The sequence below is a fragment of the Streptomyces cellostaticus genome (assembly GCF_001513965.1).
Classification (GTDB): domain Bacteria; phylum Actinomycetota; class Actinomycetes; order Streptomycetales; family Streptomycetaceae; genus Streptomyces; species Streptomyces cellostaticus.
The window spans coordinates 585266-640631 of sequence record NZ_KQ948016.1 but is presented as its reverse complement, the minus strand read 5'-3'; the positions used below and the strand labels follow the sequence as shown (position 1 = coordinate 640631).

At 70.6% G+C, this 55366-nt stretch carries 54 protein-coding genes, 1 other RNA gene and 4 pseudogenes (1 of these 59 only partly in view); 32 read left to right on the top strand and 27 right to left on the bottom strand.

Translation table 11 applies throughout. The annotated features are described in order from the left end of the window. The 6 genes and pseudogenes from AQI88_RS06500 to AQI88_RS06470 all read left to right on the top strand — a co-directional run. Positions 1-246 carry the 3' portion of a DUF4260 family protein gene (locus AQI88_RS06500; RefSeq protein ID WP_079057419.1) on the top strand. The gene continues 174 nt to the left of window position 1, outside the view, so 246 of the gene's 420 nt are visible here — the last part of the coding sequence; the start codon falls outside the window, past its left edge; its stop codon occupies positions 244-246. Then, positions 239-760, top strand: a complete 522-nt coding sequence (locus tag AQI88_RS06495) for a TetR/AcrR family transcriptional regulator (protein ID WP_398698688.1) — start codon at positions 239-241, stop codon at positions 758-760. Before AQI88_RS06500 ends, AQI88_RS06495 begins: the two co-directional genes overlap by 8 nt. 26 nt (positions 761-786) lie before the next feature. Further along, a complete protein-coding gene (locus tag AQI88_RS06490; protein ID WP_066993235.1) occupies positions 787-1605 on the top strand; it encodes an AraC family transcriptional regulator in 819 nt (272 codons plus the stop codon). Positions 1606-1629: 24 nt separating this feature from the next. Beyond that, positions 1630-2415, top strand: a pseudogene (locus AQI88_RS49015) (DMT family transporter); the annotation flags it as partial. 115 nt (positions 2416-2530) lie between these two features. Beyond that, positions 2531-2933, top strand: an RNA gene (rnpB, locus tag AQI88_RS06475) — RNase P RNA component class A. A 456-nt stretch (positions 2934-3389) separates the two neighbouring features. Further along, positions 3390-5054, top strand: coding sequence for an FAD-binding oxidoreductase (locus AQI88_RS06470; protein ID WP_066993227.1), 1665 nt, complete (start codon positions 3390-3392; stop codon positions 5052-5054). Positions 5055-5124: 70 nt separating this feature from the next. Here the strand turns inward: AQI88_RS06470 and AQI88_RS06465 are convergent, their stop codons facing one another. Continuing rightward, the gene (locus AQI88_RS06465; RefSeq protein WP_066993224.1) at positions 5125-5670 is read right to left on the bottom strand and encodes a DoxX family membrane protein; all 546 of its coding nucleotides are present in this window, start codon (positions 5668-5670) and stop codon (positions 5125-5127) included. A gap of 150 nt (positions 5671-5820) precedes the next feature. Between AQI88_RS06465 and AQI88_RS06460 the strand changes: the two genes are divergently transcribed. Beyond that, positions 5821-6147 (top strand): nuclear transport factor 2-like protein, encoded by a 327-nt coding sequence (locus AQI88_RS06460; RefSeq protein ID WP_066993221.1) that lies wholly within the window; start codon positions 5821-5823, stop codon positions 6145-6147. Between the two features lie 58 nt (positions 6148-6205). Then, the gene (locus AQI88_RS06455) at positions 6206-7189 is read left to right on the top strand and encodes an aldo/keto reductase (protein ID WP_079057418.1); all 984 of its coding nucleotides are present in this window, start codon (positions 6206-6208) and stop codon (positions 7187-7189) included. 43 nt (positions 7190-7232) lie between these two features. Here the strand turns inward: AQI88_RS06455 and AQI88_RS06450 are convergent. Next, positions 7233-7933, bottom strand: a pseudogene (locus AQI88_RS06450) (ABC transporter ATP-binding protein). A gap of 329 nt (positions 7934-8262) precedes the next feature. Between AQI88_RS06450 and AQI88_RS06445 the strand changes: the two are divergent. Further along, positions 8263-9480 (top strand): D-alanyl-D-alanine carboxypeptidase family protein, encoded by a 1218-nt coding sequence (locus tag AQI88_RS06445; protein WP_244184051.1) that lies wholly within the window; start codon positions 8263-8265, stop codon positions 9478-9480. Between the two features lie 219 nt (positions 9481-9699). Here AQI88_RS06445 and AQI88_RS06440 read toward each other — a convergent pair whose 3' ends face one another. Then, positions 9700-10458: an SDR family oxidoreductase gene (locus AQI88_RS06440; protein ID WP_066993216.1), complete on the bottom strand. Its 759-nt coding sequence runs from the start codon at positions 10456-10458 to the stop codon at positions 9700-9702. 166 nt (positions 10459-10624) lie between these two features. Between AQI88_RS06440 and AQI88_RS06435 the strand changes: the two genes are divergently transcribed. The 5 genes from AQI88_RS06435 (at position 10625) to AQI88_RS06415 (ending at position 15711) form a co-directional block, all read left to right on the top strand. Beyond that, positions 10625-11920: a multidrug effflux MFS transporter gene (locus tag AQI88_RS06435; protein ID WP_066993213.1), complete on the top strand. Its 1296-nt coding sequence runs from the start codon at positions 10625-10627 to the stop codon at positions 11918-11920. Further along, complete coding sequence (locus tag AQI88_RS06430; protein ID WP_208615726.1) at positions 11872-13041, top strand: serine hydrolase domain-containing protein; 1170 nt, start codon at positions 11872-11874, stop codon at positions 13039-13041. Before AQI88_RS06435 ends, AQI88_RS06430 begins: the two co-directional genes overlap by 49 nt. Before the next feature lie 67 nt (positions 13042-13108). Beyond that, the gene (locus AQI88_RS06425) at positions 13109-14101 is read left to right on the top strand and encodes a small ribosomal subunit Rsm22 family protein (RefSeq protein WP_066993207.1); all 993 of its coding nucleotides are present in this window, start codon (positions 13109-13111) and stop codon (positions 14099-14101) included. Positions 14102-14121: 20 nt separating this feature from the next. Beyond that, complete coding sequence (locus tag AQI88_RS06420; RefSeq protein ID WP_066993204.1) at positions 14122-14736, top strand: TetR/AcrR family transcriptional regulator; 615 nt, start codon at positions 14122-14124, stop codon at positions 14734-14736. Between the two features lie 240 nt (positions 14737-14976). After that, the gene (locus tag AQI88_RS06415) at positions 14977-15711 is read left to right on the top strand and encodes a bifunctional DNA primase/polymerase (RefSeq protein WP_066993201.1); all 735 of its coding nucleotides are present in this window, start codon (positions 14977-14979) and stop codon (positions 15709-15711) included. Positions 15712-15723: 12 nt separating this feature from the next. Here the strand turns inward: AQI88_RS06415 and AQI88_RS06410 are convergent, their stop codons facing one another. The 4 genes from AQI88_RS06410 to efeO are packed head-to-tail and all read right to left on the bottom strand — an operon-like array spanning position 15724 to position 19951. After that, positions 15724-16716: an SCO2278 family lipoprotein gene (locus AQI88_RS06410; RefSeq protein WP_066993198.1), complete on the bottom strand. Its 993-nt coding sequence runs from the start codon at positions 16714-16716 to the stop codon at positions 15724-15726. Further along, complete coding sequence (efeU, locus tag AQI88_RS06405) at positions 16676-17548, bottom strand: iron uptake transporter permease EfeU (protein WP_066993195.1); 873 nt, start codon at positions 17546-17548, stop codon at positions 16676-16678. The genes AQI88_RS06410 and efeU overlap by 41 nt, the downstream gene beginning before the upstream one ends. Before the next feature lie 3 nt (positions 17549-17551). Further along, complete coding sequence (gene efeB / locus AQI88_RS06400; RefSeq protein ID WP_066993193.1) at positions 17552-18805, bottom strand: iron uptake transporter deferrochelatase/peroxidase subunit; 1254 nt, start codon at positions 18803-18805, stop codon at positions 17552-17554. A gap of 9 nt (positions 18806-18814) precedes the next feature. Continuing rightward, entirely contained in the window at positions 18815-19951 is a 1137-nt protein-coding gene (efeO, locus tag AQI88_RS06395) for an iron uptake system protein EfeO (protein WP_066993189.1), read from the bottom strand. Between the two features lie 369 nt (positions 19952-20320). On the opposite strand from efeO, the gene AQI88_RS06390 reads away from it, so the two are divergent. Continuing rightward, complete coding sequence (locus AQI88_RS06390) at positions 20321-21208, top strand: hypothetical protein (RefSeq protein WP_066993748.1); 888 nt, start codon at positions 20321-20323, stop codon at positions 21206-21208. Then, positions 21201-21845, top strand: a complete 645-nt coding sequence (locus AQI88_RS06385; RefSeq protein WP_066993186.1) for a PhzF family phenazine biosynthesis protein — start codon at positions 21201-21203, stop codon at positions 21843-21845. Before AQI88_RS06390 ends, AQI88_RS06385 begins: the two co-directional genes overlap by 8 nt. A gap of 62 nt (positions 21846-21907) precedes the next feature. On the opposite strand, the gene AQI88_RS06380 is transcribed toward AQI88_RS06385, so the two are convergent. Together AQI88_RS06380 and map are read right to left on the bottom strand one after the other, a co-directional pair. Next, positions 21908-22555 (bottom strand): biliverdin-producing heme oxygenase, encoded by a 648-nt coding sequence (locus tag AQI88_RS06380; RefSeq protein WP_066993183.1) that lies wholly within the window; start codon positions 22553-22555, stop codon positions 21908-21910. Between the two features lie 100 nt (positions 22556-22655). After that, positions 22656-23513 carry a type I methionyl aminopeptidase gene (map, locus tag AQI88_RS06375; RefSeq protein WP_066993180.1) on the bottom strand — a complete coding sequence of 286 codons (858 nt, stop codon included), beginning with the start codon at positions 23511-23513 and terminating at the stop codon, positions 22656-22658. Between the two features lie 58 nt (positions 23514-23571). Between map and AQI88_RS06370 the strand changes: the two genes are divergently transcribed. Continuing rightward, entirely contained in the window at positions 23572-23805 is a 234-nt protein-coding gene (locus tag AQI88_RS06370; protein ID WP_066993178.1) for a hypothetical protein, read from the top strand. 83 nt (positions 23806-23888) lie between these two features. On the opposite strand, the gene AQI88_RS06365 is transcribed toward AQI88_RS06370, so the two are convergent. Further along, positions 23889-24485 (bottom strand): hypothetical protein, encoded by a 597-nt coding sequence (locus tag AQI88_RS06365; protein ID WP_066993176.1) that lies wholly within the window; start codon positions 24483-24485, stop codon positions 23889-23891. A gap of 132 nt (positions 24486-24617) precedes the next feature. Between AQI88_RS06365 and AQI88_RS06360 the strand changes: the two genes are divergently transcribed. The 3 genes from AQI88_RS06360 (at position 24618) to AQI88_RS06350 (ending at position 26698) form a co-directional block, all read left to right on the top strand. Then, positions 24618-25691, top strand: a complete 1074-nt coding sequence (locus AQI88_RS06360; RefSeq protein ID WP_079057416.1) for a sialidase family protein — start codon at positions 24618-24620, stop codon at positions 25689-25691. Positions 25692-25728: 37 nt separating this feature from the next. Beyond that, positions 25729-26442, top strand: a complete 714-nt coding sequence (gene npdG, locus AQI88_RS06355; protein ID WP_066993170.1) for an NADPH-dependent F420 reductase — start codon at positions 25729-25731, stop codon at positions 26440-26442. Between the two features lie 64 nt (positions 26443-26506). Then, entirely contained in the window at positions 26507-26698 is a 192-nt protein-coding gene (locus tag AQI88_RS06350; protein WP_066993745.1) for a hypothetical protein, read from the top strand. On the opposite strand, the gene AQI88_RS06345 is transcribed toward AQI88_RS06350, so the two are convergent. Further along, the gene (locus tag AQI88_RS06345; RefSeq protein WP_066993167.1) at positions 26688-27488 is read right to left on the bottom strand and encodes a site-2 protease family protein; all 801 of its coding nucleotides are present in this window, start codon (positions 27486-27488) and stop codon (positions 26688-26690) included. The two genes, AQI88_RS06350 and AQI88_RS06345, sit on opposite strands and share 11 nt — an antisense overlap. Positions 27489-27593: 105 nt before the next feature. On the opposite strand from AQI88_RS06345, the gene AQI88_RS06340 reads away from it, so the two are divergent. Both AQI88_RS06340 and AQI88_RS06335 read left to right on the top strand, forming a co-directional pair. Then, positions 27594-28091: a DUF6578 domain-containing protein gene (locus tag AQI88_RS06340; protein WP_066993163.1), complete on the top strand. Its 498-nt coding sequence runs from the start codon at positions 27594-27596 to the stop codon at positions 28089-28091. Positions 28092-28115: 24 nt separating this feature from the next. Continuing rightward, entirely contained in the window at positions 28116-31379 is a 3264-nt protein-coding gene (locus AQI88_RS06335; protein ID WP_066993160.1) for an AfsR/SARP family transcriptional regulator, read from the top strand. Positions 31380-31390: 11 nt separating this feature from the next. On the opposite strand, the gene AQI88_RS06330 is transcribed toward AQI88_RS06335, so the two are convergent. The 3 genes from AQI88_RS06330 to panB form a co-directional block, all read right to left on the bottom strand. Next, on the bottom strand, positions 31391-32218 hold the full coding sequence (locus AQI88_RS06330) for an ABC transporter permease (RefSeq protein WP_066993157.1): 828 nt from the start codon (positions 32216-32218) through the stop codon (positions 31391-31393). Beyond that, positions 32215-33243 (bottom strand): ATP-binding cassette domain-containing protein, encoded by a 1029-nt coding sequence (locus tag AQI88_RS06325; RefSeq protein WP_066993154.1) that lies wholly within the window; start codon positions 33241-33243, stop codon positions 32215-32217. Before AQI88_RS06325 ends, AQI88_RS06330 begins: the two co-directional genes overlap by 4 nt. A gap of 161 nt (positions 33244-33404) precedes the next feature. Then, on the bottom strand, positions 33405-34271 hold the full coding sequence (gene panB, locus AQI88_RS06320; protein WP_066993152.1) for a 3-methyl-2-oxobutanoate hydroxymethyltransferase: 867 nt from the start codon (positions 34269-34271) through the stop codon (positions 33405-33407). Between the two features lie 195 nt (positions 34272-34466). Here panB and AQI88_RS06315 point away from each other — a divergent pair, with 195 nt between their 5' ends. From AQI88_RS06315 to AQI88_RS06290, 6 genes are all read left to right on the top strand, one after another. Beyond that, positions 34467-36053, top strand: coding sequence for an MFS transporter (locus tag AQI88_RS06315; RefSeq protein WP_066993149.1), 1587 nt, complete (start codon positions 34467-34469; stop codon positions 36051-36053). 74 nt (positions 36054-36127) lie between these two features. Next, positions 36128-36763: a TetR/AcrR family transcriptional regulator gene (locus AQI88_RS06310; protein ID WP_079057415.1), complete on the top strand. Its 636-nt coding sequence runs from the start codon at positions 36128-36130 to the stop codon at positions 36761-36763. A gap of 265 nt (positions 36764-37028) precedes the next feature. Further along, on the top strand, positions 37029-37997 hold the full coding sequence (locus AQI88_RS06305) for an endonuclease/exonuclease/phosphatase family protein (protein ID WP_066993742.1): 969 nt from the start codon (positions 37029-37031) through the stop codon (positions 37995-37997). 92 nt (positions 37998-38089) lie between these two features. Continuing rightward, a complete protein-coding gene (locus AQI88_RS06300) occupies positions 38090-39310 on the top strand; it encodes an MFS transporter (protein WP_066993143.1) in 1221 nt (406 codons plus the stop codon). 139 nt (positions 39311-39449) lie between these two features. Beyond that, the gene (locus AQI88_RS06295) at positions 39450-40313 is read left to right on the top strand and encodes a helix-turn-helix domain-containing protein (RefSeq protein WP_244184063.1); all 864 of its coding nucleotides are present in this window, start codon (positions 39450-39452) and stop codon (positions 40311-40313) included. Then, positions 40285-40572: a DUF397 domain-containing protein gene (locus AQI88_RS06290; protein WP_066993140.1), complete on the top strand. Its 288-nt coding sequence runs from the start codon at positions 40285-40287 to the stop codon at positions 40570-40572. Before AQI88_RS06295 ends, AQI88_RS06290 begins: the two co-directional genes overlap by 29 nt. A gap of 75 nt (positions 40573-40647) precedes the next feature. On the opposite strand, the gene AQI88_RS06285 is transcribed toward AQI88_RS06290, so the two are convergent. The 3 genes from AQI88_RS06285 to AQI88_RS06275 all read right to left on the bottom strand — a co-directional run bounded on the left by AQI88_RS06285 (position 40648) and on the right by AQI88_RS06275 (position 44132). Beyond that, complete coding sequence (locus AQI88_RS06285) at positions 40648-42594, bottom strand: S53 family peptidase (RefSeq protein ID WP_066993137.1); 1947 nt, start codon at positions 42592-42594, stop codon at positions 40648-40650. Positions 42595-42828: 234 nt separating this feature from the next. Then, complete coding sequence (locus AQI88_RS06280; RefSeq protein ID WP_066993134.1) at positions 42829-43458, bottom strand: DUF305 domain-containing protein; 630 nt, start codon at positions 43456-43458, stop codon at positions 42829-42831. Then, complete coding sequence (locus AQI88_RS06275; RefSeq protein WP_066993131.1) at positions 43455-44132, bottom strand: DUF3105 domain-containing protein; 678 nt, start codon at positions 44130-44132, stop codon at positions 43455-43457. Before AQI88_RS06275 ends, AQI88_RS06280 begins: the two co-directional genes overlap by 4 nt. A 137-nt stretch (positions 44133-44269) precedes the next feature. Here AQI88_RS06275 and AQI88_RS42680 point away from each other — a divergent pair, with 137 nt between their 5' ends. Beyond that, positions 44270-44674, top strand: a complete 405-nt coding sequence (locus AQI88_RS42680) for an RrF2 family transcriptional regulator (RefSeq protein WP_079057435.1) — start codon at positions 44270-44272, stop codon at positions 44672-44674. On the opposite strand, the gene AQI88_RS06270 is transcribed toward AQI88_RS42680, so the two are convergent. Next, positions 44576-45814, bottom strand: a complete 1239-nt coding sequence (locus AQI88_RS06270; protein ID WP_066993736.1) for an RNA-guided endonuclease InsQ/TnpB family protein — start codon at positions 45812-45814, stop codon at positions 44576-44578. The two genes, AQI88_RS42680 and AQI88_RS06270, sit on opposite strands and share 99 nt — an antisense overlap. 224 nt (positions 45815-46038) lie before the next feature. Here AQI88_RS06270 and AQI88_RS44805 point away from each other — a divergent pair. Beyond that, positions 46039-46200, top strand: a pseudogene (locus tag AQI88_RS44805) (transcriptional regulator); the annotation flags it as partial. 149 nt (positions 46201-46349) lie between these two features. Here AQI88_RS44805 and AQI88_RS48445 read toward each other — a convergent pair. Then, a complete protein-coding gene (locus AQI88_RS48445; protein WP_279616530.1) occupies positions 46350-46475 on the bottom strand; it encodes a hypothetical protein in 126 nt (41 codons plus the stop codon). Between the two features lie 321 nt (positions 46476-46796). Here AQI88_RS48445 and glnA point away from each other — a divergent pair, with 321 nt between their 5' ends. Next, positions 46797-48158: a type I glutamate--ammonia ligase gene (gene glnA / locus AQI88_RS06260; protein ID WP_066993126.1), complete on the top strand. Its 1362-nt coding sequence runs from the start codon at positions 46797-46799 to the stop codon at positions 48156-48158. A gap of 166 nt (positions 48159-48324) precedes the next feature. On the opposite strand, the gene AQI88_RS06255 is transcribed toward glnA, so the two are convergent. The 3 genes from AQI88_RS06255 to AQI88_RS45775 form a co-directional block, all read right to left on the bottom strand. Next, on the bottom strand, positions 48325-48561 hold the full coding sequence (locus tag AQI88_RS06255; RefSeq protein WP_066993121.1) for a hypothetical protein: 237 nt from the start codon (positions 48559-48561) through the stop codon (positions 48325-48327). 721 nt (positions 48562-49282) lie between these two features. After that, on the bottom strand, positions 49283-49870 hold the full coding sequence (locus tag AQI88_RS45780) for a hypothetical protein (protein WP_159050303.1): 588 nt from the start codon (positions 49868-49870) through the stop codon (positions 49283-49285). Between the two features lie 529 nt (positions 49871-50399). Continuing rightward, positions 50400-50573: a hypothetical protein gene (locus tag AQI88_RS45775; RefSeq protein ID WP_159050302.1), complete on the bottom strand. Its 174-nt coding sequence runs from the start codon at positions 50571-50573 to the stop codon at positions 50400-50402. Positions 50574-50842: 269 nt separating this feature from the next. On the opposite strand from AQI88_RS45775, the pseudogene AQI88_RS49010 reads away from it, so the two are divergent. Next, positions 50843-50926, top strand: a pseudogene (locus AQI88_RS49010) (glutamine synthetase); the annotation flags it as partial. A 97-nt stretch (positions 50927-51023) separates the two neighbouring features. Here the strand turns inward: AQI88_RS49010 and AQI88_RS06245 are convergent. From AQI88_RS06245 to AQI88_RS06225, 5 genes are read right to left on the bottom strand one after another with little or no spacing between them, the layout of a single operon-like run. Further along, the gene (locus tag AQI88_RS06245) at positions 51024-51299 is read right to left on the bottom strand and encodes a hypothetical protein (RefSeq protein WP_066993113.1); all 276 of its coding nucleotides are present in this window, start codon (positions 51297-51299) and stop codon (positions 51024-51026) included. Positions 51300-51346: 47 nt separating this feature from the next. Further along, entirely contained in the window at positions 51347-51772 is a 426-nt protein-coding gene (locus AQI88_RS06240; RefSeq protein ID WP_066993110.1) for a VOC family protein, read from the bottom strand. A gap of 31 nt (positions 51773-51803) precedes the next feature. Further along, the gene (locus AQI88_RS06235; RefSeq protein ID WP_066993108.1) at positions 51804-52823 is read right to left on the bottom strand and encodes a TolB family protein; all 1020 of its coding nucleotides are present in this window, start codon (positions 52821-52823) and stop codon (positions 51804-51806) included. Next, entirely contained in the window at positions 52820-54091 is a 1272-nt protein-coding gene (locus tag AQI88_RS06230) for an MFS transporter (protein WP_208615725.1), read from the bottom strand. The genes AQI88_RS06235 and AQI88_RS06230 overlap by 4 nt, the downstream gene beginning before the upstream one ends. A 1-nt stretch (position 54092) precedes the next feature. Next, complete coding sequence (locus AQI88_RS06225) at positions 54093-54980, bottom strand: alkaline phosphatase family protein (RefSeq protein ID WP_066993106.1); 888 nt, start codon at positions 54978-54980, stop codon at positions 54093-54095. Between the last annotated feature and the right edge of the window lie 386 nt (positions 54981-55366).

The following is a 55366-nucleotide window of genomic DNA, read 5'->3' as shown; positions in this document are numbered from 1 at the left end:
ACCTTCCTCGTCGCCCTGGACGAGGCGCCCCGCATGGCGAAGGGGCAGCTGGCACCGCGCGCGGTGCCGTACTACAACGGGATGCACCGCGCGCTGGTCCCGCTGGCGCTGCTGGCCCTCTACACGGTCACGCCCTTCACCTGGGCTCCGGCCTTCGCGGCCCTGTGCGGCTGGCTCGCCCACATCTCGTACGATCGCGCCTTCGGATACGGACTGCGGACGAAGGAGGGCTTCCAGCGTGGCTGAGCATCTGACGCCGAGGGCACAGGAGATCGCCGCGGCCGCCCGCGCCCTCCTGGAGGAGTCCGGGCCCGCCGCCCTCACCATGCGCACCCTCGCCGACCGCCTCGGCATCAAGGCCCCCTCCCTCTACAAGCACTTCCCCGACAAGCACGCCGTCGAGGTCGAGCTGACCGCACAGCTGCTCGCCGAGACGGCCGAGGTCCTGGAGGCCGCCGAGGCCCGCGCCCCCGGCTCACCGGAAGCACTCGCCGAGGCCTACCGCGCCTACGCCCTCGCCCACCCCCACCTGTACTGCCTGGCCACCGAACGCCCCCTGCCGCGCGCCGGACTCCCCGCCGGCCTGGAGGACCGGGCCGCCCTGCCGCTGCTGCGGACCTGCGCAGGCGACCTGGACCTGGCCCGGGCCGTCTGGGCCTTCGCCCACGGCATGGTGATCCTGGAGATCCACGGCAGATTTCCGGCCGACGCCGACCTGGACGCGGCATGGAAGCGGGGCCTGAAGGCGTTGCACGCTTAGCAGCGAGTACGGCAAGGGGGTCTTCGATGGCGGAACAGGCGCTGTGGACGAGAGCGCGACTGGGCCGTTGCGGCCCCCCGCTCGACCTGCTGACCGCGAACTTCCACCGGCACACCTACGCCCCGCACGCCCACGACGAATACACCGTCGGCGTCTGCGTGGGCGGCTCCGAGGTGATCGACTACCGGGGCGGCCACATCCGCACCGGCCCCGGCACGATCGTCGTCCTCGAACCCGGCGAGATGCACACCGGCGGACCGGGCACCCCCACCGGCGGCTACGCCTACCGCGCCCTGTACGCCGAGCCGTCCCTGCTGGCCGACGGCACCCTCGGCGGCCGCCCGCACTTCCGCGAACCCCTCCTGGACGACCCCGAACTGGCCACCGCACTGCGGGTGACCCACGCCGAACTCAGCGTCTGCCCCGACCCGCTGGAGGCCGAATCCCGCCTCCCCTGGCTGCTCACGGCCCTGGCCTGCCGCCACTCCACGGCGAGACCGGTCCCGGGCCACATCCCCGGCGCCGCCGCCCTGGCCCTGACCGTCCGCGACCGCCTGGCCGACGAACTCGCCGCCCCGCCCTCCCTCGCCCTGCTCGCCGCCGACCTGGGCCTGTCCCGCTACCAGCTCCTGCGCGCCTTCCGTACGACGATGGGGATACCGCCGTACGCCTGGCTCGCCCAGTACCGGGTGACCCGGGCGCGCAGTCTGCTGGAGACCGGAATGCGCCCGGCCGAAGTGGCGGGCCTGGTGGGCTTCGCCGACCAGGCGCACCTGACCCGCTGGTTCCGCCGGGTGCTCGGGGTGACCCCGGCGGTGTACCGCAACAGCGTTCAAGACAGCTGAGGCCGTACGGCCGAAACTCGCCGTATGACTGCACGCGGCTGGTTCCTGTTCTCCCTGATGGGAGTGGTGTGGGGCATCCCCTATCTGATGATCAAGGTGGCGGTGGACGCGGTGTCCCCGCCCGTGGTGGTGTTCACGCGCTGCGCGCTCGGCGCGGCCCTCCTGCTCCCGTTCGCGCTGCGACAGGGCGGCCTCCTCGGCACCATCCGGATCCACTGGCGCCCCATGCTGGCTTTCGCGGTCCTGGAGATCATGGGCCCCTGGTTCACCCTCACCGACGCCGAACGGCACCTGTCCAGCTCGACGGCGGGCCTGCTGATAGCGGGCGTGCCGATCGTCGGAGTCCTCGTCTCCCGCTTCTTCGTCTCGCAGGACATGGAGCACCTGGGACGCCGCCGCATCGCGGGCCTGCTGCTGGGCCTCGCCGGCGTGACGGTACTGACCCTCCCGCACCTCACCGGCGGCGACACCCGCTCCCTGGCCGAGGTCCTGCTGACGGTCCTGGGCTACGCGACGGCCCCCCTGATAGCCGCGCGCCGCCTGAAGGACGTACCGTCCCTGCACCTGACGGCGGCCTGCCTGACCCTGGCGGCCCTGGTCTACGCCCCCGCGGCAGCCCTGACCCGTCCGTCCTCTCTCCCCTCCCCCTCGGTCCTGGCAGCCCTGGCGGGCCTGGGCGTGATCTGCACGGCGGTCGCCTTCGTGGCCTTCCTGGAGCTGATCAAGGAGGCGGGCCCGACGCGGGCGACGGTGATCACGTACGTCAACCCGGCGGTGGCGGTGGCGGCGGGCGCCCTGCTCCTGAACGAGCCGCTGACCGCCACGGTGCTGGCCGCCTTCGCCCTCATCCTGACGGGCTCGGTCTTCGCGACGGCCGCCGGTCCACGCCGGTCCACCCGCCCGGTACCATGGTCGACACGGCAGACGAGCCGGGCGGACGGCCGCGTGGAGTCCCCCTAGGGGGCTTCCCGAGGAACGTCCGGGCTCCACAGGGCAGGGTGGTGGCTAACGGCCACCCGGGGTGACCCGCGGGACAGTGCCACAGAAAACAGACCGCCGGGGACCTCGGTCCTCGGTAAGGGTGAAACGGTGGTGTAAGAGACCACCAGTGCCCAGGGTGACCTGGGCAGCTAGGTAAACCCCACCCGGAGCAAGGTCAAAAGGGAGCACCTCGGTGCTCCTGCGCGGACGTTCGAGGGCTGCCCGCCCGAGTCCGCGGGTAGACCGCACGAGGCCGGCGGCAACGCCGGCCCTAGATGGATGGCCGTCGCCCCGGGCTCCGCGAGGAACCCGGGGAACAGAACCCGGCGTACAGCCCGACTCGTCTGCCGTTCCCCGCTCACCGCGCTGCGTGTGCCGCCGCTGCCCTCGAACGGATGGTGCGCAGCGCCCGAACGGTGAACCGGCCCGAGGGTCCGTCCTCTGCGCAGGCCACGTGGGAACACCGCAGCACGCGCAGGTAGACGCCGATGTCAGCGAGTGTCAGGTGCGGGTCGGTGACTGGCTTGTGCCGGACGACGAAAGCCCAGTCTTCGGTCAGCTCGGCGGCATCGCTGACGTACTGGGGCGGCTGCCCATTGCTTTTCTCCCGTCGCGGGTCCCTGCCGTGCGAACCCCCCATTCTGATGACGCGCCATCGGGCGCCCCCGGCGCATGAGCGCCCGTGGGTGAGGGCGGTCTGCCCCCGTGCGTCTGGGGCGTCACCCGGATGGCGGAGGCACTGAAAGTGACAGCGGCATAACCTTCGGTGATCGATGGTTGCCGTCTGCCGTGGAGGTATCACCATGCCCGCCGAGCCCCGTCACCTCCGGACCGTCGGCCCGATCGAGGTCGGGCCGGGTGATGCCCGCTACGAGGCGCTGCGTCGGGGGTTCAACCAGCGGTGGATCGCCAGCCCCGACTACGTCGTGGTGGCCGCCGGTGCCGACGACGTGGTCGCCGCGCTGAACACCTACCTCACCGGCACGGCCGACGGTGCCGTGCCGCCGCGCCGGATCACGGTCCGCTCCGGCGGGCACTGCTACGAGAACTTCGTCTGCGGTGACGACGTCGCCGTCATCATCGACGTCAGCACCATGGACGGTGTCTATTACGACGCCGAGATGGAGGCGTACTGCGTCGAGGCGGGCGCGACCAACTGGCACACCGTCACCCAGCTGTACCGCCGGTACGGTCTCACCGTGCCCGGCGGCTCGTGCTACTCCGTCGGAGCGGGCGGCCACATCTCGGGAGGTGGCTTCGGCCTGCTCTCCCGGCTGCACGGCCTCACGGTCGACCACCTGTACGCCGTGGAGGTGGTCACGGTGCGCGACCGGACGCACGCCGAGGTCACCGTGGCCCGGAAGGACTCCCCGGAGCGCGCGCTCCAGGACCTGTGGTGGGCGCACACCGGCGGCGGAGGCGGCAACTTCGGCGTGGTCACCCGCTACTGGTTCCGCGGCCTGCCCGAGCCGCCGGCCCAGGTGCTGACCAGGGCGCTGGCCTGGGACTGGGGCCTCTTCAAGGCCGACCCCCAGAAGTTCAAGGATCTGGTGCGCCGCTACGGCGAGTTCTTCGAGGCCGAGCACACCGGCGAAGGCGGCCCGGACTTCCTCCGCGACTTCGACTACCGCGATCTGTTCACGCTGCTCAAGCTGACCAACCACACCAAGGGCAAGGTCGGCCTGATCATCCAGCTCGACGGCACCCGCGACGACTCGATCGAGCGACTCAACCGCTTCCTGAACTGGATCGCACCCGAGGAGGTCTACCCGCAGACCCTCTTCGACCTGCAGATGGGCGAACACCCGCCGCTCAACGACCAGTACATCCCCACCCGGCTGTCTTGGCTCACGGCGACCCAGAACTTCAACGACTCCGGCCCGAGCCGGTGCGGGAAGTACAAGTCCGCCTACCACACGGCACATTTCACCGACCGCCAGCTCGACGTGCTCTTCGAGCACCTCACCACGGAATACAAGAACGAGGACGCCTTGCTCCAGGTCGACTCCTACGGCGGCCGGATCAACGACGTCGACCCGTTCGACACCGCCGTGCCCCAGCGCTCGTCCGTGCTGAAACTCCAGTACCAGACCTATTGGACCTGGGGAAAGGACGCCAACCGCGACGGAGCCTTCGACTACCAGGACGCCCTGGCCGACCCCGGGATCGCCGCGCCGCACCTGGCCTGGATCCGCGGCTTCTATCAGGACATGTACGCGGAGACCGGTGGCGTACCCGTGATGCCCACCCCGGAACTGCCGGAGATCCCCCACACCGACGGCTGCTACGTCAACTATCCCGACGTCGACCTCAGCGACCCCGAGTTCAATGACCCGACCGAAGGCCAGCCCTGGTACCAGTTGTACTACGGGGCCAACTACGAGCGGTTGCAGCGGGCCAAGGCGTACTGGGATCCGCGGAACGTCTTCCGGCACACGCAGTCTGTTCGCCTCCCCGGGACGAAGTGACCGGGAGTCCAGGGGGCGCCGGACGGCGGGTAAACACCGGCTGGTCCCGGCCAGTCCCGGCCAGTCCCGGCTAGTCCTCGAACAACGCCTCCTGCTCCCCCTCCGTCTTCTCCCGCATCCGCTCGTTGCGCGCGCCCACCACGACCGCCGTCGCCACCGCCGTCACCCCCAGGGCCAGCGGAACCATCCAGCCGCGATCGAACACATGGCCGGACGCGTGGTCGAGGGAGAGGCGGCCGGGGCCCGCGACGGCGAGACCGGCCGCGGCCAAGCCCAGGGTCGCCGCGTACTCGTAGCCACCCTCCTGGGCGAAGAAGCCGTTCGGCTTGTGGACCGCCGCGGCCCCGGCCATCGCGCCGGCCGCCGCCGCTCCCGCCCCAGGGGTGGCGAGGCCGAGCGCCAGCAGCGTGCCGCCGCCCGCCTCCGCAAGGCCCGCCGCCGTCGCGCTGGCCTTGCCGGGCACGTAGCCGACGGACTCCATGAACTGGCCGGTTCCCTCCAGACCGTGCCCGCCGAACCAGCCGAACAGCTTCTGCGCGCCGTGCGCGGCCAGCACCCCGCCGGTCCCCAGCCGGAGCAGCAGCAGTCCCAGATCACGTCGGTCGTAACAGGTCACGGTGACTCCCCATCGGCAGGCCATCAGCAGGCCATCAGCAGGTAAGAGGTCCCCTCCCGGGTTTCCACCGTCGCACCCTTCACACGGGCGGGCCCGTCCTGGATGCCGTTCGGGTGGCGGGTCCGGGGGAGCGGTGTGAGTCTGGCTGGCATGACGATTCAGCCCGCCAGACTCAGCGACCCGGCCGTCCGCGCCTTCGTCACCGCCGTGAACGCGCACGACCGCGACGCCTTCATGGACCTGCTGACGCCCGACGCGACCATGTCGGACGACGGCGCGGACCGTGACCTCGCCGAATGGATCGACAACGAGATCTTCTCCTCCCACGGCCACATGGACGTCGACGCCGAGTCCGACGGCGGGCATGCGCTCATCGCCCAGTACCGCAACGACACCTGGGGCGAGATGCGCACCGCCTGGCGCTTCACCGTCACACCGGACGGCCACATCGCCCGCTTCGAGACCGGGCAGGCGTAAGCGCGCCCTGCCTGAGGGCTTGTCTTCGCGTGCGCTCCAACTCCTAGCGTTCCGAGGCATGGAGACCACCACCAGGACATGGGGGCGCAGCGGCATAGAAGTGAGTGCCCTCGGATTCGGATGCTGGGCCATCGGCGGCGAGTGGCAGTCCGCGGACGGGCAGCCCCTCGGCTGGGGGAAGGTCGACGACGAGGAGTCCGTACGGGCCGTCCACCGTGCCCTCGATCTCGGCGTCACCTTCTTCGACACCGCCGACGTCTACGGCACCGGGCACAGCGAACGCGTGCTGGGCCGTGCCCTCGGCAAGCGCCGCGCCGATGTCGTCGTCGCCACCAAGTGGGGCAACGTCTTCGACGCGCCGGCCCGCACCCTCACCGGCGCCGACGACTCCCCGTCCTACGCCCGCCGTGCCCTGACCGCGTCCCTGCGTCGCCTCGGCACCGACTACGTCGACCTCTACCAGCTGCACCTCTCCGACGCGGAGCCGGAACAGGCGGCTCAACTCCGTGACGTTTGCGAGGAGTTCGTCAAGGAAGGGATCGTCCGCGCCTACGCCTGGAGCACGGACGACCCCGCCCGCGCCGCCGTCTTCGCCGAAGGGGAGCACTGCGCGGCCGTGCAGCACGCGCTCAACGTGCTGCAGGACGCGCCCGACATGCTGGCGCTGTGCGAGGAGTCGGAGCTCGCCAGCATCAACCGCAGCCCGCTCGCCATGGGGTTGCTGACCGGGAAGCGGCGCGGATCGATGGAGGCCGGGGACATCCGGAGCAGGCCGCCCGCGTGGTTGCAGGGGTTCGGGGACGGCTCCGGGGCCGATCCGGAGTGGCTCGCCCGGGTCGACGCGCTGCGGGAGGTGCTGACCGGCGACGGCCGTACGCTCGCGCAGGGGGCCCTGGCCTGGCTGTGGGCGCGCAGCCCGCGCACTGTTCCGATCCCGGGCTTCCGCTCGGTCGCCCAGGCGGAGGAGAACGCGGGGGCGATGGCGAAAGGGCCGCTCACTCCCGGGCAGTTGGCCGAGATCGACCGGCTGCTCGGGAGGTGAGCGGCCCCGACAGGGCGTAACGGCAGGGTCGGTACCGACTGCCTTACTGCCGTTGCGCGTACTGCTCGATGAGCGTGATCTGCCCGGCCTTGATCGTGGCCAGGCGCGGGGAGCGGCGGGCGATGGAGGAGTCGTGGGTGACCATGACGAACGTCAGCCCGTGCTCCGCCACAGGCCTCCAGCAGGGCCATGATGTCGTCGCGGGTGCCCTCGTCGAGGTTGCCGGTGGGCTCGTCGGCGAGCAGCACCTTCGGCTTCTTCACCAGCGCGCGGGCGATGGCGACGCTCCCTCAGTGCCTTGAGGGCCTGGGGGCACCCCCAGCTGCCGGCCGCCGGACAGCTCGGACGGGACGTGGGTCAGGCGCTCGCCGAGGCCGACCGAGCGCAGGGCCTCGGCAGCCCGCTCGCGGCGCTCGGCGGGCTTCACGCCCAGCGGGACCAGGGCCGTCTCGACGTTTTCCTGGGCGGTGAGCGTCGGGATCAGGTTGAACGCCTGGAAGATGATGCCGATCTTCTCGGCGAGCAGCCGGGTCAGCCTGGCCTCGCTGCCTGGTCGGTGACGTCGACGCCGGCCACGGAGTAGCTGTTGACGTCGAAGCCGGCGCCGCCGCCCTGCACCTGCGGCTGGCCGCTGCTGCCACCGCCGCCGGGCCCGCCCTGCTGCTGACCGCCGCTGGTGCTCTTCGCCTTGCCCTGGGTGAAGGAGCCGTCGACCTTGGTGACGTTCAGGGAGAGGGCGCCCACCGCGCCCACCGCGCCGGCCCCGCCCTTCTGCGCGGCGACCTGCGCGACCAGCGAGGACTTCAGGGCCTGACCGCCCTGCGTCATCACAGCGCGATACCGAGCGCCAGACCCATCGCGATGACCAGAGCCGCCTTCTTGCGCCGGCTCGGCTCGCGCTTGAGACAGATGCCGGACATCCCGTTCCTCGAAGGTTCTCGGCGCTCGCTGTGGGCGCTGCCACCAGCTGGGGAGGAACCTTTGAGGCGCACTGAGTAAAGGATGTGCCAGGGCTGAGAAAGTGGAGTTCTCGATCACATTTTCGCCGGGGGGCTTCGGTGTACGGTCCCCGGGTGCGTGATTGTTCCCGGCTCAGCCGGCGTGCCGTCCTTGGTCTGACCGCCGCCGCCCTTCCCCTGTCCGCAGCCACCGAGGCCTCCGCCACGACCGTGATCGGCGGCGGGCAGCTGGCCCGCAACGGGATCCAGGTGCGTGGCGCCGGCGGAGTGCCCAAGAAGCTCACCGCCCGCTCCTGGCTCGTCGCCGACGGCGAGAGCGGTGAGGTGCTCGCCTCGTTCGACGCGCACCGGCGCCTCCCGCCCGCCTCCACGCTGAAGATGCTGTTCGCGGACACCGTGCTGAAGAAGTTCGACCCCGCCCAGCGGTACAAGGTCACCGACGCGGACCTCGCCGACGTCCCGGAGGGTTCCAGCCTCGTCGGCATCAAGCCCGGCATCACCTACTCCGTCCACCAGCTGTGGCAGGGCGTGTTCCTGCGCTCCGGCAACGACGCGGTGCACGTGCTCGCGCACATGAACGGCGGCATCGCGAAGACCGTCGCCGAGATGCAGGCCAAGGCCGCGGATCTGCAGGCCCTGGACACCCATGTGGTCAGCCCCGACGGCTTCGACCACCAGGGGCAGATCTCCTCGGCGTACGACCTCACGCTGTTCGCCCGGCACGGCCTGAAGGACACCGACTTCCGTGGCTACTGCGGCACGCGGACCGCCGACTTCCCGGCGGGCGGCAAGAAGACCTTCCAGATCCAGAACACCGACCGCCTGCTGACCGGGGCGTGGGGCCTGACGACGTACGACGGTCTCATCGGCGTGAAGAACGGCTACACCAGCCACGCCGGCAACACCTTCACCGGCGCGGCCACCCGGGGCGGCCGGACCCTGCTGGTCACCGTGATGCATCCCGCCGAAGGCAGCAACGCCGTCTACGAGCAGACCGCCGCGCTGCTCGACTGGGGCTTCGGGCAAGGGCGTTCGGCGAAGGCGGTGGGCACGCTGGTCGAACCGCTCAGCGAGGGCGGGGCGAGCGCGAGCCGGGCGCCCGCGCGGAACAACGGGCAGGCGGCGGCCGGCGCTCCGGGCTCGGAGTCCGAAGGGCCATCCACCGGGCGGCTGGTGGAAGGCGCGGGGGGTACGGCGGCGCTGCTGGCGGCGGCGGGGGTCCTGGTGCTGAAGCGGCGGCGACGCAGGGCGGCCGCGGCCGCGGCTGCGGCGGCTGCGGCGTACGAGGAGGACGCGCAGACGGCGGAGCCCGGCGGCCGGCACCGGCGCTGAGCTGTGCGGCGGCTGTTCCACCGACCGGTGCGTACCCCGCGCCCTGCGCGAGGTCCACCCCCACATCCGGTCCGGTGGAACGGCCGCCGCCTTCCCCCCTCGGTGTGGCTACGGAATCCACGTGCTCCAACTGTGAAGCTCTCGTGGAGGAAAGTTGAGCATATGGCCTCGACCGGCCGCAATACCGCGGATGTTCAAATTCCGTTTGTGTAAGTAGGGTCAGCCGCGCCCGATGTACGGCATGGCCGTCGCCAGCACCGTCGCGAACTGCACGTTCGCCTCCAGCGGCAGCTCGGCCATGTGCCGCACGGTGCGCGCCACATCGGCCACGTCCATCACCGGTTCCGGAGCGACTTCCCCGTTGGCCTGGAGCGCACCCGTCTGCATCCGGGCCGTCATGTCGGTGGCCGCGTTGCCGATGTCGATCTGACCGACCGCGATGCGGTACGGCCGCCCGTCGAGGGACAGCGACTTGGTCAGGCCGGTCAGCGCGTGCTTGGTCGCGGTGTAGGCGACCGAGTGGGGGCGGGGCGTGTGTGCCGAGATGGAGCCGTTGTTGATGATCCGGCCGCCCTGCGGGTCCTGCTCCTTCATCCGCCGGTACGCCGCCTGCGCGCACAGGAACGCCCCGTTGAGGTTGGTGTCCACCACGTGCCGCCAGGCGTCGTAGGGCAGGTCCTCGACGGGCACCCCGCCGGGGCCGAACGTCCCCGCGTTGTTGAACAGCAGGTCGACCCGGCCGAACAGCTCCGCGGCCGCCGCGAACAGCGCCTCCACGTCCTCGGGCCGGGACACGTCGGTGCGCACGGCGAGTGCGGGCGCCCCGGGCGCCAGCGCCGCCGTCTCCTCCAGTGTCCCGATGTGCCGGCCGGCCAGCGCCACCGACCAGCCGGTGCGCAGCAGCTCCACGGCGACGGCCCGACCGATGCCGGAACCGGCACCGGTCACCACCGCGATCTTCGATTGCCTGTCAGTCATGGCTCCGCAGCGTAGGCGGGAAGTCCGCCATGCGGAATCAGGTGTCCGCCATACGGCTGCCGCCCGGCGGCACCGGTGGCGACGGCCCGCCCTCGTTCATGTGCGCCACGGCAATGTGTGCGAGCTGCGAACATAGAGGCCGATTCAGTACGAGAGGGAGGGACACATGCCCGAGCACGCGGCGGCACCGACACCGGAGACGGAACACGAGTCCGCCATCGCGCAGCCCGCGACCGCCGCCACCCGCCGCACCGGCCTGCTCGTCACCCTCGTCCTCGGCGGCCTCACCGCCACGCCCCCGCTCGCCATGGACATGTACCTCCCGTCCCTGCCGGAGGTCACCCGCTCCCTCGACACCCCCGCCGCCACCGTCCAGCTGACCCTCACCGCCTGCATGGCCGGCATGGCGCTCGGGCAACTGGTCGTGGGCCCGATGAGTGACCGCTGGGGCCGGCGCCGCCCGCTGCTGACCGGCCTCGCCGTCTATCTCCTCGCCACCGCCCTGTGCGCGGTGGCGCCGAACGTCGAGACCCTGATCGCCTTCCGGCTGGCGCAGGGCCTCGCGGGCGCGGCGGGCATCGTCATCGCGCGGGCCGTCGTACGCGACCTCTACGACGGCGTCGCCATGGCCCGCTTCTTCTCGACCCTGATGCTGATATCCGGGGTCGCGCCGATCGTGGCGCCGCTGATCGGCGGGCAGATCCTCAGGGTGACGGACTGGCGGGGCGTGTTCGTCGTCCTCACCGTCGTCGGGGCCGCGCTCGCCGCCGTCGTCTGGCTGCGGCTGCCCGAGACGCTGCCGCCCGCCGAACGCAACGGCGGGGGAGTGGGAGAGGCCCTGCGCGCGATGCGCGGCCTCCTCGCCGACCTGCCCTTCACCGGCTACACGCTCGCCGGCGGCTTCGCCTTCGCCGCCCTGTTCGCCTACGTCTCGGCCTCGCCCTTCGTCATCCAGGAAATCTACGGCGCCTCCCCGCAGACCTTCAGCCTGCTCTTCGGCCTCAACTCCGTCGGACTGATGATCGCCGGGCAGGTCAACGGCAAGATGCTGGTGGGCCGGGTCAGCCTGGACAAGGTGCTCGCCACCGGCCTCGCGCTGATCGTGCTCGCCGCGGCCGCCCTGCTGCTGATGACCACGGGCGTCTTCGGCGAGGTCGGCCTGGCCCCGGTCGCCGCCGCCCTGTTCGTCCTCATGTCCGCGATGGGCCTCACCCTGCCCAACGCCCAGTCCCTCGCCCTGCTGCGCACCCGGCACGCCGCCGGTTCCGCCTCCGCGCTGCTCGGCACCACCTCCTTCCTCGTCGGAGCGGTCGCCTCCCCGCTCGTCGGGGTCGCCGGAGAACACACCGCCGTGCCGATGGCGCTCGTCCAACTGGCGGGAGCACTGGTCGCGGCGGCCTGCTTCGTGGGAATGTGCCGTCCCTGGAACACACGTGCGGGGGCGGAGGGGGACCAGAACTGAGCGCACCGAGACTGCGCGCCGGCACACCCGAACGAGCCGGGCTCGACCCCACGGAACTCGGGCACCTGGCCGACGCGGTGCACGCCCTCACCACCGGAGCGCGCCCGTGGGCGGCCGGTGCCGTCGTGCTGGCCGGCCGCGGCCCCGTGATCGCCGTGGCCGAGGCCGCGGGCTGGGCGGTGCGCTACGCCTCCTACGACCCCGAGACCGACACCGGCGTCGAACTGCCGCCCGCCGCCCGGGTCCCGGCCACCGTCGACACCCCCTTCGACCTGGCCTCCCTCACCAAGCTGTTCACGTCCGTCGCCGCCGTGCAGCAGATCGAGCGCGGCACCCTCGGCATGGACGCCCGGGTCGGCGCCTACCTGCCCGAGTTCACCGCGGCCGCCGCACACGACATCACCGTGCGGCAACTGCTCACCCACACCTCCGGGCTGCGCCCCGACCTCCCGCTGTACGACTGCCCCGACGACAGGGCCCGCCTCGCCCTGCTGCGGGTCGCGGCCCCCACGTCCGAGCCCGGCCGGTACCTCTACTCGGACCTGAACATGCTCCTGCTCCAGTTCGTCCTGGAGCGGATCACCGGCCGCAGCCTCGACATCCTGATCGAGGACGGCATCACCCGCCCGCTCGGGATGACGGCGACCGCCTACGGCCCCTGCCCCGGCGCGGCCGCCACCGAGGACCAGCGGCGCCCCTGGGCCAAGGCGGACCGCGGGATGCTGCGGGGCGTGGTCCACGACGAGAACGCCTGGGCGTTCGGCGGGGTGGCGGGCCACGCGGGCCTGTTCTCCACCGCCCGCGACCTCGCCGTCTTCTGCCGGGCCCTGCTGGCGGGCGGCGCATACGGCCCCGCGCGCATCCTCGGCCCCGACTTCGTGGAACTGCTGCTGATCCCACCGGGCCTGGGCTTCGCCCTGGACCAACCCTGGTTCATGGGCGAGCTGGCGGGCAGGGGAGCGGCGGGGCATACGGGGTTCACGGGGACTTCGCTGGTCCTCGACCCGGCGACGGACACGTTCCTGGTGCTGCTGGCGAACACCGTGCATCCGCGACGCCGGGCACCGGACAGCAGGCCGAGGGCCGCGCTGGGCACCTGTCTGGCGAGGGCGGTGATCTGATCTTGACCGCGCCTTTGCAACCGACCGGGGGGTCTGGGGGCGGAGCCCCCAGCCATACAATCGGCAGGTGAACGACATCCTCCGTAGCGCTCTTGCGGAGCTGCTCGCCGGACTCCCGCCCAAGCAAGCAGCCGGAGCGGTCGAAAGGCTGATCGCCAATTACCGTGGGGAAACCCCCACCACCGCGCCGATCCTCCGCGACCGCGCCGACGTGGCCGCCTACGCCGCCTACCGCATGCCGGCCACCTTCGAGGCGGTTCGCTCGGCCCTGGAGGCGTTCGCAGAGGCCGTGCCCGACTGGACGCCCGGCAGCCATGTCGACGTCGGCGGTGGCACCGGCGCCGCCACCTGGGCCGTCACGGCGACCTGGCCCGGCGAGCGCAGCGTCACCGTGCTGGACTGGGCCGAGCCCGCGCTCGCCCTCGGCCGGGAGATCGCCGCGGCCAACCCCGCGCTGCGGGACGCCCGCTGGCAGCGGGCCCGCATCGGATCGGCGCTCACCCTCGACAGCACCGACCTCGTCACGGTGTCGTACGTCCTCAACGAACTCGCCGAGGCCGACCGTGCCGCCCTCGTCGACGCGGCCGCGGCCGCCGCGCAGACCGTCGTGATCGTGGAGGCCGGCACGCCCGCGGGCTACGCCCGCGTCATCGAGGCCCGCGACCGCCTGATCCGTGCCGGATTCCGGGTCGCCGCCCCCTGCCCGCACAGCGCCGCCTGCCCCATCGTCCCCGGCACGGACTGGTGCCACTTCTCGGCCCGGGTCAGCCGCTCCTCCCTGCACCGCCAGGTCAAGGGCGGGTCGCTGGCGTACGAGGACGAGAAGTTCAGCTACGTCGCCGCGACCCGGCTGCCCGCCGAACCGGCCCCCGCGCGGGTGGTCAGGCGCCCGCAGATCCGCAAGGGCCAGGTGCTGCTCGACCTGTGCGAGGCGGAGGGGCAACTGCGCCGTACGACGGTCACCAAGCGGCACGGAGACCTGTACAAGGCCGCCCGGGACGCCGACTGGGGGGATGCGTGGCCGCCGGACGGCGCGGAGTCCGGGGGCCCGGTGTCGTAGCGGCTTGTTAGCTTCGACCCATGGTCAAGAAGCCCGCCCCCGACACCACCCGGCGCAGCGAGAAGTCCCGCCGGGCGATCTACGCCGCAGCCCTCGCCCTGGTCGGCGAGGTCGGATACCCGAAGACCACCGTCGAGGGGATCGCCGCCCGGGCCGGGGTCGGCAAGCAGACGATCTACCGGTGGTGGGGGTCGAAGGCGGACGTCCTGCTGGAGGCGTTCCTGGACCTCGGCGAGCAGGCCGCCCAGGCGGCGGGGCAGGAGCCGTACGCGATCCCGGACACCGGCGATCTCGCCGCCGACCTCAAGGCGGTGCTGCGGGCCACGGTCGACGAACTCCTCGACCCCCGCTTCGAGGCGCCCGCCCGCGCGCTGGCCGCCGAGGGCCTGGTCAACGACCAACTGGGCCGCGAGTTCGTCACCAAGCTGCTCGAACCCCAGCTCCAGCTGTACGTCGACCGGCTGCGCTCCGCCCAGGACACCGGCGCGGTACGCCCCGACGCCGATCCACGCATCGCCCTGGAACTCTTCGTCTCCCCCCTCACCCAACGCTGGCTCCAACGCACGGCCCCGGTCTCCCACGCCTACACGGACACCCTGGTCGACTACGCCCTGTACGGCCTGGCCCCTCGCTGACTCCGCTCCCGGTGTGAGGCGTATCCAGGGCATGTCCGGCGGATCCTGCCGGAATCGCGGGGTCTGGCATGCACCAGACCCCGCTCACCTGTGCTGATGAGGCGCCGCCGCCTGGAGCCGGCCTGATCCGCCGGACAGGCCCTGGTCCGGTTTCTCCAGGTCCGGGGTATGGGCCCCCGGCGTCCAGGAAGATGGGACGATGAGGCATGCTGTCCGCACCACAGCGAGGCGAGGCGATAGATGAGCGCGAGGTTCGGCGGCCGGACGGGCCGGCAGGGCAAACTCTCCCAGTGGCTGCTCGGACGCCGCCCCAAGGAGGCCGCCGCCGACGACGGCGGCCGTGAGGCCCTGCTGCTCGCCGCCGCCGCAGCGGGACTGCCGCTGGCCCCCGCCGCGCACCCCGCCCCCGGCTACCGCTGTTCCTGCGACCGCGTGGGCTGTCCCACCCCGGCCCGGCACCCGGTGTCGTTCGCCTGGCAGACGCAGTCCACGACCGACCGCGGGCAGATCGAGCGCTGGGCCCGGCACCAGCCGGAGGCGAACTTCATCACCGCCACCGGCATGGTGCACGACGTCCTGGACGTGCCCGTTCAGGCCGGCCGGGAGGCGCTGGAGCGGCTGCTCGGCGCCGGTGTCGAGGTCGGGCCGGTCACCGAGAGCGACGACGGCCGCATGCTGTTCTTCACCCTCACCCGGGGCACCCCCGAGGACGAGGACGAGTGGTGGCCCTGCGAGCTGGACTGCCACCCCGAGACCATGGACGAGCACCCGGGGCTGCGCTGGCACTGCCGCGGCTCCTACGTCCTCGTACCGCCCGCCCGGCTGCCCGGCGACGACGACCAGCAGGTGCGCTGGGTGCGCGGCCCGGAGCATGCGCTGCCCGACCCGCTGACCCTGCTGGAGGTGCTCACGGACGCCTGCGCCCGCCACGCCGGCACCGAGCCCGCGGGCACGGCCTGGCCCCTGCGACACTGAGGACGCCCGGGCCTACGCGCCCTGCGCCGCCGTCAGGCCCTGTACCCGTCCCAGCACCGACACCGGGCCGCTCGCGGCCGGGTCCAGGGCGACCTCGTTGGAGATGAACTCCAGCGTCAGCGACTGCTTGACCTCGCCCTTGGTCAGGGCCTGCACGTCCTTGTTCGGGATCGGCACCGTGGTGCCCGGGGCCGCGGTCCGCTTCTCGTAGTGGTGCGTCGTGAAGAACACCAGCGCTCCGCCGTCCGCCGTGCGCAGCGCGAGCGGCGCATAGTCGCCGCGGGTCAGCGGCTGGTCGATGTACTGCCGCACCAGGCCCGGCTTCTTCCGCTCCTTCTCGCGGTCCGCGCGCCAGCCGCTGGTGTCGCGGCCGTCCGCGAAGGACTTCCCGCCGCGCTTCAGATAGGCCGCGTAGTCCTTGCTCAGGTCGGCGGGCCGCACGGCCAGTTGTGCGGAGCCGGTGGGCACGGCCTCGGCGAATCCGTCCGCGTCCTTCTTGAACTCCGGTACGGCACCGGGCGCGACCAGCGTCAGATATGCCACCTGCCACGGCCCGCCCAGGTCGTTGCGGGTGAACACCAGCAGCCAGCGGAAGTTGCCGCCCAGGTTGCCCTTGGCGTCGGCGACGAACCAGCGGGGCCAGCCGGCCTTCTTGAGGATGGTGAACTTCGCGTCCGTCAGCTTCAGCGGGGCGTGGTTCGCGTTGCCGCCGGGGTTGTTGGCGTGCCCGGCCTTCAGCCGGGCGGAGTCGATGTCGGCGAGGGCGCCGGTGACGTAGTCCGCGTCCAGGGAGCTGTCGTAGGCCTTGTCGGCCTTGTTGTACGCGTCCGTGAACTGTGTGAGGGCCTTGGCGGCCTCGGCGCGGGTGGTGGCGGGGAGCATCTCGCGCTCCCCGTGCACCACCACACATCCGCTCGCGGTCAACGACAAAGCGGTCAGCGAGGCCGCTATGAGCGCGTTGCGGTCACGCCTGCGGAGCCTTCGACGGCTGCGTTCCCTGGTCATGAGGTGCCTTCACCTTCCCCTTCCCGGAGGCGAACCCTACCGGGGCGAGGAAGATCGCGAGTGTCGGGATCAGGTACAGCAGCCACACCGTGACCTGGACCACGGTCGGGTCGGGCTGGAAGTTGAACACGCCCTTCAGCAGCGTGCCGTACCAGCTGTCCGGCTCGATCGTGTCGCTGATGTCGAAGGCCAGCTTCCGGATGCCCGGGATCCAGTTGGCCTCCTGCAGGTCGTGGAAGCCGTACGCGAGGACGCCCGCCGCGACCACGACCAGCATGCCGCCGGTCCAGGTGAAGAACTTGGCCAGGTTGATCTTCAGGGCGCCCCGGTAGAACAGCCAGCCGAGGAAGACGGCCGTGGCGAGGCCCAGCGCCACGCCGATCAGCGGGCGCGGGGTGCCGTCGCTCGCCGCGTGCACCGAGGCCCACACGAACAGGGCGGTCTCCAGGCCCTCCCGGCCCACGGCCAGGAACGCCGTGGCCACCAGCGCGCCCGTGCCCATCGCCAGGGCCGCGTCCAGCTTGCCGTGCAGCTCCGACCTCAGGTGCCGGGCGGTGCGCCGCATCCAGAACACCATCCAGGTCACCAGGCCGACCGCGATGACCGACAGGGAGCCGCCGAGCGCCTCCTGCGCCTCGAACGTCAGCTCCTGCGAGCCGAACTCGAGCGCGCAGCCGAAGCCCATGGCGATGGCGACCGCGATGCCGATGCCGATCCAGATCGGCTTCAGGGCGTCCCTGCGGTCCGTCTTGACCAGGTAGGCGATCAGGATGCAGACGACGAGCGACGCCTCCAGACCCTCGCGCAGGCCGATCAGGTAGTTGGAGAACACGGGCTACGCCTCCTTCGAGAACAGCGTCCGGCCCCACCAGTCGTCCTTGTCCCGGACGCCGGGCGGCACCGCGAAGACCGCCGAACCCACGTGCTGGATGTACTCGTTGAGCGCGTCCTTCGCCGACAGCTGCCGCTGCAGCGGGATGAACCCCTTGCGCACGTCACGCTGGTAGGCCAGGAAGAACAGGCCCGCGTCGAGGCGGCCGAGGCCGTCCGTGCCGTCCGTGAAGGAGTAGCCACGGCGCAGGATCGTGATCCCGCTGTTGGAGTCGGGGTGCGCCAGGCGCACATGCGCGTCCGGCTTCATCGCCTTCAGGAACGGCTTGTCGTGCTCCTTGGCCTTGCCGACCGGGGCGCCCTCGCCCTTGTCCCGGCCGAACACGTCCTCCTGCTCCTGGAGCGAGGTCCGGTCCCAGGTCTCGATGTTCATCCGGATGCGGCGGGCGACGAGGTACGACCCGCCGGTCATCCACTTCGTGCCGTCACCGTCGCCGACCCACACGAACTTCTTCAGCCGGTCCGTCTCGGTGCCCGCGATGTTGCGGGTGCCGTCCTTGAACCCCATGAGGTTGCGGGGCGTCTGGGCGTCCGGGGTCGTGGACGAGGTCTTGCCGAAGCCGAGCTGGGACCAGCGGATGGCGACCTTGCCGAAGCCGATGCGGGCCAGGTTGCGGATGGCGTGCACGGCCACCTGCGGGTCGTCCGCGCAGGCCTGGATGCACAGGTCGCCGCCGGTACGCGTCTGGTCCAGGTTGTCGCCGGCGAACTTGGGCAGGTCGACCAGCGCCTCCGGCCGCCTGTCGGACAGCCCGAACTTCTCGAAGAACGACGGCCCGAACCCGATGGTGAGCGTCAGCCGCGAGGGCTTCAGCCCCAGCGCCTCACCGGTGTCGTCCGGCGGCGCCTCGGCGAGCCCGCCGTACGCGCCCTCGCCGACCGCCTTCCCGGCGGTCATCCGGCGCGCGGCCGCCGTCCAGTCCTTCAGAAGCTGCACGAACTCGGCGCGGTCGTCCGTCTTCACGTCGAACGCGGCGAAGTGCAGCCGGTCCTGCACGGCGGTGGCGATGCCGGCCTGGTGGGCGCCGTGGAACTCCACCGCGCCGCCCGCCTCGGCGGCCGCCGGATCCACGTCGTTGCCCGCCTTGGCCGCCGCCACCGCACCGCCGGCCGCGGCGGCACCGAGCGCGAGCCCGGCGCCGCCCCAGCCGATCAGCGCGCGGCGGGAGGGGGAGGAGCTGTCCTTGGTCTCGGTCATGCCCGTCTCCTACTTCACAACCGCGGCGGCGAGCTTGGACAGCGGCTCCGCGAGGGCGTTGACCGCGTCCGACAGCTCCTTGCGCTGGCCCTTGGTGACCTTGTCGTACGAGATGAAGTCGTACGAGTTCTTGTCGGAGCGGTACTTGTCGAGCAGCGTGTTCAGCCCGGCGAACTGCTTGTCCAGCTCGGTGGTCAGCGCGGAGTCGTTCTTCGACGCGACCGGCTTCAGCAGCTCGTACGCCTTCTGCGCGCCCTCGACGTTGCCCTTGAAGTCGGACAGGTCGGTGTGCGAGTAGCGGTCCTCCTCGCCGGTGACCTTGCCGGTGGCGACCTCGTCCAGCAGCTCCTTGGCACCGTTGGCCATGGAGGTCGGGGTGATCTCGGCCTTGCCGACCCGCTTCTGCCAGTCCTTCAGGTCGGTCACCAGCTGGTCGGCGAGGGTCTTCTCCTCGTCACCGACCTTCTTGTCCTCCCAGAGGGCCTTCTCCAGGCGGTGCCAGCCGGTCCACTTCTGCCCGGCCACCAGGCCGTCGGCGCGCGTGTCGGTCTTGGGGTCGATGTCACCGAAGGACTCGGCGATCGGCTCGGTGCGCTCCCAGCCGAGGCGCGAGGGGGCGTACGCCTTCTTGGCGGCCTCCATGTCGCCGTCCTTGACCGCCTTCACGAAGGTCTCGACGAGCGGCAGCGTGGCGTCGGCCTGCTCCTGGGCGTACTCGCGGTAGTCGGCGACGGCCTTGTCCAGCCGCGGGTCGCGCTGGGCGACCTTGCCGGAGCCGGTGACGGTGAGCTTCTGTCGCACGCCGTGGCCCTTCATGCCAGGACGGCAGGCGATCTCGTACGAACCAGCCTTCACCTCGGCGGTCAGCGTGTACTTCGTACCCGGCCCGATGTTCTCCTTCTCGGAGACGATCCGGTCGTCCGGGAACACGATCTCGACCTCGGTGGCCTTCGAACCCTTGTTCTCGATCTTCAGCGTGACGTGGCCGGCCGGAACCGACTTGGTGGACGTCTCGCACTTCGAGTCGGCGGCGGTCACCTGGATGGCGTCGCCGTCCTTGGCATCGCTCTTCGCCGTGCAGGCCGTGATGGCGGTCAGAGCGGCCACGGTGGCGGCGGCGGTGACGGTACGTCGGACGGCTCGCATGCAGGCTCCAAGCGGGAGACGGTTCGGTGAGGCTGGCCTAACTTACATGAGGCTTACCTCACCCATACCCGTCCGGGTCGCGATTCAGCTCTCACGGAAATCTCACAGGCACGGCTTGATCTCGACGGCTCAAATCAGACCCCAAGAGGTGGTAAAGGGAAGGTCAAGGGGCGCAGGTCGGTGGAGGGCCGCGGCCGGTGGGCCGTCGGCCGCGACATGACCGGCGCACAGGAGCGCGGCCCGGTGCGCGCAGGCGGCGGCGAGCGCGAGGTGGTGCCGCACCACGACCGCCGCGTCACCGGCGTGCGCCCTGTGCGGGGGCGTAATCCCGTTGCCGAGTGAGGGTGCAGCTCCCGGACAATGTCCCGCATGACCAGCGCACCCAGGGAACTGCTCGGGCCGCACCGCCTGGTCCTGGACGTCCGGGACCGCCCGGGTCCCGCCCCGCTGCGCTTCGAGCGGGCGGACGGTGGCCGACTGCTGCTGCGGCAGGAGGAACGGCCGCTGTTGCTCGGCCGGCCGGTGGGCGGCCCCTGCTGCCCCGACCTGTATGTGCACCGCCTCGACGGCCATCGCTCACCGTTGCCGCCCCTGAGCGCGGCCATGCTGCGGTCGTCCGTCAACTGGCCGCATCAGTACGCGCGTTGGCTCGACGAGGCAGACGGAACTCCGCTGCACGACGGGCGCTGGGAGCTGTCCCTGCGCACCACGTTCCAGCCCGGCATCTGGACCGAGGACTTCCTGCGGGAGTGGCCGGGCGGCCGCCTGGAGCTGTACTGCGGCGGCGGCTGGCACGGCGTCGTACCGCTGCGCCCGCTCTCGCCGCCGGACGCCGGGCGCGTGAAGGCGTACCGCAAGCACGTCCGCGAGGGCACGCTCGCGCCCGTCCTGGTGTGGTGGGTGCCCTTCCTCGACGGCTGGCTCATCCTCGACGGCCACGACCGCGCAGTGGCCGCACTCGCGGAGGGGCGCACCCCGCAGTGCGTCGTCCTCACCCGGGTGTGCGACGAAGAACTCTGGCGCCGCGACGCCGAAGCCGTCACCGAAGGCCACCGGCACCACATGGAACGGCTGACGGCACGCCCCGCCACCCCCGCGACTTCACGGCAGCGGGCGGCCATGGAGCAGAACTACGGCGACGTCATGGCCGGCCTCTCGTACGACCCGTCGGACATTCGCTCCTGGCCGCTCCCCGGCGGCGCCCCCGCCTGGGACGCGCTGGCCGGCGCGGCGATGTTTCAATTCCCAAGTGACTGACTACGACGTACTCCGTGTCTTCTGCGGACCGAACGGCGGCTACGGCAACGAACTCGGCGTCGTCCGCGACGGCTCGGTGATGCCCGAGCGGAGCGACCGGCAGGCGCTGGCCGCGAAACTCGGCTTCAGCGAGACCGTGTTCGTGGACGATCCCGAGCGCGGGGTGATCGACATCTACACGCCCACCCTGCGCCTGCCCTTCGCCGGTCACCCCTGCGTCGGCACGGCCTGGCTGCTGGACGTGCCCGAACTGGTCACGCCCGCCGGGGTGGTCGGGGCCCGCCTGGACGGCGAGTTCAGCTGGATCGAGGCGCGTGCGCAGTGGGCCCCGCCGCGCACCCTGCGCCAGTACCCCACCGCCGCCGAGGTCGACGCCCTGCCCGTGCCCCCGCCCGGGGAGTGGATCTACGCCTGGGCCTGGGAGGACGAGGCGGCCGGCCGGATCCGCGCCCGCGCCTTCCCCGGCCGCGACGACGGCATCGAGGAGGACGAGGCGACGGGCGCGGCGGCCCTGCTGCTCACCGACCGGCTGGGCCGCGCCCTGAACATCACGCAGGGCAGGGGCTCCCAGATCCTGACCGCACCGCAGCCGCACGGCTGGGTGGAGGTCGGCGGCCGGGTCTTCCTGGAACGCTGACCCTCGGCCGGCCCCGGTGGCTGTCCCGCTTCCGCAACGCCACCCGCCTCGCCCGGTGAGGGTCAGGCGGACAGCGGGAACTCCTCGCCCAGGGCCCGGAAGACCCCGGTGTTCAGGGCGAACGCCGCCTTGCACTCCGTCACGATCCGCTGCTTCTCCAGATCGTCGGCGGCGACCCCGTCCAGCAGTTCGCGGTAGCCCCGCTTGAACGCGGCGGGGTTGGGGATCTCCTCGAAGACGTAGAAGCGGACCCCGTCGCCCTTCCTGGCGAAGCCCCACGTCTTCTCCGCCCTGTCCCGGATGATCTGCCCGCCGGAGAGATCGCCGAGGTAGCGGGTGTAGTGGTGGGCGACATAACCGCCGGGCCAGCGCTCGGCGCACTGCCGGATCCGGTCCGCGTACGCCCGGGTCGCGGGCAGCGCGGTCAGGCCCGGCCGCCAGCCGGCGCCCCGCAGATGCGCCAGGTCCCGCTCCAGCGCGGGCAGCCGCAGCAGCTCCGGCCGGAGGAACGGCCCGGCCACCGGATCCGCGGCCAGCCGTCCGGCCGTGCTCTCCAGCGCCTCGTAGACGAACCACAGTTGCTCGGTGTACCGCGCGTACGCGGCCACGCCCAGCCGGCCGCCGAGCAGGTCGCTCATGAACGTCGAGGTCTCCGCCTCCATGTGCTGCTCGTGGGACGCGGTGCGGATGAGGGCCGAGAAGGAGTCCATGGGCAGATCCTCGTTGCCGACAAGTTGTCGGTAAAAGCGTACAAGAGAAAGCCCGCCCCCGTCAGGGAGCGGGCTCGGCGGCGATCAGGTGATCAGGCGATCAGGGGAGAGTCAGGATCTCCGCACCCGTCTCCGTCACGACCAGCGTGTGCTCGAACTGGGCCGTCCGCTTGCGGTCCTTGGTCACGACGGTCCAGCCGTCGTCCCACATGTCGTACTCGTGCGTGCCCAGCGTCAGCATCGGCTCGATCGTGAAGGTCATGCCGGGCTGCATGACCGTCGTCGCGTGCGGGCTGTCGTAGTGCGGGATGATCAGGCCGGAGTGGAACGACGAGTTGATGCCGTGCCCGGTGAAGTCGCGCACGACCCCGTAGCCGAAGCGCTTGGCGTACGACTCGATGACCCGACCGATGATGTTGATCTGCCGGCCCGGCCTGACCGCCTTGATCGCCCGATCGAGGGACTCCCGGGTCCGTTCCACCAGCAGCCGCGACTCGTCGTCCACGTCCCCGACCAGGTAGGTGGCGTTGTTGTCGCCGTGCACGCCGCCGATGTACGCCGTCACGTCCAGGTTGACGATGTCGCCGTCCCTGAGGACCGTCGAGTCCGGGATGCCGTGGCAGATGACCTCGTTGACCGAGGTGCACAGCGACTTCGGGAAACCGCGGTAGCCCAGCGTGGACGGGTAGGCGCCGTGGTCGCACATGTACGCGTGGGCGACCTTGTCCAGCTGGTCGGTGGTGACACCGGGCGCGATGATCTTCGCCGCCTCCTCCATCGCCTGCGCGGCGATACGGCCGGCGACGCGCATCGCCTCGATGGTCTCGGGGGTCTGCACCTCCGGTCCGGTGTACGGCGTCGGCGCGGGCTTGCCGACGTACTCGGGGCGGCGGATGTTTCCGGGTACCGAACGGGTGGGAGAGAGCTCCCCTGGTACGAGCAGCGACTGGCCAGACATGCAAGCGAGTCTAACCAGCGGGCATGGGGGAACATGTCGGTGGCGAGAGGAGCTGTTCATGGCCCTGTTCAAGAAGCGCACCGTCGGCAAGCCGGGCGAGTGGTACTACTGCCTGGAGCACAAGAAGGTCGAGGAGGGCCCAGACTGCCCGGGCAAGGACCGTTTCGGGCCGTACGCCTCCCGGCAGGAGGCCCAGCACGCGCTGGAGACCGCCCGGGAGCGCAATCTCGAGTGGGAGAACGACCCGCGCTGGCACGACGCCCCTGCGGAGGGCTCGGCGGACGAGGGCTGATCACGCCCGGGGCTCCGCCGCCCCGGACCCCGTTTCCCACCCGCCCACCTGTCCCGGCCGGCCGAGTCGGGTGGGCGGGCGAGTCACCAAGGGGCAGCCGGCGGGGCCGTCAAGAACTCCGCCAGCCTCGACAAACGGTCACGGAAAACCCGCCGAACCCTCGGAGAGCCCGCGTTCTCGCCCGCCGCCGCGCTCACCAGGTGCTGCACGCTGTCCAGGTCCAGCTCCGCCCCCTCGGGCACGGCCAGCGTGTCATGGGCCATCGCGGAAAGCTCACCCCCGCCCGCCCCCAGCGCCAGCACCGTCACCCCGGCCCGGCGCGCCGCATGCACCCGTTCCAGCAGCTCCGCCGGCTCCTCGGGCGCGACCACCAGCAGGGTCTCACCCCGTCGCGCCTCCTCGATCCGGCCCGGCCCTACGGACAGGTGCGCGGGATCGGCGGGGCGCGCGTGATGCCGTACGAGCGTGGGGGCCAGCTCCGGTGTGCCCGACCACGCCGCCTCGTCCACCAGGTGCGCGGCCAGATGCCAGGGCTCGTACTCGGGCGTGCCGACCAGCAGCAGCCCGCCCCGGTGCGCCACCACGGACCCGCGCAGCACCCCCGCGAACCGCCGCGTGGCCCCCAACCACTCGGTCCCGGCGAGCACTTCGCGCAACAATGCGACCCGTACGGCGTCCATGCGACCGCATCCTGCCGCAACCGGACACTCTTGACCGGTCGTTCACCCCGAATTCGCCCGACCTGGGGATGGTGACGGACCGTCCCTGCCCGTGTTCCGCCCGGTTGCGCGTCCCGTATGAGGAGCCCCTCGATGACCGACGTGTCCGTCCCCTTCCGCGCGGGCCACGAGGGGTACGCGAGCTTCCGCATCCCAGCCGTCGTAGCGACGCGTTCCCGCACGTTGCTCGCCTTCTGCGAGGGCCGGGTCGACTCCGCCGCCGACCACGGGCACATCGACATCGTGCTGAAGCGGTCCACGGACGGCGGCCGCACCTGGGGCCCGTTGCGGGTCGCCGCCCGCAACGGGAAGAACCTCGCCGGCAACCCCGCCCCGGTCGTCCTCGACACCGGCCGCATCCTGCTCGTGCACGTCCGCGCCGCGGCCGGCGCCACCGAGGACGCCATTGTGCGCGGCCAGGTCCCGGACGCCGACGGCCGGCGGGTGTGGGTGCAGCACAGCGACGACGACGGGGCGACCTGGTCCACACCGAGGGAGATCACCCAGCAGGTGAAGAAGCCCGGCTGGCGCTGGTACGCCACCACCCCCGGCCACGCCCTCCAGCTCGACTCCGGCCGCGTCCTCGTACCCGGCAACCACACCCTGCCGCCCACCGGCACCGACACCGGCGCCGAGGCCAGGTACAACGGCGGCCACTGCCTGCTCAGCGACGACCGCGGCGAGACCTGGCATCTCGGCTGCCTCGACGACAACACCGACGGCTACGTCAACGTCAACGAGACCACCGCCGCCGAACTCTCCGACGGCCGCGTCTACTTCAACGCCCGCAACGACTCTCCCGCACCCGGCAACCGCGCCGACGCCCACTCCGAGGACGGCGGAAAGACCCTGGTCAAGCCCTTCCGCCCGCAGGCCGGGCTGACCACCCCGATCTGCGAAGCATCCGTCCTCCAGCTCCGCGACCCCGACCTGCTCCTCTTCTCCGCCCCGGCCGACCCCGCCGCCCGCGCCCTGATGACCATCCGCGCCTCCGGCGACGGCGGCACCACCTGGCGCCCGGCCTTCACCGTCGACGGACTGCCCGCCGCCTACTCCGACCTGGTCCGCATCGACCGGGGCACCGTCGGACTCCTCTACGAGACCGGGGACTTCGGCGCCTACGAGACGATCACCTTCCGCCGGGTGCCCGTGACGCGGCTCACCTGACCCGGTGCCGCCGGCGCCACGGACGTAGAGTCGGCCCATGACCTCTACCGACAGCGCACAGACTCCCGCGAAGGCCCCCGCCAAGGACCCCTGGGACCTGCCCGACGTCTCCGGGCTGGTCGTCGGCGTGCTCGGCGGCACCGGCCCGCAGGGCAAGGGCCTCGCCTACCGGCTCGCCCGGGCCGGCCAGAAGGTGATCATCGGCTCGCGGGCCGCCGAGCGCGCGCAGGCCGCCGCCGAGGAGCTGGGGTACGGCGTGGAGGGCGCCGACAACGCCGAGACCGCGCGCCGCAGCGACATCGTGATCGTCGCCGTACCGTGGGAGGGCCACGGCAAGACGCTGGAGTCCCTGCGCGCGGAGCTGGCCGGCAAGCTCGTCGTCGACTGCGTGAACCCGCTCGGCTTCGACAAGCAGGGCGCCTACGCGCTGAAGCCGGAGGAGGGCAGCGCCGCCCAGCAGGCCGCCGCCCTGCTGCCCGACTCCCGGGTCACCGCCGCCTTCCACCACCTGTCGGCCGTACTGCTCCAGGACCCGGAGATCGAGGAGATCGACACCGATGTGATGGTGCTCGGCGAGGGGCGCGCCGACGTGGAGACGGTCCAGGCGCTGGCCGGGCGCATCCCCGGCATGCGCGGCGTCTTCGCCGGCCGGCTGCGCAACGCCCACCAGGTCGAGTCGCTCGTCGCGAACCTGATCTCCGTCAACCGCCGGTACAAGGCACACGCCGGGCTCCGCGTCACCGACGTATGAGCTCATGAGGCCATGGGGGACACTGGTCGTCGTAGCAGTGTCCCCCGCGAAGAGAGCCGACCCCATGCCCCGCATCGCCCTCTACACCCTCGTCGTCTGTGTCCTCGCCGTGGCCGCCGCGGTCGTCTCGTTCGCCCAGGGCAGCTGGCTGGGGATCGTCTGGGTGCTGCTGGCGGGCCTGTCGTCCAACATGACCTGGTACTACGTCAAGCGCGACCGGGCCGCCACGGGGCAGGGCAAGTCGGTCACGGGCTGAGCGTGCAGACCTCCGGGGTGTCGCGCCAGAAGCGGTAGAGCTCGTGGCCGCAGGCGCGGGAGAAGTCGTCGACACTCAGACCGCGCAGGATCGCGTCGATCGCGTCGAAGAACACGCTGTTGACCGACGGCACCCACAGCAGTGCGAACACGAACAGCAGCCCGAACGGCGCGTACGGCTCCACCTGCCGCTTCACCTTGTGCGACAGCCACGGCTCGATCACTCCGTAGCCGTCCAGGCCCGGCACCGGCAGCAAGTTCAGGATCGCCGCCGTCACCTGGAGCAGGGCGAGGAAGGCCAGCGCGTACCGGAAGTCGAGGGGCACCCCGTCCAGGGCGTGCAGCCAGAAGGGCGCCGTGCACACCGCCGCGAACAGGACGTTCGCCAGCGGGCCCGCCGCCGAGATCAGGCTGTGCCGCCAGCGGCCCCGGATGCGGTTGCGTTCGATGAACACCGCACCGCCCGGCAGACCGATCCCGCCCATGATCACGAACAGCACCGGGAGCACGATGCTCAGCTGCGCGTGCGTGTACTTCAGCGGGTTGAGCGTGAGGTAGCCCTTCGCGCCGACCGTGATGTCGCCGCTGTGCAGGGCGGTGCGCGCGTGCGCGTACTCGTGCAGGCACAGGGAGACGATCCAGGCCGCCGTGACGAACAGGAACACCGCGAGGCCCGGCTGCGCGGCGAACCCCGTCCAGGTGGCCCAGCCGGTCACCGCCGTGACGGCCAGGATCCCGACGAAGACGGGACTGATCCGGCTCTCGCCGCGGCGGGTGGTGGCGGTCGTCATGGGCTGCTCCTGGAGGCGGGTACGGTCGCGATGCCGACCGTACCGGCCGGGGGCTCGCGGGGAAAACGTCTCGCGGTGGCCGTCCGGTTCCTGGAGGGTGGGGGAATGACACTGATGAGGGTGTTCTACGAGGACTGGCAGATGGAGTGCTGCGGCAGGACCTTCTCGGTCGGCGACGAGGTCGGCTGGCGGCTGGTCTCCGTCGACGAGGGGGAGGCCCGAGGCGGCTGCTGGTACGGCGCCCAGGCCTGGGTGGAGAACCACGGCGGCCCGAAGCACAGGACCGTCGGCCGGGTCCGCGCCATCGACCTGGTGCACCAGGAGTACGCGGCCCACCACGACCCGCGCGCCGCCGAGACCGCCGACCCGCCGCCCGGCACGGTGGTCTTCCGGGCGACCGGGCGCAAACTGGAGCCGGTGCCCGGCTCACGGACCCTGGAGCCCGTCGACAGCTGTCCGAGGTGGTTCGACGGCTTCGAGTACGAGGAACAGCCGCCGCGGCAGGTTCCGTTCCGTGTCCGGCGTGCCGCCGGCGCCCTCGTCACCCTGGAGGTCCCGGACGACGCCGAAGGCCCCGGACGGCGCGCCGCCCGAACCCGGTGACCTGACCCGACCGCTCCGGAGACAATGGACCCCGTGCGTTATCGCCTGCTCGGCCCCACCCAGGCACTCCGTCCCGACGGCACGCCCGTCCCGGTCGGCGGGGCGCGGCTGCGTACCCTGCTGAGCGTCCTCGCGCTGCGGGCCGGCCGGACCGTGCCGGCGGGCGTGCTGGTGGACGAGGTGTGGGGTGCGGAGCCGCCCGCCGATGCCACGGGCGCCCTGCAGGCGCTGGTGGGCCGGCTGCGCCGGGCGCTCGGCGCCGACGCCGTCGCCTCCGTCGGGGGCGGCTACCGCCTCGCCGCCGCCCCCGACGACGTCGACCTGGGCCGGTTCGACCGGCTGACCGGCGAGGGCCTGCGCGCCCTGAGTGACGGCGACCCGGCCAAGGCCGCCGCCGTCCTCGACGACGCGCTCGCCCTGTGGCACGGCCCCGCCCTCGCCGACCTGCCCGACCGCACCGCCGAGGCGGCCCGCTGGGAGACCCGCCGCCTGGACGCACTGCGCGCCCGGCACACCGCCGCCCTCGCCCTCGGCCACGCCGAGCAGTCCCTGCCCGAGCTGACCGCCCTGTGCGACGGCCACCCCCTGGACGAGCCGCTCCAGGCGCTGCGGCTGCGCGCCCTGCGCGCCGCCGGCCGGCCCGCCCAGGCGCTGGCCGCCTACGAGGACGTACGACGGCTCCTCGCGGACCGGCTCGGCTCCGACCCGGGCCCCGAACTGCGCGCCCTGCACACCGAGTTGCTGACCGAGACGGCCGAGCCGCCGGCGCCCCCGGCTCCGGCGGCACCGGGCAACCTGCCCGCCCGGCTCACCTCCTTCGTCGGCCGCGAGGCCGACATCTCGGCCATCGGCGCCGACCTCGCGGCGGCCCGTCTGGTCACCCTGCTCGGGCCCGGCGGAGCCGGCAAGACCCGGCTGTCCCAGGAGGCCGCAGAGGCAGTACGGCACACCGCCCGGGACGGGGTGTGGCTGGCTGAACTGGCGCCCGTGGACGACCCGGACGCCGTACCGCAGGCCGTGCTGACCGCGATCGGCGCCCGCGAGACCGTGCTGCACGGCGCCGGCGTCGAGACCATCCGCGCGGTCTCCGACCGGCACGGCGACCCCGTCGAGCGGCTCGTGGAGCACTGCGCCCGGCGCCGGATGCTGCTCGTCCTCGACAACTGCGAGCACGTCATAGAGGCCGCCGCGCGTCTCGCGCAGCGCCTGCTGGCCCGCTGCCCGGAGCTGACCGTGCTGGCCACCAGCCGCGAACCCCTCGGTGTGCCGGGGGAGTTGGTGCGGCCCGTGGAGCCGCTGCCCGGGCCGGTGGCGCTGCGGCTGCTCGCCGACCGGGGCCTGGCCGCCCGGCCCGGATTCCGGGTCGCGGACGACTCCGAGGCGTGTGCCGAGATCTGCCGCCGGCTCGACGGACTGCCCCTCGCGATCGAGCTGGCGGCCGCCCGGCTGCGCGTGCTGACACCCCGCCAGATAGCCGACCGGCTGGACGACCGCTTCCGGCTGCTGCGCACCGGCAGCCGCACCGTGCTGCCCCGCCAGCAGACCCTGCGCGCCGTGGTGGACTGGTCCTGGGACCTGCTGGACGAGGAGGAACGGGACGTCCTCTCCCGCCTGTCGGTCTTCGCGGGCGGCTGCGACCTGGCCGCCGCCGAGGCCGTGTGCGGCCCGGCCGCCCTGGACGCGCTCGGCTCCCTGGTCGACAAGTCCCTGGTGGTGGCCGCCCCTTCGGCGGACGGCGGGATGCGCTACCGCCTTCTTGAGACCGTCGCCGAGTACGCGGCCGAACGGCTGGAGGAGTCCGGGCGCCGGGCCGACGCCGAGCGCGCCCACCTGACGTACTACCGCGAACTCGCCCGCACCACCGACCCGTTGCTGCGCGGCTCCGGGCAGCGCGCCGCCATCGACCGGCTCCAGCTGGAGTACGAGAACCTGCGCACCGCCCTCAGGCACGCCGTCGCCGCCCGCGACGAGCAGGAAGGGCTCAGCCTGGTGCTGTCGCTGGCCTGGTTCTGGCAGATGCGCGACCAGCGCATCGAGACCCGCACCTGGTGCCAGGAGGTCATGGCCCTCGGCCCCGACCCGTTCACCGAGCCGGTCCGCCCCGCCCGCCCGGTGTGGCAGCGCTGCACCGACACCCCGCCCCCGCTCACCGGCGAACTCCTCGCCGAGGCCCGGCGCGGCGTCCACCTCGCCCATCTCGCCTGCGCGGACACCGAGTTGGAGACCTGGCAGTCCCCCGAGGCGCAGGCCAAGCTGCGGGTCGTCACCCAGGTCTACGAGCCCGGCATGCCGCAGACCTGCCGGGCCCCGGGCATGCTGTGGTTCTTCGCCGAGATGCTGACCGGCGGCGTGGAGCGGCTGAACACGATCCTCGACGCCACCGTGCGGACCTGCCGGGACACCCCCGGCTTCGAATGGGAGCTGGCCGGCGCCCTGCAGATGAACGCCAACCTCCTCGCCAACCGCACCGCCTGGGCGGGGGACGCCGTCCGCGACGCCGACGAGGCGCTGGAGATCTACCGCCGCCTCGGTGACGACTGGGGCACCGCCGAGGCGCTGTCCGCCCGCGGCGAGGCCCACGAACGCAAGGGCCACTACGGGCAGGCCGCCACCGACTACACGGCGGCCATCGAACACGCCGAACGCCTCGGGGCCCGCGCCCAGACGGCCGTCCTCAACGCCCGGCTGGGCAACGTGCTCATGGAGTCGGGCGACACCGAGCGCGGCGAGCGGATGCTGCGCGACGTCGTCGCCCGCCAGGACGGCGTCCACAACGAGGCGATGCCCGCCGCCCGGCTCTTCCTCGCCTGCTGGCTCGGCCTGACCGACCGCACCGCCGAGGCACGTGACCAGCTCCGGCTGCTGCGCGAGGAGTTCAAGATCGCGCACTTCGTCGTTTTCGACGCCCTGATCCTCGGCCAGGAGGCCTGGATGGACGCCCTGGACCGCCGCTGCGAGGAGGCCCTGACCCGCGTCCGCCGGGCACTGCGGCTCGCCACCGACCCGCTGTCCCAGGCCGTCACCCCGCATCTGCACTCCATCTGCCTCACCATCGCGGCGATGGCCCTGGCCGCCCGCGACGGCGTCGCCGGCGCCGCGGACGCCGCCCGCTGCCTGGCCGCCGCCGAGGCCCTGCTGCCGGCCGGGCACGTCTCCTCCGGCGTGGAGCGCCGGGTGTTCGAGCTGACCGAGGCCCGGATCCGGGAGACGCTCGACGGACCCGCGTACGAGGCCGCGTACGCCGAGGGCGGTGGCCTCTCCCTCGCGGAGGCCACCGCCCTGGTGTGACACGGCGAACGTCAGCTCTTCGTCCGGAACTTGTGGATCGCGACCGGCGCCATCACGGCGGTGATCGCGACGGACCAGCCCAGCGTCACCCACACGGGGTGGGCGACCGGGCCGCCGGTCATCAGACCGCGGGCCGCGTCCGCGAGCGTGGACAGCGGGTTGTAGTCGGTGAAGTGCTGCAGCCAGTTCGGCATCGACTTGGGCGGGGCGAAGATCGACGAGCCGAACTGGAGCGGGAACAGCACCAGGAAGCCCATCGCCTGCACGGACTGCGCGCTCTTCAGGACGACACCGAGGGTGAGGAACACCCACATGATCGAGGAGGCGAACAGCGCGGCCAGACCCACGGTCGCGAACAGGCCGGGCCAGCTGCTGATGTGGAAGCCGACCAGGACGGCGACGACCATCAGGATGGCCGTGGCGAACAGCATCCGGAGCAGTTCCACCGCGATCTTCGCGAACAGCACCGAGCCGCGCCCGATCGGCAGGGACCGGAAGCGGTCCATGACCCCGCTGCTGAAGTCCTGGCTGAAGCCGGTGCCGACGCCCTGGGAGAGCGTCATGCTCATCATCGCGATCATGCCGGGGATGACGTACTGCACGTACTTCCCCTGACCACCGCCCAGGGCCTGCCCGATCGAGCCGCCGAAGACGTACACGAACAGCAGCGTGAAGACCACCGGCATCAGCAGGGCGTCGAACATCGACTCGGGGTCCTGGCGGATCCACAGCAGGTTGCGGCGGATGAGCGCGCCGGTGTGCCGCAGATGCCCGCGCAGCGGGATACGGACGTCGTCGGCGCCGGTGGTGGGGGTGACGGTGGCGGTGGCGGCGCTCATACGGCGACGACCTCCTCGCGGGACTCGGAGGGCGTGGTGTCCTGAGGGGCACCGGCACGGTGGCCGGTGAGGGACAGGAACACCTCGTCCAGGCTGGGCAGTTCGGTGGTGATGGAGGAGATCGTGATGCCGCGCGCGGTGACCGCGCCGACCACGGCGGTCAGCTGCTCGTCGCTGAGGATCGGCACCAGCAGTGTGCCGCTCTCGGTGTCGACGGTGGTGGTGGCGAGCCCGGTGATGCCCAGCTCGTCGAGCATCTGGGCGAGCGGCTGCAGCTGGAGGGCGTCCACCGGCCGGACCCGCAGTGTGCGCCCGCCGACCTTGGCCTTCAGCTCCTCGATGGCGCCGTTCGCGATGACCTTGCCGCGGTCCACGACGGTCAGCTCGGAGGCGAGCTGCTCGGCCTCCTCCATGTACTGGGTGGTGAGCAGGACGGTGACCCCCTCCCCGACCATCGCCTTGACCTCGTCCCACACCTCGTTGCGGGTACGCGGATCGAGCCCCGTGGTCGGCTCGTCCAGGTACAGCACGGCGGGCCGCCCGATCATCGAGGCAGCGAGGTCGAGCCGGCGCCGCATGCCACCGGAGTACGTGCTCGCCGGGCGCTTGGCGGCCTCCGTCAGCGAGAACCGCTCCAGCAGTTCGTCGGCACGGGTGCGGGCGTCCTTGCGGGAGAGGTCGAGCAGCCGCCCGATCATGTAGAGGTTCTCCCAGCCGGGCAGCTTCTCGTCCACCGAGGCGTACTGCCCGGTGAGCCCGATCACCCGGCGCAGCTGCCGGGGCTGCCGCACGACGTCGTACCCGGCCACGGTGGCCTGCCCGGCGTCCGGGGCGAGCAGGGTGGACAGGATCCGTACCAGGGTGGTCTTGCCGGCGCCGTTCGGCCCGAGCACCCCCATCACGGTGCCCACCCGCACATCCAGGTCGACACCGTCCAGCGCCTTGGTCTCGCCGTAGTGCTTGACCAGTCCCCGTACGGTCACGGCGGAACGCCCGCCGGCGGGGTTGTCATCGATTCGCGTCATGCGGAAGACAGTGCCAGTGTCTGCCGACAAACGACCGACAAGCGACCGACACCCCTGCCGACAGCCTGGGGGGCGGAGCCCCCAGGGCCATCAGCCCCCACACGGGGACAGCCCGCCGACGGGGGACGGTCGACGGGCTGCCCGGGTGTTTCCGCAATGGCCTAGTGGACGGAGTGCTCCTCCAGCGGGAACGTCCCGCCGACGACATCCTCCGCGAACTCCTTCACGGCGTTCCCCATGACCTCACGCAGGTTCGCGTACTTCTTGACGAACTTCGGCATCCGACCGGAGGTCAGCCCGAGCATGTCGGTCCACACCAGGACCTGCGCGTCCGTTTCCGGCCCGGCACCGATGCCGACGGTCGGAATGTGCAGCACCCGGGTCACCTCGGCGGCAAGCTCCGCGGGAACCAGCTCCAGCACGACCGCGAACGCCCCCGCGTCCTGCACCGCCTTCGCGTCCCGCAGCAGCTGCTGAGCCGCCTCCTCGCCGCGCCCCTGCACGCGGTAGCCCATCGCGTTGACGGACTGCGGGGTCAGCCCGATGTGGGCCATCACCGGGATACCGGACTCCACCAGCAGCCGGATCTGCTCGTGCGAGCGCTCGCCGCCCTCCAGCTTGACCGCGCCGACCCCGGCCTCCTTCACCAGCCGGGTCGCCGAGCGCAGCGCCTGCACCGGACCCTCCTGGTAGGAGCCGAAGGGCAGGTCGCCGACGATCAGGGAACGCTGCGTGCCGCGTACGACGGCCGCGGACAGCATGGTCATCTCGTCGAGGGTGACGGGCACGGTCGTCTCGTACCCGAGGTGGCAGTTGCCCGCCGAGTCGCCGACCAGGATCACCGGGATCCCGGCCTCGTCGAAGACGGACGCGGTCATCGCGTCGTAGGCGGTGAGCATGGGCCACTTCTCGCCGCGCTCCTTGGCGAGGGCGAGGTCGCGGACCGTGATGCGGCGGGTGCCCTTCCCTCCGTACAGCGCCTTGCTGCCGTCGGAAGGCTTGTTCTGGGCAGCCGAAAGCTGCGTCATGGCAACGGCTCCTTCAGTCATCTCGAGGCGCCCTGACGGCGTCCCCGGATCGTCTCCATGGTGGCACCTCGTGCCAGCCAGGGCCAGGGGACCCCCCTGTGATCCCCGCGGAGCTGTCGGCCCGCTGTGTAAGGCCTCGGCAAAAGAATTAGATACGAGACGGTTCCGTATTGAAATGACCGTAGTCTCGAACGCATGACACCTTCCGTCCCTGCCTCCCGGATACCGGAAGCCGTACACCGGCGCCGCTGGGCGATCCTCGGCGTGCTGATGCTGAGCCTGCTCATCGTGGTGCTCGACAACTCGATCCTGAACGTCGCCATCAAGACCATCTCCACCCCGGCACCCACCGGCCTCGGCGCCACCCAGAGCCAGATCGAGTGGGCGATCAACGCCTACACCCTCGTCTTCGCCGGCCTGCTGTTCACCGCCGGCCTCGTCGGCGACCGCCTCGGCCGCAAGAAGGTCCTGCTCGGCGGCATCGTGGTGTTCGGCATCGGCTCGGCCCTCGCCGCCGAGTCCGGCTCCCCGGACCAGCTGATCGCCTACCGCGCCCTGATGGCCCTCGGTGCCGCCTTCGTGATGCCCGCCACCCTCGCCGTGCTGATGAACGTCTTCGAGCGCGAGGAGCAGCCCAAGGCCATCGGCATCTGGGCCGGCGGCGTCGGCCTCGCCATCGCCATCGGCCCGATCACCGGCGGCGCGCTCCTCGCCCACTTCTGGTGGGGCTCGGTCTTCCTGATCAACGTACCGATCGTGATCATCGCGCTCGCCCTGATGATGTGGCTGGTGCCCGACTCGCGCGACCCCAGGCCGGGCCGTCTCGACCCCGTCGGCGTCGTCCTGTCCGTCGTCGGCCTGGTCCTGCTGGTCTACGGCATCATCAAGGGCGGCGAGCTGGCCGACTTCACCGACGTCAAGGTGCTGGCGACCATCGCCGCCGGTCTCGTCGTCCTCGCCGGCTTCGTCGTCTACGAGAAGCGCAGCGACCACCCGTCCCTGGACGTGACCTACTTCAAGAACAAGGTCTTCTCGGCCGCCATGGCCGCCATCGCGCTCGTCTTCTTCGCGCTGATGGGCGTGACGTTCTTCTCGGTCTTCTACATGCAGAGCGTGCGCGGCTACTCGCCACTCCAGTCCGGCGTGATGATGCTGCCGCTGGCCGCCGCACAGATGATCTTCGCGCCGCGTGCCCGGCTGGTGGTGGAGCGGTTCGGCAACAAGGCCACGACCACCGCGGGCCTGGTGCTGATCGCGGCGACGCTGGCCGCGTTCGCCACTTTCGAGGCCGACACGCCGATCTGGCTGCTGGAGATCGTCTTCTTCCTCATGGGCACCGGAATGGCGCACATCATGACGCCGACCTCCGTCGTCATCATGCAGGCCCTGCCGCGCGAGAAGGCCGGTTCCGCCTCCGCGCTCAGCAACACCTTCCGCCAGGTCGGTGGCGCCCTCGGCATCGCCGTCCTCGGTTCGGTGCTCTCCACCTCGTACCGCAACGGCATCGAGGGCAAGCTCGGCCTGCTGCCGCCCGGCCTCAGGGACACGGCCGGCGAGTCCATCGAGGCCACCCTCGGCATCGCCGAGAAGCTCGGCCCGCAGGGCAAGGGGCTCGTCACCCCCGCCGACGACGCCTTCCTGCACGCCATGCACATCACCGCCCTGTGCGGTACGGGCGTCGCACTGATCGGCGCCGTGGTGGTGGCCCTGTTCCTGCCGGGCAGGCCGCCGGTGGGTCAGGAAGACAAGAAGGAGCAGGAATTGGTCGCAGCCGCGGACTGACCGGAGTCAGTGGGTCCACGGGGGAAGGAGGCAACTGCGGGAGAATTCCCGCAGTACAGCGAAAGGACGGACGAGTGAGCCTTGCCGAGAGCCGGCCGCGGCCGGACGGGCCCGTCAGGGGCCGCCCGCGCAGTGAGGCCGTGGAACGCGCCATCGTGGAGGGCGTGATGAAGCTCCTGGAGGACGGCGTACCCCTTGCCGAACTCTCCATCGAGCGCGTCGCGCGCACGGCCGGGGTCGGCAAGGCCACCATCTACCGCCGCTGGAGCGGCAAGGAGGAGCTCTTCGTCGACGTCCTGCGCGCCGCGGAGCCCCCCGACCCCGAACTCCCCGGCACGTCCATGCGCGACGACCTCGTCGTGCTGCTCGAATCCCTGCGCCGGCGCGGCCTGGTCAGCCGTTCCTCGGTGATCCTGCACAACGTGCACGCCCAGATGAAGAGCAGCCCCAGGATCTGGGCGGCGTACCACGCGAACGTCATAGTGCCCCGGCGCAACCTCGGCCTCGACGTGCTGCGCCGAGGGCAGTTGAACGGTGAACTGCGTGCCGACGTCGACCTGGAGCTGGCCAACGACATGTTCGTCGGCCCCATGCTCGTCCGTTCCGTCATGCGCCCCGACGCCGACCTGCCCGAAGGTCTCTCCGAGGAGATCGTCGACACGGTCCTGGAAGGCCTACGACCCGTCAGCTCGACATCCTCGTCGCACTAATGTGCGCGTTTCGTCACAGACCGCGCCCGTTCGGGGGGTAACCGGAACCCCCAGCCCCGCCTCGTTCGTCCTCGTCTTCCGTACGGCCGTCATGGGACGGCGGGATCGGAGCCGATCATCCCCTAGGGTCGGAAGAGCACGGGGGGACGACGGTGTGTGCACGGCAGGCAGTGAGGCAGACGGTATGGCGCAGCAGGCGTACATGACGGAGACGGACAACGGCGGCTCGGGGCCCGAGCGACCGGGATCCCGGCTTCGGCGCCTGATGCGTCGCCTGCTGGCCGGCTGGCGCGGCGATCCGCGCATCTGGCGCCGGGGCATCGTCCTCGCCGTGCTCGCGCTGCTGCTGGCCCTGGTGATGCTCATGCACTCGCGGGTGCCCAACACGGTCGGCAACCTCGGCAGTCTCACAGAGACGTTCCTGCCCTGGCTGGGCCTGCTCATCCCGGTGCTGCTGGTCTTCGGCCTGATCCGTAAGTCGGCCACCGCTCTGATCGCTGTCCTCCTGCCGGCCATCGTGTGGCTGAACCTCTTCGGCGGGCTGCTCACCGACAAGACGGCCGGCGGCGGCGACCTCATGGTGGCCACCCACAACGTCAACGCCGACAACCCCGATCCGTCCGCGACCGCCCGGGACGTCGCCTCCTCCGGCGCGGACCTGCTGGCCCTGGAGGAACTGCCCGCGTCCGCCGTCCCGGTGTACGAGCAGGCGCTCGCGTCGACGTACCGGTACCACGCGGTGGTCGGCACGGTCGGCCTGTGGAGCAAGTACCCGATGAGCGACGTCAAGGCCGTCGACATCAAGCTCGGCTGGGAGCGCGCGATGCGCGCGACCGTGGCGACCCCCAAGGGCCCGCTCGCGGTCTACGTCGCCCATATGCCCTCGGTCCGGGTGAAGGTGGAGGCCGGATTCACCGCCCGGCAGCGGGACAAGAGTGCCGACGCGCTCGGCGAGGCGATCGCCGACGAGACGCTGAAGCGGGTCGTGCTGCTCGGCGATCTGAACGGCACGATGAACGACCGCTCGCTCAACGCCGTCACCTCGCAGCTGCGCTCCACGCAGGGCGCGGCGGGCAGCGGCTTCGGGTTCAGCTGGCCGGCGTCGTTCCCGATGGCGCGGATCGACCAGATCATGGTGAAGGGCGTCGAGCCGAAGAGTTCCTGGACCCTGCCGCGCACGAACAGCGACCACCTTCCGGTGGCTGCCCGTGTGACGCTGGACACGTCCTCGTAACCGGCTGGAATACCGGGCCCGAGAGGCTTTGTTCCGTGGCTGAACATAAACTGGACGGAACCTCCCTCTCCCCTGAAAGGCACAGGCCCTTCATGCCCCTGGCCCTGCTCGCCCTGGCCGTCGGCGCTTTCGGTATCGGTACGACCGAGTTCGTGATGATGGGCCTGTTGCCCGACGTCGCGGACGACCTGCACATCTCCCTCCCCACCACCGGGCACCTGGTCTCGGCGTACGCGCTGGGCGTCGTCATCGGCGCCCCGCTGCTGGCCGCCGTGACCGCGCGGATGTCCCGCCGCAAGGTCCTGATGGCCCTCATGGCCCTGTTCGTCGCGGGCAACGCACTCTCCGCGCTCGCCCCCGGCTACGACTCGCTGCTCGCCGCCCGCTTCCTCAGCGGCCTGCCGCACGGCGCCTTCTTCGGCGTGGGCGCGGTCGTCGCCACGAACCTGGTCGCGCCGGAGCGCAAGGCCCGTTCCGTGTCCCTGATGTTCCTCGGTCTGACCGTCGCCAACGTCGTGGGCGTCCCGGTCGCCACGCTGATGGGCCAGCACCTGGGCTGGCGGGCGACCTTCCTCGGCGTGAGCGCGATCGGCGTCGCCGCGATCGCCGCGCTCGCGCTGTTGATCCCGCACGACCACGCCCACGCCCACGCCCCCGCGAGGGGCCTGCGCGGCGAGCTGGCCGCACTGCGGTCGCTGCCGGTGTGGCTGGCCCTCGGGACGACGGTGGCGGGCTTCGGCGCCCTCTTCGCCGCCTACAGCTACGTCACCCCGATGCTGACCGACTCCGCCGGTTTCGCCGAGTCCAGTGTGACGCTGCTGCTCGCCCTGTTCGGCGTCGGCGCGACCGCGGGCAACCTGCTGGGCGGACGGCTGGCGGACCACGCGCTGCGCGGCACCCTCTTCGGCGGCCTGGCCTCGCTGGCGGCCGTACTGCTGCTGTTCCCGGTGCTGATGCGCGCCGAGTGGAGCGCCGCCCTCGCGGTGGCCCTGCTCGGCATGGCGGCGTTCGTCACCGGCTCCCCGCTCCAGCTGATGGTCATGGAGAAGGCCGCCGCGGCCCCCTCCTTGGCCTCCTCCGCCAACCAGGCGGCCTTCAACCTGGCGAACGCCGGCGGCGCCTGGATCGGCGGCCTGGCCCTGGCGGCGGGCTTCGGGGTCGCGTCGCCCGCGGTGGCCGGAGCGGGGCTGGCGGTGCTGGGCCTGGCGGTGGCGGGTGTGGCGTATGCGGTGGACCGGCGCCGGGAGGTCGCTCCGGTGGCGCGGGTGGTCGCGACCCACGTGCCCGAACAGTCCGGCACGTTGCACCACTGAGCCGACCTGGTCGGGCAGCCTTCTGTGCGGTGTGTGATGAAGGCCTCACAGAGTGTCGTCCGGCTCGCTACCGTGGAAGACGTTTCGCGTCCACGGCGCGAACGACGGAAACGGCACGGTGAGTTACGGCGGTGAGCGCGTGGTACGGCGTAAGGACATCGACGGCTCGATGAGCGTCCCGACCTTCTACGGCAAGGAGTTGCGGTGGAAGAGGGAGGCGGCGGGGTTGTCGTTGGAGGCGTTCCTCGAGGGCAGCTTCTACGGCAAGTCGTATCTGAGCGACATCGAGCACGGGGAGCGGAGGATGCCGCTCGATCTGGCCCGGCATGCGGATCGGGTGCTGGAGACGGACGGGTTCTTCGAGCGGCGGTGCGAGGATGTGCGGAATGCGCGGAGGGCTGGGCATGCCCGGTACTTCGAGCAGGTCCTGGAGGCGGAGAAGCATGCCAGGGCCATCGAGGAGTGGTGCCCCAGCCTCTTCCCGGGGCTGCTCCAAACTCCCGCCTACGCACGGGCGGTGGTCCTGGCGACTCACCCGCTGTCTCTCGATGACGAGGCGGAGGAGAAGGTCAGCGCCAGGATGGCGCGCGCCCAGCTCTTCGAGAGGGATCACCACACACCGGAGTACTGGGTGATCCTGCACGAGTTGCTGATCACCGACCCGATCCTGCCTCCGCAGGAAATGGCAGAACAGCTCGAGCGAATCGTGGAGTTGACGGAGCGCCGCCGGATCACTCCGCAGCTTCTGCTGCGGAAGTGCGGCACGCATCCGTTCATGACCGGCACAGCGAAGATCATGACCTTCCCTGATGCCCCACCGTTGTTCTACACGGAGTCGCTGCACAGCGGTGACACCATCGACGATCCGGCCCTCGTGGGGGAGTACCGCAGGTCGTACGATCAGCTCAGGGCCGTCGCGCTATCGCCAAAGGCGTCCCTGGCCATGATCAAGTCAGCGGCAGAGGATTACCGAAATGGCAAGCAACCGGATCGACTTGAGTGACGCGCTCTGGCTCAAGAGCGGCTACAGCAACGGCAGCGGCGGGGAGTGCGTCGAGGTCGCGAGCGACTTCCCCGGCGCCGCCCTCTGGCGCAAGTCGAGCTACAGCAACGGAAGCGGCGGCGACTGCGTCGAAGTCGCCGACGGCATCCCCGCCCTCGTCCCCGTCCGTGACTCCAAGGTCCCCGGCGGCCCCGTCCTGCTCCTTGCTCCCACCGCCTGGACGCCCTTCATCACCTCCCTCAAGCCGAAGTCGGCATAACGCAAAGGGGGCGTGAGGTCACCAGGACCCCACGCCCCCTCCGCTCAGCGGACCGGCGATGAACCGGTCAGCGGATCAGTGCTTCTTCGCGTACGACGCCACGTACCCGTCCGCAGGCGAACCCACGCCCGTCACGTCGTCGTAGCCCTTCACCGCGGACAGCGAGCTGTCCTTGCCGAGGCTGCGGACCGAGGTCGCGAGGCCGCCGGAGGCGTTGAGGCCGTTGACGAAGTCGATACGGGCCACCGCCAGGCCGGAGCCCGTCGGGTTGTCCGTGACGTCGTGGTAGACGCCCTTCTTGCCGTACTTGGTGTAGATCGTCGGGTTGGCGAAGCCGATCGCCTTGCCGCCGCGCGCCTCCTGGGCCAGCGCCTGGACCGCCGCGATCACCGGGGCGGCCAGCGAGGTGCCGCCGATGCGGTACTCGCTGTACTGCAGGGATCCGTCCGGGAAGGTCTGGGTCTGGCCGACCAGGAAGCCGGTGTTCGGGTCGGCGATGGCCGCGATGTCCGGGACGACGCGGTTGCCGTCGGCGCTGTTGGCCTTGGCGAGCGAGTCCGGGACGACGCCCTTCTGGTAGTACGGCTGCGGCACGTTCTTGCTGGTGCCGCCGCCCGCGCCCGAGGTGAACGCGCCGGGGAAGTTCGTCCAGCTCTTGCCGTCGGCCGACAGGGTCGCCTTCTGGGTGCCCCAGCCGGTCTCCCACTGGTACGTGTCGCCCTTGCCGACGGCCAGCGAGGTACCGCCGACCGCGGTCACCCACGCCGAGTTGGCCGGGGTGTCGACCTGCTTCGTACCGGACTTGGCGACCTGGTCGCCGTCGTCACCGGAGGAGAAGTAGAAGCCGATGCCCTGGACCGCGCCCAGCTGGAAGACCTGGTCGTAGGCGGCCGCGAGGTCCGGCGTCTGGTTGGCCTCGATGTCGCCCCAGGAGTTGGAGACGATGTCGGCCAGGTGGTTGTCCACGACCTTGCTGAGCGAGGCGAGCAGATCGTCGTCGTAGCAGGACGCGGCGCCCACGTAGGTGACGTCGGCGTCCGGCGCGACGGCGTGCACGGCCTGGACGTCGAGGGTCTCCTCGCCGTACCAGCCGGCCGCGCCGCACTCCTTGGTCTTGGTGTAGTTGTTCGGCAGCACCTGGTGCAGCTGGCCGGTCTTCCAGGCCGCGTCGCCGTGCTTCAGCGCGTACGTGCCCGCGTCGAAGGCGATGGTCGGCGAGGCGTACGCGTCGGTGATCGCGATGCGCACGTTCTTGCCGGTGTAGGTGCCGGCGCCGTAGGCCGCGCGCAGCTGCTTGCCCGTGTAGCCCTTGATCGCGTACGGGATCTTCTGGCCGTAGGCGTCGGGCAGCGTGGTCGCGGTGTTCGAGCCGTAGTACGAGGAGAACGGCCCGGAGTTCTTGAACACGGCGTCCGGCTGCGGCAGCTGGTCGTCGTGCGTCGACTTGTGCGGCGCGTTGTCCAGGCCGGTGACGGTGAGGACGGCGCCCTTCAGGCCGGCCGGCGCGGACGCGGTCTTCGCGGGGGCGCGGTAGGTCTTCCCGCCCTTGGTGAAGTTGTGCAGCTGCGTGCCGAACGCCTTCTCGGCGGCGGACACGTCACCGGTGACGGCGACGTAGTGCGCGGTGACCTCGGTGACCTGGAGCCCGGCCGACTTCAGCCAGGACTTGACGGCGGCCACCTGGGCCTTGGTGGCCCCGAAGCGGGCCTGCGCCTTCTTGGCGCTCAGGTACTTGCCGTACTGCGCCGAGCTGGGGTCGGACACCGCCTTGGCGTAGGCCGCGAGCCCGGCCGCGTTCTTGCCGGCCAGGTAGACGCGGGCCTTGACCTGGGCGTTGTCGGCGGTGGCACCCTTGTCCGCCTTGGCCGTGGCCCACGCGGGCTTGGTGCCCGCCAGCGCGTCACGGGCCGGGGTGTCCGCGGCGTGCGCCGCGGGTATGCCGAGCGCCAGCGCTCCGGCGATCATCGGCAGTGTCGCTGCCATGCTCACGCCGGCGCGCACCTTGGCGCGGTTGGATCTCATAGAACCCCCTGCGATGCGGTTCGCATGCATGTAGTGGTCGGTATGTCGTGGATGCCGGAACCGGCCCGCGGCGGCATCGGCCGGCGAATGGATCACACGATTGGGGGCCACTCTTTCGATGAACCGTTCATGCCAGGGGAACGCAAAGGTCAAGAGAAGCTCAAGGAACGTTCAGGTGGGGCGATTTGCCCCTTTCATCCTTACGGCGGTGTTACGAACGGGCTTGCGCTCCACTCATGAACGCGCTTTCGCTCCCCGCTCCTTGAGCATGCCGGCCATTAGCTGGATCTCCGACTGCTGCGCGTCGACCATGCCCTGCGCGAGCCTCTTCTCCACACCGACGGTGCACTTGGCGACACACCCCTCGGCCATGTGGATGCCGCCCTTGTGATGGCCCGTCATCAGCTGGAGATAGAGGATCTCCGCCTGCTTCCCGCTCAGCGACTGGAGCTTCTTCAGCTCGGTGTTGGTCGCCATGCCCGGCATCAGCGCGCCGTCCTTGCCGGAGGCCATGTCGCCCATGCCCATCCAGGTCATCGGCGGATCGGCGGACACCTTCGGCAGCGCCCACAGGTCCAGCCAGCCGAGCAGCATCCCGCGCTGGTTGGCCTGCGTCTGCGCGATGTCGTACGCGAGCCGCCGCACCTCCTCGTTGTCGGTGCGGTCCCGCACGATGTACGACATCTCGACGGCCTGCTGGTGATGGACGGCCATGTCCCGCGCGAACCCGGCGTCGGCGGACTCGGCCGTGGGCGTCTTAGGGTCCGATCCGCCGTCCTCGGCGACCGCGTACGTGATCGCGCCGGCCGCGACGAGCACCGCGGCGGCGGTGCCCGCCACCCAGCCGATGTGCTGCCGCCTCACTTCATGACCCCGCCGGTGCACGAGGCACCCGGCTCGGGCGTCTGCTGACCCTGCACATAGGCGGCGAAGAACTTGTTCACCTCGGGGTCGCTCGCGCTCTTCACTGCCACCTGGTGGCCCCACGCCGACAGGATCAGCGGGGCGGCCTGGTTCTCGTACGGGCTCATCAGCGAGTACGGCGTCTTCTTCACCTTGGCCGCGAGCGCGTCGACGTCCGCCTTGCCCGCCTTGGCGGTGTACGTCACCCAGACCGCGCCGTGCTCCAGCGCGTGCACGGCGTTCTCGTCCTGCACCGGCTTGGTGTAGACGTCGCCGTTGCAGTTGAGCCACACCGGGTTGTGGTTGCCGCCGACCGGCGGGTGCATCGGGTACGACACCTTGGTCGTCACGTGCGTCCGCGCCAGCTTGCCGGACCAGGTCTTGACCCCGTCCTTGCCGGTGGTGAAGTGCCCGGAGTCGCCGGAGTCCTTGGCGTCACCGCTCGCCACCGAGTCCTTCTTGTCGGACTGGGAGTTCACGAGCACCACACCGCCGACCATGAGACCGGCGACGACCACCACGCTGGCCGCGATGGTCAGCACCCGGCCTCGGCGCTCCCGGGCACGCTCGGTGCGCCGCATCTCCTCTATGCGCGCCTTGCGCGCCGCGCTGCTGCTGTTCTTGGCGGAACCCATGAGGCGAGTCCTTCTGGGGGAAAGGGACGTGAAGGGTGAGGCCCGCTGATCGTAATGCGCACGGTGCCCTCTTCCGTAGGGAGGGCATCACAACCGGATAATTTGAACCCGGGATGCGCATTACCTACCCTCGCGGTATGCGGCTGCTGCGCTCCACCGACCTGGCCCTGCGCGTCCTCATGCGACTCGCCGTCGCCGGCGCCGCCAGTCCCACGACCCGCCAGGTCGCGGCGGACATGGACGTGCCCTACACACACGCCGCGAAGGTCGTGGCGGAACTCCAGCACCTCGGCCTGGTCGACGCCCGCCGCGGCAGGGGCGGCGGACTCACCCTCACCGAACAGGGCCGTACCGCGTCCGTGGGTGCGCTGGTGCGCACCTTCGAGGGTACGGGCGACGTGGTCGACTGGGGCACGACCCCCTGCCCCGTCAACTACCCGGGACTAAGGTCCCGGGCTTGCACAACGGGCATCACTGGCGGTGATGCTGCGTTTGCGTCCAGCCCCAACCTTGGGTTTCGGGGGTGGGGCGGGGGCCGTTGACTGGGCCCCGCGTCGCCACAACTCCCACGCTCTGGCGCGGATGTTGCGGGAGCCGTTCCGATCCGCGTGATCAACGAATCCGCAGGACCGGCACACGAACCAGGCCTGCGAGACCCGGTTCGCCCTGTCGATGTGCCCGCACTCGGCGCAGGTACGCGAGGTGTACGCCGGATCGACGTACACGACCGGCCCCCCCGCCCTGCGGGCCTTGTACGCGATGAACTGCCCCAGCTGGGCGAAGGACCAGCTGGAGTGGGTGGCCCGTTGGGGCTTGCGAAGCCGTACCCGCTCGCGGATGCCCGTGAGGTCTTCCAGGGCGATCCCGCGACCGGTGCGTTCTGCCTCGGCCACCAGGTGTTTCGCGATCTTGTGGTTGATGTCCTTGGCCCGCCGCGCCTCCTTGCGCCTGCGTTTCTTCAGGCGCCTCTTGGCGGAGGGGGTGTTCTTCTTCTGGAGCTTGGTGCGGAGCGTGCGCTCCCGGGTGCGGATGCGGTTGAGCTCGCGTCCGGCCATGATCTCGCCGTCACTGGTGGTGGCGATGTTGACAATGCCCAGGTCGACGCCGAGGAAGTCCACCGGATCCGTGTTCAGCGCGGCTTCGGGCACCTCGCAGGTGGCCAGCACAAACCACATGCCGTCCCGGCACACCAGGTCGGACTCGCCCTTGCGGTACAGCGCCAGGGTGGCCAGCTGCTCCGGGGAGGCGGTGAAGGCCACGTCCTTCACTCGCCCGCCAGTCGTCCAGATCGACACCCGGCGCTCGGCGATCTGCCAGGACAGCATCCGGTCGTCGTACGGCTGTGCCCCCTGTGCACGGAACGCGATCGGTTTCTCCATGGCACGGCGGTACCGCTTCGAGCCCGGCTTGCCCAGGTTCCCGGCCTTCAGGTTCGCCTTCAGCGTGGCGTACGCGTCACACACCTTCTTGATCACATGCTGAACGGCCTGGGCACCCAGGTTCCACCGGGCCTTGATCTCGGTGTAGGTGTGCTCGCGCAGCGCGAAGTTCCTCTTTACGTCCTTCTCGAAGACGACCTCGCTCGCCCATCCGGCGGCCTCGTTGCAAGCACACAGGGTCGCCTCAAGTGTCGCCGCCTGCACGGGCGTCGGCAGCAGCCTGACCTGCACCATCAGCTTCACGATCACCGAACGTACACATCCGTACGACTCCCCGCCGCACGTTCCCCCTCCATCACCCGACCGAGTGAACCCATCACCGCATGCGCACGGCAGCGGCTCTGCGCGACAGTGCACCCGGCCGCTTCGCGGCCGAGCAGGCACCAGCGATACCGCAGCGCTCCGCGCCGCGACCACAAGGATGCGATTCCTCTCAGGGCCGAAGCCCTGGGCTTCCTCACAAGAATCCGCTGAACTCCGCCTGCCGCCTGCGGGGCGCTCTGCGCCGGGCCCCGGAGGCGTTCTTCGCGGCGCTGGACCCGGTGACGGTGCGGGACATCGTGGCCAATCCGACGGGCCCCTTGCTGCTGGGCATCTCCGGGCAGGCCGCAGGGCGGCTGAGGGGCTGACTCCCTGGGCGGGTGGCGGCGCAGGTGCGGAACAACCTTGCGCGCGAGGCCGTCATCCGCCAGTGCACCATCTCCGTCTACGGCGACCTGCGCGACGTGAACCTCCACTGCACAGGTGTCTGTCCCGGTGGATCCGCAGGCGGCGGACCTCAGCCCTGCGTCGGCCAGAGATCCGGCCCGAAGACTTCGCAGCGGATGCCGGCAGGAGCCGCGCCCTTCTCGATCAGCCGGGTGCGTACCGCGCGCATGAAGGGCAGCGGGCGGGGAGCAGCCACTGGTCGGGGCTCCTCACAGCTCGACCGACCGGCACCCGGTGAAAGCTTGCAGCTGATGTGAGAATCGAATGGGCGTGGTCTCGCTCACGAAGGAACGCGAAGGAAGCGGATCGGCCATTACGGATGTCGGTCCGAGCAGGCAAGATGGGCGGCAGAGCAGTACACCTGCCGGACGCAAGGCATTCAGGCCGAGGTCGGCCGGGCGATCAAGGTCCGCAACGCGCGTGAAATGGTGTTGTGGTGTGATGCTCAGGTGCCCGACCGCCTCCGGTGACACCCCGGGGAGAGGCGGCCTGACCAGCAAGGATGGGGAAGCGGAAGATGGACAAGCAGCAGGAGTTCGTGCTCCGGACCTTGGAGGAGCGCGACATCCGGTTCGTACGCCTGTGGTTCACGGACGTGCTGGGCTTCCTCAAGTCCGTCGCCGTGGCCCCTGCCGAACTGGAGCAGGCCTTCGACGAGGGCATCGGCTTCGACGGCTCCGCCATCGAGGGCTTCGCCCGCGTCTACGAGTCCGACATGATCGCCAAGCCGGACCCCTCCACCTTCCAGGTCCTGCCCTGGCGCGCGGAGACCCCCGGCACGGCCCGCATGTTCTGCGACATCCTCATGCCGGACGGCTCCCCGTCCTTCGCGGACCCGCGCTACGTCCTCAAGCGCGCCCTCGCCCGCACCTCCGACCTGGGCTTCACCTTCTACACGCACCCGGAGATCGAGTTCTTCCTCCTGAAGGACCGCCCGCTGGACGGCAGCCGCCCCACCCCGGCGGACAACTCCGGCTACTTCGACCACACCCCGACCAACGTCGGCATGGACTTCCGCCGCCAGGCGATCACCATGCTGGAGTCGATGGGCATCTCGGTCGAGTTCTCCCACCACGAGGGCGCCCCCGGCCAGCAGGAGATCGACCTCCGCTACGCCGACGCGCTCTCCACGGCGGACAACATCATGACGTTCCGCCTGGTCATGAAGCAGGTGGCGCTGGAGCAGGGCGTGCATGCGACCTTCATGCCGAAGCCTTTCTCCGAGCACCCGGGCTCCGGCATGCACACCCACCTCTCCCTCTTCGAGGGCGACCGCAACGCGTTCTACGAGTCCGGCGCGGAATTCCAGCTCTCCAAGGTCGGCCGCTCCTTCATCGCGGGCCTGCTCAAGCACGCGGCGGAGATCTCCGCGGTCACCAACCAGTGGGTGAACTCCTACAAGCGCATCTGGGGCGGCTCCGAGCGCACGGCCGGCGCCGGCGGCGAGGCCCCCTCGTACATCTGCTGGGGCCACAACAACCGCTCGGCCCTCGTCCGGGTCCCCATGTACAAGCCCGGCAAGACCGGCTCCGCACGCGTGGAGGTCCGCTCCCTGGACTCCGGCGCCAACCCGTACCTGGCGTACGCGCTGCTGTTGGCCTCCGGCCTCAAGGGCATCGAGGAGGGCTACGAACTCCCGCCGGGCGCCGAGGACGACGTCTGGGCCCTCTCCAACGCCGAGCGCCGCGCGATGGGCATCGAGCCCCTCCCGCAGAACCTCGGCGAGGCCCTGACCCTCATGGAGCGCAGCGACCTGGTCGCCGAGACCCTCGGCGAGCACGTCTTCGACTTCTTCCTGCGCAACAAGCGCCAGGAGTGGGAGGAGTACCGCAGCGAGGTCACGGCGTTCGAGCTGCGGAAGAATCTGCCGGTGCTGTAAGGGCAGGTCAGAGCAGCGTCCGCGCAAAACATCAGGCGAGACCCGCGGTCGAGGCGTGCGGGTCTCGCTTTGGCGATAGTCGCCTTGGGCCGTCTGTGGGCCGTCTGTGGGCGGTCTTGCAGGCCTCTCCGGGCTGCCGGCCGGCCGTGTCACGGACGACCAGAGGTCACGACTGGATGACGCGCGGCGCGAGCACCGTGCGCGCTACTCCGAGGCGCAGATGCGGGTCCCGGACGACGTGCTCACCGCCGTTGACAAGGTCCATCGCGTGCTGAACCGGATGTATGGGGTCCTCAAGCGTCTCGACGGCGGCTTCCCGCCGCACGGGGAGGGCGAGTCCCTGGAACGGGTGCACACTCAGATCGTGGCGATCGGACCAGCTCAGCGAGATGCGCCAGAGCATCGGCGTCCCTCCGGGCACGGGCTAGCCAGAAATGGAAACCATAGCAATGCCCCTCCAAGGTTTGGACATTGCTATGGGCCGCTGTTAGACCTTGGGAAGAATTCTTTCGCGAGCTTCTCGCGAACCGATGATTACAGTCAGATTCCCAGGATCGTTGCGATGCTCTTTGATTGAAACGTTGCCACGCTGATCGGAAGTAGATCCACGATCGCGAGATGAGTAATCGATCACCATGGCTGACTTGCTGCAAGCCAGCGAAACCCATGCTCTAGATCCGCTCGCACCTGCTCCCGACGCGATACTGTAGGGACCGGCAGGGTAGTTTTCACTACCTTCCGAATCCTTTCTGGGCCACGCTGAAGTAATATGGATCAACGATCGCTCAGAGCTCTTCGCATCGGCTACCAGAAAGCCACATGAATCTCCCTGGATATACGCGATCAGGCGGTAAGAGCCCTTGCGGAGCTCACCTATCACCTTAGGCGCCTTAGGTTCGGGAGGGAATTCATCATCCGCAATAAGCCGCTCTTCACGCGAGTCGATAGATTTGAGTTGACTCAGATGTGTGAATTGATCAGCTGATGATTCATGCCCAGTCCCGCTGCCGCCTCCCGAAGTGCATGCGATACATGAAAGTGAAAGAGTGACCCCTAGGGCTAATTTTCGAATCACCTGCGCCAAAGAAGTCACCCTTTCGCCTTCCATGATTACTGGCGGCTAACTATTCAGCCCACTGGTTGAAGCATACGCCAACCGGCTTAAACACATCGATCCACCAGCCGATTTGGACCCGGTAGTGACGGTAGAGAGTGTACGCCTCGACGGTCCCGAACTTGTGTTTGGGGACCTCGAAGCGGGTCTCGTTCGTCACTTTGTAGCTCTTTGTCACGTCAAATCCTACGGCTAGAGAGAGCATGCCCTTACTGATGCCGCCCTGCCCGCTGTATTTGACTGCTTGCTCCTGACTGACCGACAGCACCAGAGTGGTTTTTCCGCTGCCAGTCGTCTTGTCAATCACTGTGGTGCCACACGATTCACCCGCATCAATTGGCCCGCTCTGTGACTGGGCGCGAGTAGAAGAATTTAGTGAGCGTGCGTAGTCGGCATTCCGCTTGATTGTCAACTTGGCGCCGGGCTTGAAGATGCTGTCAGGTACCTTGGATCCCGGCTCGAAGAATTCGTTGACAGGATTTGCAGTGGCGGCCTCTGTCCTGCTATGGGCCAGGGCCGGGGTTGCTGAAGTAATCCCTAATCCCATAGCCACGGCGGCTGTGCCGATGAGTGTGCCGATCCTTGCTGTGCGATTCATAACTCCCCCTAGGGTCGTGGTCTGAATTTTCTTGTCGCGCCTGGATCATGGGTGTGAATTCATATGAAGCTAACTGGAATTCATGTCCGTGCGCCTGTGTCGTTGATCACTTCAAGCCAGATCGAAAACCTTCAGTCGCACGGCAATTTGCTTCAGTGGCACACGACCTCCTGTTTCGGCCGCAGCCGCCGCCGCGTTTGAACTGAAGTTCCCGTACCGGCGAACGAGGAAGAATCTAGCAGCGCGCGGCGCGCCCCTCAATTGAATTGAGGGCGAATTGAGAGTGGACTGATTGATTCCGGCAATAATTCCTGATTCGATGATTCGGAAATTCAATTACGGGGCAGAGGGGCGGTTTCCTTCGCTGATCCCCTCTTCGTCGCCCCCGTTGGCTATATGCAAAACGGCGGGTCGCAGCCTGAGAAATGGGGATGGCGATGAGTTGCCGCGAAGCGGCGCGCTGACTTGCCAAGAAGGCGCCGGACGGCTGACATCAAAAGGCGGGGACGCCGACGGTCAGCCCTGCCCTTCAGCGAACGATCAGCTCGGGCCAGTCGTTGACCGACGTCGCCAGCACCCTGTGATCGAGCTGGTAGGGATGAGGCCGGCGCAGCCGGTGGTGGTCGCGGACAAGGTCCGTTGGGGTCTCAACATCGATCCCGGGGAGCGGGCCGTCCTCGCGGACGTGCAGATCGTCGGGCATGCGAGACAGCGCGCCTGGACGTCTTGTGGACGGGACAGGGTCGGGGGCCCCGGTCTCTCGACAACCAGCAGGTCAAGGCATTGCGATGAGTTCGATGCTGGGAGGACTGCACATCTGACGAGCCCCGAACCGGGCCGCTCTCGGGCCGTCTGTGGGCCGTCGAACGGTGGCCCACGCTGACCGACGACGACCAATGACGACCGCTCGGGCGCCTGTCAGCCCTGCATGGACGTTGATCGCGCGAGGTCACTCCGAGGCCGCGTCACGTCCTGCGCAACAAGCGCCAGGAGTGGGAGGAGTACCGCAGCGAGGTCACGGCGTTCGAGCTGCGGAAGAATCTGCCGGTGCTGTAAGGGCAGGCCAGGGCGGGCTTCCCGCCCCGCCCGCGACAAGGCGGCTCGCCCCTCGGGGCGAGCCGCTCGGGCGGGCCGCAGACGCCGGCCCCACGTTTCACTGCTCGTCGGACACGGAGCCGGGCTGCTCCGACCCGCTGGGCGCATTGTGGGTGTGGGGGCGGTTGTCGCAGGCGTCGTTCATCGAATTGCCGGTCCACGGTGCGGCCACGGGGACGAGCGCGAACGCCCCCTTGCAGAGGGTGGCGCCGGTGAAGTTCGCGCCGGCGACGCGGAAGTGGCCGAGGGGGTCGCGGCCGTTGTCGGCGTGGGCCGGGGTGGCGAGCGCAAGACCGGCCATGGTGAGCGCGGCGAGCGCGCTGATCTTCTTCATGGCAGGGTCAACGACATCGGATCGCCCCAGGTCACGCCGCTGCCCCTTCAGCGGATCGGCTCGCCGACACCCAGCAGGTTGCCCTCGCTGTCGCGGAACCAGGCGCCGCGTTCGGCTCGTGCGCCCTTGCTCGGGTAGTTCCCGTCGATCTCGGCGATTCCGGCCCGCGTGCGGAGGCCGGGTACGTCGACCTCCTCGAAGACCACCCCGCGCCGCCGCAGCTCCGCCACGACCGTCTCGATGTCCTCGACCTCCCAGGCCATCTGGGTGAACGTGCCGGGCGAGGCTCCCGTGGACCGGAACACGACGAAGTCCGTGCCCCCGCACCGGTACAGCAGCCCGCCGGGGCGTTCGTCGACGGGCTCCAGGCCGAGGACCTCGGAGTAGAAGCGGCGGGCCCGGTCCAGGTCCTGGGCGGGCAGCCTGGTCGCCACCCGGCCCCGGGCCAGAAGGGTCCTGTCGTGCTCGTTCATGGCCCCTACTGTGCCCCGCCCGCCGCTCCGGTCAGCGCAGATACGCGGGCGACACGGCCGCCGTACTGATCCGCCGCGCCCGGCCCGACCCGTTGGCCGGGACCTCGTACAGATCCGCGCCGTAGTCCCCGGGCAGGGCGTAGACGATCGTACGGGCGTCCTTCCAGACCGCCTGGTCGTCCACGCTGCGTGGTTCGGCCAGCGGAGTCTCGCGCATCGTGCGCAGGTCGAGGACGTACAGGTGCCAAGGGGCGTCCTTGGGCAGACCCTTGACCCGCTTCTTGTACGCGATGCGGGTGCCGTCGGGGGAGAGGGACGGGCATTCGACGTCCGAGTGCAGGGTGGTGACCGTGCGCGCGCGCAGGTCACCCCGGACCAGATACGTACTCCCCTTGGTCGCCAGCGTCGCATAGAACGTGCGGTCGTCCGCGGCGAACGTCACGCCCCAGAAGTTGGTGTCCGCCGCACGGTACGGGTGACCGTCCTTGACGATCCGGAAGGCCTCCAGGGACGGGATCAGCTCGCCGGTGCGGGTGTCCGCGATCGCCGTGCGCGTGGAGAAGTTCGTACCGGCGTACGAGTCACCGCCCACGAACGCCGTCCAGGCGGCGAAGTGCCCGGTGGGGGACACCCGGGCGCGCGAGGGGATGCCCGGGACGTCGTACCGGTCCCGGGTGCGCAGGCGGGAGTCGAGGATCAGGGCGCGGTAGGTGTCCGAGACCGGGCCGTGCACCGCCTGCAGGCATACGCCCGTGCCCGAGGCTGCGTAGAAGCGCAGGCACTTGACGCCCGAGGCGGTGCGCGGGCCGGCCGGGGCGGACTCCGGGACCGTCGTCAGCTCGTCGCGGTGCGGGCCCCACGCCAGGTTGCGGAACACCATGCGCCCGTGCCCGGTCAGCAGCACCGTGCCGGATGTGACCTGCGGGCCGCCCGCCTGCACCTGGTTGCGGCGCTCCGCCCGCGCCGAGGCGTGCAGCACGGCCGCCACCCCGACCGCCACCAGTGCGGCGACGGCCGAGAGCAGGATCAGGATGCGTGTGCGTACGGTCATGCGGTGACGGTGCCTTTCGGGCGGACGACCAGAGAGAAGACTGCACAGGCGACCAGTGCCCCCGCCGCCCCCGCCAGCGCCGCCCGGTCACCCCACACCGTCCAGGCCGCGCCGAACAGCAGCGAGCAGGCGAAGCGGGCCAGCGCCTGCCCGGTCTGCACCAAGGCCAGGCCGGACGAGCGCAGAGCCTCCGGCACGCCCTCCGAGGCCGCCGCCATCAGCACGCCGTCGGTGGCCGCGTAGAACCCGCCGTGCAGGGCCAGGACGACGTACGGCAGAGCCGAACCGTGCCAGGAGGTGAGCAGCAGCGCGTACGCCACGAGAAGGGCCCCGTGACCGGCCAGGAAGACGGCCCACCGGCCCACCCGGTCCGCCAGCCGGCCCAGCGGCATGGCCAGCAGCAGGAAGGCGGCCGCCGTGCCGAGCGGCAGCAGCGCGAACCAGCGGTCGGGGACGCCCAGGCGGCGTTGCAGCAGCAGATAGACGAAGGAGTCGCTGACCGTGGCCAGACCCAGCAGCAGGGCACAGAGGGTGATACGGCGCAGGTCGCGGCGGCGCAGCAGTCCCACGGCGGCGCGCAGGGTGGGGCGCGCACCGTCCCCGGCACGCTCCCCGCGGCCACCCGGCACGAAGAGCACCAGCACCAGCACCCCGAGCACCGCCACACAGAAGCTGACCGTGAACACCGCGTCGTAGCCGTCCACGGTGGCCCGCAGGATCAGGAAGGCCACCAGCGGCCCGAGCAGGGCACCTGCGGTGTCCATCGCCCGGTGCACCCCGAAGGCGCGCCCCCGGTTCTCCGGCGTACTGGACAGTGAGATCAGCGCGTCCCGGGGAGCCGTGCGCAGGCCCTTGCCGGTGCGGTCGGCGGCCAGGATCAGGCCGATGGGGGTCAGCGAGTGCGCCACCAGCAGCAGCGGCTTGCACAGCGCCGAGACGCCGTAGCCGAGCCCGGCCACCCACTTGTGCCGGCCCCCGCCCCGGTCGGCCAGATGCCCGCCCACCAGCCGCACGACCGCCGAGAAGCCGTTGTAGATGCCGTCCAGCAGGCCGAAGCCCAGCGGTGACAGGCCGAGGCCGGTCACCAGGTACAGCGGCAGCACCGCCGTGACCATCTCGGACGACACGTCGGTGACCAGGCTGACCGTGCCGAGGGCGAGCACGGTGGGGGCGACCGCGGCACGGCGCCGCCCGGCTGTGGGCCGGGCGGCGCCTTCCGCGGACGCCGGTGCGCTCGGGTTGCTCGCGCGGCTGTCCGCTACGTACACGTCAGGGCGCCCAGATGCCGGAGATGTCCGAGGCGGACGCGGCGTTGCCCGCGTGCGTGGTCAGGCCCTGGGTGTCCTCCAGGGTGCGCAGCAGGTTGTAGTGGTTGTAGGTGGTGGAGGACGACGACCCCGCGGTGACCGGCTGGCCGTACAGGACCGTCGGGATCCGGTTGCCGCTGAGCCGGTTGTCCTCGTCGAAGGTAACGACGAGCAGGCTGTTGTGGGTCTTGGCCCAGGTGGCGTAGGCACCGAGGTTGTTCTGCAGCCAGGTGTCACCGGTCGACACCGAGCAGTCGTGCATGTCGCTGCACAGGTTCGGGACCACGAACGACATCTGAGGCAGCGTCGAGTAGTCCGTCGGGAACTGGGCGAAGGTCTTGGCGCTCGAGGTCGGCACGTTGCTGAAGGCGAACCACGGGTTGTGCTTGCGGGCGTAGTTGCCGCTGCTGCACGTGGTCGAGCCCTGGCTGGGAAGCGACTCGTTGTAGCTGGCCCAGGTGCGTCCCGCGGCGAGCTGCTCGGAGGCCAGGTTCGGGGCGGAGGAGAAGCCGGGGGTGTAGCAGCTGTCGTCCGTGATGCCCTGGGTGGAGCCGGAGAACATCGCGAGGTAGTTGGGCTGGCTGGGGTGGGTGATGCCGTAGGACTGGGTGAGGTTGGCGCCGCCGGACTTGAGCGAGTTGATGTACGGGGCGCTGGAGGAGCCGATGACCTGGCTGTAGGCGTGGTTCTCGAAGACCACGACGACCACGTGGTCCGGGCTGGGGACGGCGCCCGCGGCGTGCGCGGACTCACCGCCGAGCCCGGTCCACACGCCGAACGCGGCCGCGGCGAAGGCCGCTGCGGACGCCACGACGGTACGGGCACGGCGGAACACGGAACTGCCGGACACATCAACCTCCGGGGGGAGTACGGGGCTGGCGGTGCGGACAGAGCATGCGCACGGCAATATTCCCCCGCCCCACGTCACCCAACCCGGCGGATGAAGACCACATGAACTACTGTTTCCGCTGGGCCAGTTGGGCGAGCACCTGACACCCCCCCTCAGTGGCCCGCTTCCCCCCACCAGGGACGGGCGGCCGCGCTCGCGTACGACGGCAAGGGGACATGGCGGGTGGCGTCCGCCCGCAGAGGCCGGCGAAATCCGGGGGCAACATTCAACAACCAGTCCGCCGGACCAAGGACGGGTACCACCCGGCGCGGCCCCGCCCCACAACACCCCAACAGGCACGCCCCAAGCCGCAAGCACCTGCACGGGCGGCCGCAGGCATTCCCACG

Coding starts and splice junctions, on each gene's coding strand:
- AQI88_RS06360 (WP_079057416.1), top strand. CDS start 24,618: ATGACCGACGTGTCCGTCCCCTTCCGCGCGGGCCACGAGGGGTACGCG.
- AQI88_RS06410 (WP_066993198.1), bottom strand. CDS start 16,716: ATGACCAGGGAACGCAGCCGTCGAAGGCTCCGCAGGCGTGACCGCAAC.
- AQI88_RS06440 (WP_066993216.1), bottom strand. CDS start 10,458: ATGACTGACAGGCAATCGAAGATCGCGGTGGTGACCGGTGCCGGTTCC.
- AQI88_RS06330 (WP_066993157.1), bottom strand. CDS start 32,218: ATGAGCGCCGCCACCGCCACCGTCACCCCCACCACCGGCGCCGACGAC.
- efeO (WP_066993189.1), bottom strand. CDS start 19,951: ATGCGAGCCGTCCGACGTACCGTCACCGCCGCCGCCACCGTGGCCGCT.
- AQI88_RS06365 (WP_066993176.1), bottom strand. CDS start 24,485: ATGGACGCCGTACGGGTCGCATTGTTGCGCGAAGTGCTCGCCGGGACC.
- AQI88_RS06460 (WP_066993221.1), top strand. CDS start 5,821: ATGACGATTCAGCCCGCCAGACTCAGCGACCCGGCCGTCCGCGCCTTC.
- efeB (WP_066993193.1), bottom strand. CDS start 18,805: ATGACCGAGACCAAGGACAGCTCCTCCCCCTCCCGCCGCGCGCTGATC.
- AQI88_RS06240 (WP_066993110.1), bottom strand. CDS start 51,772: ATGAACGAGCACGACAGGACCCTTCTGGCCCGGGGCCGGGTGGCGACC.
- AQI88_RS06455 (WP_079057418.1), top strand. CDS start 6,206: ATGGAGACCACCACCAGGACATGGGGGCGCAGCGGCATAGAAGTGAGT.
- AQI88_RS45775 (WP_159050302.1), bottom strand. CDS start 50,573: ATGCCCGACGATCTGCACGTCCGCGAGGACGGCCCGCTCCCCGGGATC.
- AQI88_RS06290 (WP_066993140.1), top strand. CDS start 40,285: ATGGCAAGCAACCGGATCGACTTGAGTGACGCGCTCTGGCTCAAGAGC.
- AQI88_RS06415 (WP_066993201.1), top strand. CDS start 14,977: ATGAGCGCGAGGTTCGGCGGCCGGACGGGCCGGCAGGGCAAACTCTCC.
- panB (WP_066993152.1), bottom strand. CDS start 34,271: ATGACGCAGCTTTCGGCTGCCCAGAACAAGCCTTCCGACGGCAGCAAG.
- AQI88_RS06325 (WP_066993154.1), bottom strand. CDS start 33,243: ATGACGCGAATCGATGACAACCCCGCCGGCGGGCGTTCCGCCGTGACC.
- AQI88_RS06340 (WP_066993163.1), top strand. CDS start 27,594: ATGACACTGATGAGGGTGTTCTACGAGGACTGGCAGATGGAGTGCTGC.
- AQI88_RS06255 (WP_066993121.1), bottom strand. CDS start 48,561: ATGCTCTGGCGCATCTCGCTGAGCTGGTCCGATCGCCACGATCTGAGT.
- AQI88_RS06435 (WP_066993213.1), top strand. CDS start 10,625: ATGCCCGAGCACGCGGCGGCACCGACACCGGAGACGGAACACGAGTCC.
- AQI88_RS42680 (WP_079057435.1), top strand. CDS start 44,270: ATGCGGCTGCTGCGCTCCACCGACCTGGCCCTGCGCGTCCTCATGCGA.
- AQI88_RS06370 (WP_066993178.1), top strand. CDS start 23,572: ATGGCCCTGTTCAAGAAGCGCACCGTCGGCAAGCCGGGCGAGTGGTAC.
- AQI88_RS06305 (WP_066993742.1), top strand. CDS start 37,029: ATGCGTCGCCTGCTGGCCGGCTGGCGCGGCGATCCGCGCATCTGGCGC.
- AQI88_RS06380 (WP_066993183.1), bottom strand. CDS start 22,555: ATGGACTCCTTCTCGGCCCTCATCCGCACCGCGTCCCACGAGCAGCAC.
- AQI88_RS06300 (WP_066993143.1), top strand. CDS start 38,090: ATGCCCCTGGCCCTGCTCGCCCTGGCCGTCGGCGCTTTCGGTATCGGT.
- AQI88_RS45780 (WP_159050303.1), bottom strand. CDS start 49,870: ATGAATCGCACAGCAAGGATCGGCACACTCATCGGCACAGCCGCCGTG.
- AQI88_RS06490 (WP_066993235.1), top strand. CDS start 787: ATGGCGGAACAGGCGCTGTGGACGAGAGCGCGACTGGGCCGTTGCGGC.
- AQI88_RS06245 (WP_066993113.1), bottom strand. CDS start 51,299: ATGAAGAAGATCAGCGCGCTCGCCGCGCTCACCATGGCCGGTCTTGCG.
- AQI88_RS06275 (WP_066993131.1), bottom strand. CDS start 44,132: ATGGGTTCCGCCAAGAACAGCAGCAGCGCGGCGCGCAAGGCGCGCATA.
- AQI88_RS06285 (WP_066993137.1), bottom strand. CDS start 42,594: ATGAGATCCAACCGCGCCAAGGTGCGCGCCGGCGTGAGCATGGCAGCG.
- AQI88_RS06350 (WP_066993745.1), top strand. CDS start 26,507: ATGCCCCGCATCGCCCTCTACACCCTCGTCGTCTGTGTCCTCGCCGTG.
- map (WP_066993180.1), bottom strand. CDS start 23,513: ATGTCTGGCCAGTCGCTGCTCGTACCAGGGGAGCTCTCTCCCACCCGT.
- AQI88_RS06470 (WP_066993227.1), top strand. CDS start 3,390: ATGCCCGCCGAGCCCCGTCACCTCCGGACCGTCGGCCCGATCGAGGTC.
- AQI88_RS06335 (WP_066993160.1), top strand. CDS start 28,116: ATGGACCCCGTGCGTTATCGCCTGCTCGGCCCCACCCAGGCACTCCGT.
- AQI88_RS06420 (WP_066993204.1), top strand. CDS start 14,122: ATGGTCAAGAAGCCCGCCCCCGACACCACCCGGCGCAGCGAGAAGTCC.
- AQI88_RS06390 (WP_066993748.1), top strand. CDS start 20,321: ATGACCAGCGCACCCAGGGAACTGCTCGGGCCGCACCGCCTGGTCCTG.
- glnA (WP_066993126.1), top strand. CDS start 46,797: ATGGACAAGCAGCAGGAGTTCGTGCTCCGGACCTTGGAGGAGCGCGAC.
- npdG (WP_066993170.1), top strand. CDS start 25,729: ATGACCTCTACCGACAGCGCACAGACTCCCGCGAAGGCCCCCGCCAAG.
- AQI88_RS06235 (WP_066993108.1), bottom strand. CDS start 52,823: ATGACCGTACGCACACGCATCCTGATCCTGCTCTCGGCCGTCGCCGCA.
- AQI88_RS06345 (WP_066993167.1), bottom strand. CDS start 27,488: ATGACGACCGCCACCACCCGCCGCGGCGAGAGCCGGATCAGTCCCGTC.
- AQI88_RS06315 (WP_066993149.1), top strand. CDS start 34,467: ATGACACCTTCCGTCCCTGCCTCCCGGATACCGGAAGCCGTACACCGG.